The organism is Shewanella seohaensis, assembly GCF_023283775.1.
Taxonomy (GTDB): Bacteria; Pseudomonadota; Gammaproteobacteria; order Enterobacterales; family Shewanellaceae; genus Shewanella; species Shewanella seohaensis.
The window spans coordinates 1-57,671 of sequence record NZ_JAKILE010000021.1 but is presented as its reverse complement, the minus strand read 5'-3'; the positions used below and the strand labels follow the sequence as shown (position 1 = coordinate 57,671).

The following is a 57,671-nucleotide window of genomic DNA, read 5'->3' as shown; positions in this document are numbered from 1 at the left end:
CTTAATCACAAATATGGCGAAAATCAGTCCCCAAATGACCATTACCGCTACATCAGTATTCAATGGGATTTGCATTAGCGTGCTCCTTTGCTAGTTGCATTATGGCCACCCACGGTTTGGGTGACTTGTTCCATTCCTTCGAAGAATCCTTCGAGTTTTGCCATTTCCGCGGGGACAACCGACACTTGCGAATCGTTGAGGATCTTACCGACCTGAGCAATAAACTGCTCTTTTAACAGCATATTCATCGCATCGTTACCGCCATTAACCGCTAACGCTTGGGAAATCATCGCCATGCCTTCGGACTTTGCTTTAGCGATAATGGCAATTTCTTGCCCCGTACCTTTAGCTTCGTTGATACGCTTCTGTTTTTGGCCTTCAGAAATGTTAATCGCCTCTTGGCGCTCACCCTCTGACATATTGATCATCGCGGCCTTTTCGGCATTGGCCAAGGTGATTTCGGCGCGCTTACGACGCTCGGCTTCCATTTGTTTTTCGAGGGTATGGATCACATGACGCGATGGCGTGATATTACGGATCTCATAACGTAACACTTTGATCCCCCAAGGCTCAGACGCCTTATCAATCTCGCGCACTATGGATTCGTTTAAGCGATCACGCTCGGAAAAGGTCTCACTGAGGGTGAGCTTACCGATTTCAGAACGCATAGTGGTCTGTGCCAGATTCACGGCAGCTTTACGATAGTTCTCAATACCGTAGCTCGCTAACTTGCCGTCCATGACCTTGAGATACACTAAGCCATCCACTTCAAGCTGGGTGTTATCCTTTGAGATACAGCTTTGTGGCGGCACGTCGAGCACTTGCTCACGGGTATCGTGTTTATATGCGACGCGATCGAAGAAAGGGATTAGGAAGTGGAATCCCGGTTGTAACACAGTACGGAATTTTCCCAAACGCTCAATGACATGCACCTCACGCATTGGCACTATCAGCATCAGCTTATAGAGAATAAACAAGACAAATAAAATGACTAAGGTAAACACAAACATAGACTCATCCTTTAGTTTTGAGACGTTGCCTGATCAACAGGCTCAACCACTAGGGCAATGTTTTCACGGCAGATAATCCTGACCTCAGTGCCCGCAGCAATGATACTACCATCCCCCAATGCGGGCCATTCGCTCCCTTGGAACTCGACTCTTCCTGTCGTTTGTCCTGGACCTATGGTTTGTTTAACACGGGCGATTTGATTGTAGATATCAAGTTCTTCATCGGTGTTACCCACATGGGAATCTCCACCAACCAATTTTTGAGTGACTTGCCGAAAGGCGAGTAATAAGACGATGGCGGAAATAAACCACAGTGTCAGGCTTTGAACCACACCTTCCACCAGGCCAATCCATAAGGCGCCAGCCACCACTAAGCAGGCGGCGCCGAGTAGCACGACAATACCTCCAGGTATCACCAGCTCGGCTAACATCAAGATAATCCCGATAATAGACCAAACTAAAATCAGATTCGAAAACTCCATATTCCCCCCTGAAATGAGAGCATCCTGTGCTGCACTATAGCAGCAGAGTGACAGATATGCGACATAATATGTCATAAATTTATACGCCGATTTAAAAAGCACGGCAAGACAATTAACTTGGGAAAATGAGGGGATGAATTGACTCGCGGCAAAATATCGACTCAAGTTGTTCTAAAATTAAGCACAATCAATTCAAAAAGTTAGCTCACAATATCATCAAAAATGTATCGATAAATAAAATAACCGCTAAAAATCAATAAATTAAACACATCAAAAACCACAATTTGATTATGTGATTTTCACAACAACATTCGATAAAAAACTTTGAATAATTGTAAATTTTTGCATATATTGCCCGCACTTTTTACCTTGCCCTCAGCCAGTACCCATACAAGCCGCACCACCCTAGCCGTTTGTAGGTTCTGCCCTCGGAGCAGGAACTGAGTACAACTTTATTTAGCGTCTACCCCTACAACAGGAAATAACAATGAAAAAGACATGCCTATGTCTAGCATTAATGCTTTCACCTCAAGCATTTGCTGGTGACTTAGTACAGTGGTGGGATTTCAGTGCAACCGCCCTTTATGGCGAAGACTACGACTTGGCTCCTTCGGACAAGCAAGCGACAGTCACACTCGAAACCGCTGGTGCATGGAAATACGGTGATTGGTTTGCCTTCCAAGATTTTATCTACTTCAAAGGCGACCACACGGGCATGGATAGCACCACCTACGGAGAGATTTCACCTCGCTTTAGCGCGAGCAAAATCCTCGGCGAAAAAATTGCGTTCGGCCCTATTACCGATCTTTCATTAGCCCTCACCTACGAAGAAGGTGAAGGCCCTGTGCATAGCTTGCTCTATGGCTTAGGGGTCGATGTTGCCGTACCTTACTTTACCTACCTTAACTTCAACACTTATCGTCGCGATGCAATGAGTTCAGGCAATATCAGTGATGGCTGGCAGTTCACCCCAGTCTTCAGAATCGATATCCCTGTAGGTTCGGCCAATATCGTGCTCGATGGCTTTATCGATTGGGTATTTGCAACGGATAACAGTGGTTATGAAGAGAACTTCCACTTCAACCCTCAGCTGAAATACGATTTAGGTAAGAGCCTATTTGGTGATCACAAGGCAAATAAACTGCTTGTGGGTATCGAGTACGATCTGTGGACCAACAAATACGGCGTGAAGGGTGTCGACCAAGACACTTATTCTGTCATTGCTCAGTACCACTTCTAATCTAAGTGATACAGCCCGCCTTAGCGGATACAGCGAATAAAAAAGGTGCCTAGGGCACCTTTTTTATTATTACGCAAGCAACACTCGCTTTGCAGGGGAGCGTATCGGCGAATTAAGCCAGTAGCTTCTTAGCGGCAGCTACGACGATAGAAACAGCACTGACTTCAGTTTGCTTCATTGTCGCTTCGTTCGGGATTTCCTGTTGAGTGCGGTTTACGATAACGCCAGCCACACACGCCGCACGCCAACCTTGAGTCGCACACATAGTGAATAGGGTCGCTGATTCCATTTCATAGTTCAGCACGCCCATATCCTGCCACTCTTTCATTGAGCCAGCAAAACGACGGGTCACACGGCCAGTCACAGTGTCATAGCGCTCTTGGCCTGGATAGAAGGTATCAGAAGATGCGGTAACGCCGATATGAGGCTCTACGCCCGCATCGCGGCACGCAGCAACCATAGCGGTGGTACATTCGAAGTTAGCAACCGCAGGGAACTCCATAGGTGCGAAGTGTAAGCTCGCGCCATCTAAACGCACTGACGCTTGAGTCACAATCACATCACCCACATTTACATGGGGTTGAATCGCACCTGTGGTACCAACACGCAGGAAGGTATTCACGCCTAATTGCGCTAACTCTTCAACTGCAATCGACGTTGATGGACCACCGATACCGGTAGAACAAATCACCACAGGCTTACCGTCAGCATACGCTAAGTAGCTGGTGTACTCGCGGTGGCTTGCAAGGAATGTGGCATTATCCATTAACTCGGCAATACGTTTTACACGCTCTGGATCGCCCGGCACAATCGCCAAAGTGGCACCATCGAGCATCGCTTTGGTCAAACCTAAGTGAAATACATCAGCCATCGTGAAAACCCCTTTCATTTTTGATAATAAAATTCTTATAAAATCGACTTTAACCTAGTATCGAAGCGGTGAAGGTTAACTTGATCACAGAATTATCGGCAAGAAGAATTGTTCATTCGTAATGTAATTACCAAACCTATTACAGCTTGATCACAAAGATAGCAAATCTGTGATGTTTCTGTGGGCACTCGTCAATCAGGTGAAATTAAGTGTGAGCCAGAACTGACTCGCTCGCCACACTGGGCAATATAAAAGATATAGGCTGTTGATTTATAGCTAGTTTGCTGAAATCACCCTTTAGTATTAATCTGTAGGAGGACAAATATTGATCCATATCACGTTTCATCATCGTGGCTAGGGTTAGGGTTAAGACGAGACCAAAGCACGATAAAAGACGACAAGGAGAACGCCAATGTTTCCAGAATATCGAGATCTCATTACCACCTTAAAGACTCAAGATGCTCATTTTCAACGTAAATTCAACGAGCACAATCAATTAGATGAAGAAATCAAGCAACTGGAAAAACGCGTTGGCAGTGATTTCAATCCCACAGTGAAAGAACTCAAAAGCAAAAAACTGCATTTAAAAGAAGAGATCTATCAAATTCTCAAATCCCACAATTAAGTGGTGATACCAAAAACGAAGGGCGCCTAAGCGCCCTTTTTGTTGCCTTGCGGCTAAGATTACAGGTAGTAATCCTTCAGAGGTGGGAAACCGTTAAAGCACACCGCTGAATAAGTGGTGGTGTAAGCACCGGCGGTTAACCAGTACATACGGTCTCCAATTGCTAGGTCATTCGGCAGACCATAGCTGTAGTGTTCGTACATGATGTCGGCGCTATCGCAGGTCGGGCCGGCGATAACACATTTGTCCAACTCACCTTGTTTGTGGGTGAAGATTGGGAATTTAATCGCCTCGTCCATGGTTTCGATTAAACCAGAGAACTTACCCACATCGGTAAATACCCAACGCTCTAATGCGGTGTAGGATTTCTTACTGATCAGCACCACCTCAGACACCAATACCCCAGCGTTAGAGATCAACGAACGACCCGGCTCCAGAATGATCTGCGGCAAATCGTCACCAAAATCTTCCTTCAGGAAGTGGGTGATTTGCTCAGCATACACACCGAGTTGATTGGTTTTGTCGATATAGTTAGCTGGGAAGCCACCCCCCATGTTGATCATCTTCAGGACGATGTTGTGCTCATCACGCAGACGATCGAAGATGCTCTTCACTTTACCAATCGCCGAATCCCAAGCACCGATATCACGTTGCTGTGAACCCACGTGGAATGAAATACCAAAGGGCTCTAAGCCTAATTCCTTCGCCAGAACTAACAGCTCATAAGCCATCTCATTTTGGCAACCAAACTTACGAGACAGTGGCCAATCGGCGGTGTCTGTGCCTTCGGTCAGGATACGCACATAGATACGTGAACCCGGCGCTTCTTCGGCGATCATACGTAAGTCTGCCTCAGAATCCGATGCATACATACGCACACCACGCTCATAAAACGCACGCACATCTTGACGCTTTTTGATGGTATTGCCATAGCTCACGCGGTCAGGCGTTACGCCCACGTTAGTGACCATATCTAATTCATAAATCGACGCAATATCGAAGTTTGACCCTTTGTTTTTCAGTAACGTCAGGATCTCAGCCGCAGGGTTTGCCTTAACTGCATAATAAACATCGGCATAAGGAAAACTATTAACCATGTCATCGTATTGTTTCGCAATGATACTGGTATCAATCACTACGAACGGGGTCGCTTTATCTTTGGCAAACTCTTCAATACGCTTGAAGGTTTCAGCATCATAATAGTCAGCAACATCAATAGATTGAAATTGGCTCATTGGGCCAGAGTCTCCTTTGGGTCAAATGGTAAAAGATTCGTTGTCTGTCTTAAAAACGTGCGCAGTAAACGCTATTTTTTTACTTAACGCAACGAATTTTTATGCTTAATAACTAACTTTTTATTCCATGAAATTTTAAGCGGTGACAAACCTAAAAAAACTGCCATCAAAACAGATAATTATGCACAAGAGCACAACAGAGAATATTGACGTTTTTGAGGTAGGAAAAATGAATTTTTTACGACGGCAACTCAAGCTTATGCAGCTAAGGATGATCTGAGGAAAAATACTGAGTAACACTCGTTGGCCGATTAGCGATTCAAGCTCAATCCGCACGAGCCAAAAATCACCTCTCTAAAACGAGATAAAATGTGTTGAGGGGTGAGCCCTTCAACATAGCCCCCCTCAACATTGGCTTCAAAACAGACTATTGCGACTCGTTTAGTTTCGCTAAGGCTTGGCTTAAGGCTTCACTCGAATCGAAGTAGGCGATGTCCTGAATATTGCGGTGGTCCAGTAAAATCATCGTCGCCATATCTTTAGTATCGGGTAACAGGCGGCTAATCTCGCCTTCCCTGTCTAAACCAATGGCAAAGGGCAACTCCTGCATTTGCGGCACGGCGACAAATTTAGCGATCAACGATGGCATGCCACTGATATCCGCCACATAGACTAAATGCGGTGGAAACTTATCTCCCGCGAGTGGTGTAAGCGTTTCTTTAATAATATCGCCGCCTTTCATACTGCGGCTAAAGAGCACGACTTTGGTTTCGTCAGTCACACTGACCGCTTGCTCATTTTGATCCTGCAATGAAATAGGATTGATCGCATCCCCGGCAACGTAACTCGCCGCCAAGGCCATCATGGGAGTGAAAAGGAAGGACAGACACAACAACAGCTTTCTCATAAACACTTAACTCCATTTTTGATACGGGCAATAGCATACCCGAGTCTCACAACCGACTCATTTAATCCGAGCCATTACATGATACGCTTCACAATGCATGGCGAATACGCCTTTCAAAGCAATTGTACGTTATACTAAGGCGGTTAAATTTATTGTAAGGATATCATTATGATAACACCTGGGCTCGATCAGGAATTGCAGCAACTCCAAGGCGTTTACCAGCTGATCACCGAGTTTTTAGTCAATTATAGTTTCCAATTAATCGGTGCTGCGCTGGTCTTTTTATTGGGTCTGTGGGTCGCCAGCAAAGTCTCGCGCTTAGTCGCCAAGCAGTGCGAAAAGCATCACATCGACATCACCCTGAGTAACTTTGTCAGCAATCTGATCCGTATCCTGATCATTGTCATGGTGGGTATTATTGCCCTTGGCAAGATAGGCATTAGCGTCACGCCCATGGTGGCAGCGATTGGTGCCGCCTCCCTCGGCGCGGGTTTAGCCCTACAGGGCATGCTGTCGAACTATGCTGCTGGGGTCACCATTATTGTGACTCGCCCTTTTGTGGTCGGAAATACCATCGAAATCAAAGGAGAAAGCGGTGTCGTCACGCGAATTAATTTGGGGATGACGATTTTAACCAATGAGGAAGGCGAGCAAATTAGCATTCCCAACAAACACATCGTTGGTGAGATCTTACATAACTCCTTCGGTAATAAGCTGGTCGAAACCCAATTTAACCTGAGTTATCACAACGACCCTGAGGCGGCGATAAGCCTAATTACTGAGCTGCTGAGCCAAAACCCCAATGTCAGTCAGGACACTACACCAAATATTGGTATCAATGGTTTTAATGCCATCGGCATTGAGATTGGTGTGCGTTACTGGGTACCGACACAAAGTTACTTTCAGCATAAATACAAGATAAATATGGCCATTTATAACGCCCTCAAACAGGCTGGTATCGAAATGGCTTGCCCAGTGCGAGAAATTCATTTGCAAGAAAAGTAAGCACCTCCATCGAGGCGAATGAATTCAAACATTCGCCTCATCTAGCACAGTTAACTTGCATTTTTTGCGGGATGCGCGTTTACTGTGCAGCCCAAATATCGATAGTGACGGATTACTATGTTGTTGATACTTATCATTATAGCCTTTGTCGTTCTGTTTATTTTTTTTGCCAAATACCAAAAAAAGAAAATACAAGCCGAAGCGCTTGCCGCGGGTGAGCCCTCGGCGCTACTCAATCACGGACTCACATTAATCAATCAGGGCGAAGTCAACTCAGGCCTAGACTATATTCAGCAGGCCGTCGATAAAGACTTTGCAGTGGCCGCCATTGCTATGGCCGAGTTGTATTCGGGTCGATTCCAGCAAGTCCCCGCCGATCCCAAGGCATCTGAATATTGGTATCGAAAAGCCGCCGAGATCGATCCGCAATTTTTACCCATGATCACCCTGCCGAGCTTGGTCGCCTCTGAGGCGCAAACACCCGAGCAATTACGCGAACAGGTCGAACAACTCAAAGCCAGTGCTGAAGCGGGGCAAGTCGAGTTTCAATATGAGCTCGCCTATTTGTATCTCAGACAACCCTTTCTCGATCCCGATGCAAGCCAAGCCATTTACTGGTTCGAAAAGGCGGCCGCCCAAGGCAAGCAAGATGCCTATTACCACTTAGGCACCCTGTATTGGCACGATGAACGTGTCACGCCAGACTATAGCAAAGCGCGGGAATACTTTGAGAAAGCCGTCGCCGCCGGTGATGAACTCGCAAAAGATAACTTAGGCCATATGCTGGCCGCTGGCCAAGGCGGCCCTAAAGATCTCGTCCGTGCCGAAGCCCTACTCAGCGAATATGCCGCAGAAAATGATTTTCGCCAGTATTACCTAGGCAAACGTTTCCTCTATGGTGAAGATTTTGCCGTCGACTACGGCAAGGCCCGTCACTGGTTAGAAAAATCCTGCGCCACTGACAATGTCTTTGCCAAATTAGCGCTGGCACACCTTAAACTACTCGACCCACAAACGGATAATGACTACCAGCAGGCAAGAACAGAATTCGAGACTCTGGCATCCCAGTGGCAAGAAGAAGCCCTATTCGGTCTAGGTAAAATCTACGAGGAAGGCTTAGGCGTCTCGCGCCAACCGATTAAAGCCTTAATGTATTACCAACTGGCGGCCATGAGCCATATCAGTGACTATCAAGACGCATATGAGAAGCTCAGTAAGCGCTTGGGCACCCTAGAGATCCGCGAAGCCCAAAGCCTGTGTAATAACTTTCTGCATCAACACCCTATTCCCGATGAGCAGCAGGCTTATTACCATCTTAACCAAGCAGAAATCTACCGCAAGGGTGAGCATCCGAGCCGCGAAGCGCTGCAAACCGCAGAGACTTGGTACCGCAAAGCCGCCGACTTGGGCAGCCAAGATGGCATGCAAGCCCTCGTTGACATCTACCGCCACGAGTCGATTGATAAACCGGTTCAGACATATATTTGGTCGAGCATATTACTGCGCAACTTTGGTCAATACGGGATGAATAGCGATCAACTCTTGTATCAACAACAAGTCCTGCCGCGCTTAACGGAGTCCGAGTTGTTGTATGCCCAAGATGAAATCGAGAGGATTGAAACCCAGCTAGCACCTTACTTACAGAGCAACGAGTGAGGATAAACAGCTGATTGCAGGGTTTGGCCGCTTAGCCAAACCCTAGTGTTGAGAACCACGGCTTAAACCGAGGCTTGGGTTAAATGCCGCAGCAATGTCGCCAGCGTAGGAGCAACGGTTTGATGGGATGGATAACACAAACCAATGCGGCGAAACATCCGAGGCCCATCGAATTTAATCTGTTTAAGCCGAGGCTCGTCTTCGATTAGTCCATCGGGGAGAAAACTCACCCCAAATCCCGCCAGCACCAGCGACATCACTAAAGACTTAGATTCCGCCTTCGCCACCAAATTGAGCGACAAATTGCTGCAGGCGAGTAAGCCTATGGTTTGCTGATGCGCCTCGCAGGGTGGGCACTCAATAAAGTCGTACTGACTTAAGTCTTCGGGGCGAATACTGCTAACCAGGGCCAGTGAATGCTCCCTTGGCACACATAGCACATAGTCCTCCTCCCATAACGGAAAAAACACTTCATCCTCATGGCGTAAGCTGTCTAGGGTTAACCGACAATCCGCAGGACTTTGATAGTCCACCAGCTCTAAATCTAAATGACTAATTGCCTGATTAATTTGAGTTAATAACCCAGCAAGGCGACGCTGACTCAGATCGGGCATCACGGCTAAGCGCAGCTTTTGCCGACTCGCCTTAGCCATAAATAGCGCGGGTAACTTGCTGGCTTCCTCCACCAATTTAACCGCCAGTGGATACAGATAGTGGGCGCTATCCAAGGCTTTTACGCCTTTTTTATTGCGCTCGAATAAGGCGCCACCTAGCTCCTCCTCTAGCTGTTTAAGCCCAGCCGAAAGTGAGGGCTGACTGACATAACAGCGTGTTGCCGCCGCCGTAATATTGTTTTCTTCGTAAATCGCGATAAAAAAGCGCAATAAGCGTAAATCCACCATCTAACGTCACCCTATCAACCCAATATTCTGTCATAGGCAAAGCCTATCATCCAGTGGCAATAAGTATTTTTCAACCGATAAACCGCCACTTATACTCAACTAAACCGGATAAAACGATCTTTCAGCCAGCTTTTCAAACCTTTTAGATAGGAAATACTAATGACAAATACCACTCAACCCCTCGTTGTGATCACCGGCGCCTCATCGGGTATAGGTGCCGCCATCGCCAAACAGTTTAGTGCTGCAGGACACCCGCTATTACTACTGGCGCGCCGTGTAGAGCCAATGCAAGCCCTTGAGTTACCCAATAGCCTAGCCATAGGTGTCGATGTAACAGACACCGCCGCCATCAAGGCTGCCATCAACCAAGCGGAAGCACAATTTGGCCCAGTCGGTTGTCTTATCAACAACGCCGGCGTCATGCTGCTCGGGCAAATCGACACTCAAGATCCCAACGAATGGAGTCGCATGCTCAATATCAATGTGATGGGCGTACTCAATGGTATCCATGCGGTTTTAGCCAGCATGAAGGCGCGCAAAACGGGCACCATTATCAATATCAGTTCTGTTGCGGGACGGAAGACCTTCCCCAACCATGCGGCTTACTGCGCGACTAAATTTGCCGTGCATGCCTTAACCGAAAATATCCGTGAAGAAGTGGCGATGGACGATGTACGCTTAATCACCATAGCGCCGGGAGCGGTCGAGACAGAACTCTTAAGCCACACCACGGATGATGCTATCAAAGCTGGCTATCAAGATTGGAAGGTACAAATGGGCGGCGTGATTGCCCCCGAAAACGTGGCCTCTGCGGCATTATTTGCTTGGCAACAACCACAAAATGTCTGTGTGCGTGAGATAGTGTTAGCACCAACACGCCAGCAACCTTAAGCGACTTGCTTAGCACGACCTTGCGTAATACGGGTCAAACGCAGTGTGCGAGTGCCGCTGCGTTTAAAAATATAGCAACCGACCGAGTGCCCTCCCCCCTATCCACTGTACCAAGTTGCGCCAAATTCACACTTAAACACAGCGAAAATGGAGCGAAATCATTCCGACTGACTACTTTAGAGATCGTAAATTTTACAAAGTGTTAACTCGATCACTATCATTTTTTCGTCCTCTCCGACCGAAATCCCGAGCTGCGACACAACAAGCTAATTTAGCAATAAAAACAAGTCTTTGTTTTTGAAAATGTAAATTCACACCCAATTCAATCCATCGCCAGTCAATTAGATTTTTATCAATGAAATTTTTATCAATTAGATTTTTTTAATGAAAGTGATACACCTCAAATAAACATCCCGTCACCTTTGATAAATTTATTCACAAGGTGGAAGCAATAGCCACATTCCACCAACAAAGTCATGTGAATGACAATTAAGAAAGGATGAGATGATGAAAACTTCAACTAAGATCGCAATCGCCGTCGCGCTAATCAGCAGTTTGGGACTTCAAGCCTACGCCGCCGATGGGGGCAATCCCAAAAAGGGAAAACACCTCTATAAAAAAGAATGTAAAGCCTGCCATAGCCAAGGTGGTGAAGGTGGCGAGCTAACCCCAATGAGCAAAACCATGAGCCAGTGGGATCGCTTTTTCGACAAAGATAAACACAAACTCAAGCCTGAGGTATTCAACGGCCTCACCGAGCAAGATCTCAAAGATATACAGCAATTCCTGTATGACCATGCCGCCGACTCGGAGCAACCGCAAACCTGCGGTTAATCGCTGCCGAGCCTAAATCAAAGGGATAACCGCAGGCCTGCAACTGTAAGTTAACCCATTGAAATAAAACCAAGCCCAATAAGAGAAAAATGGGGAGCACACCTCAGGGCCTCCTGTTGGGTAAATTTGGCACTGTGCCTTGAGCCTGTGCCAGCGGAACACTCAGGGAGAAACCCTATGCGTACACCTACACTCATTTCGATATTGGTTGCAAATGCGCTGTTTATGTCTGGCCAAGCCTTTGCCGCCAACGAAACGCCAGCCGACACCCAAAAAATGGCCGAGCTGAAACAACAGCTTGCCGATATCACCGAACAACTCGATGAACTCAATAGCCGTGTCGATAAAACCGAGCGCCACACCTCGTTAGACCGCCTTGAAATCACCGGTGACTTTAGAACCAAGGCCCACTCACTGCATTACCGCGATGTCGTTTGGAACCCCGCCATTAAGGTGAACTTTAATGACTTTGGCGCCAAGGCCATGTCCGGCGCCTTTGGGATGCCAAACGATCCTAACTCGCCTCTCGGACAGATGATGCAAGCCAATCCCGATCTGGCCGCCGCCTTTCAAAATGGCATGTTACAGGGCGTCATGCCCTATGTACTCGCGCAGCAACATATCCAAGATATTGATAACGATATCTTTTACACCACTCGCCTGCGGTTAAATCTTAAGGCCAAGGTATGGGATAACGTCAGCTTTGCCGGTCGTCTGAGCATGTATAAAAACTGGGGCGACTCCACCGGCGTACAAGTGTTCGACTCCTGGCGCTCATTCACTATGGATGGCACCAGCAGCGGCAACACCAGTGGTGACTGGCTAAGGGTAGAACGCGCCTATTTCGACTGGAAAAAAATCAATGGCTCCGAGTTTTACCTCTCGATTGGTCGCCGTCCATCCACCTATGGCCCACCAAGCCACTACCGTGAAAACGAACTGCGTGGCGGCACGCCCTCTGGCCATTTAGTCAACTTTAACTTCGACGGCGCCACCTTAGGCTACAACCTAGGGGAAATCACCGGGGTTGAGGGGCAAGTGGTTCGCTTCTGTTATGGCCAAGGCTTTGAATCCCAATGGGGCAATGGCGAAATGTTTGGCGATATCGTCACCAAGGATACCCACCTCGGCGGCTTTAATATCGATGCCATCAACGACGGCACTAACTTCCTGCAATTCACCCTGTTTGGTGCCAAAGACATCAACGACGGCTTTAAAGGCACTATGGCCTTCCCGACCCAACTGGCGGGGATTTTTGCTCCAACCATGTACCAAGATATGCAAAAGTTCGACAACTTTAACTTTGTCACCCGAGTGCAACCTAGCGGCGTCATTGGTGATATGTACCTTGGCGGCATTGGCTTTGCGCGGGAAGAAGCTAACGATATCAAATGGTTTGCCTCACTAGGCTGGACACGCGCCGAGCCAAATGGCAATGCGGGTATGTTCGGCGGCATGTTATCCGATGCGGTGTTTGAAGCAGAGCTCAACAGCACTGGGACCGAAATCATCATGGTACCGAAAACCAGCGATGATACCGATACCAAAGATGGTTATGGCATCTATCTGGGTATCCAAATCCCCGCGCCCTACGGCAAGTTTGGCTTGGAATATAACTACGGTTCTAAATATTGGACGCCGTTCACCCAAGCCCAAGATGACCCAATCGGTAGCAAGTTAGCCACCCGTGGCCATGTCGGCGAAGCCTATTACATCTTTGATATCAATCCCAAAATGTTTATCAAACTGGCAGGGCTCTACTACGACTACGAATACACAGGTAGCGGTACGCCTGTGGGCGCCCCACAAAAAATCGATGAGGTGTTAGCGGGCTCTGCCTACTCGATGCTGCCGGTGGTCGATAAGGCCTTCGATGTGAATGCCTCGCTGACCATTAACTTCTAACCATATGCCATTCAGCCCTCGGTATTACCGAGGGCAGGAGTACAGAATGAAAAAACTCATTGTTATTGCCTTAGCGGGTATGGCGTTGCAAGCGCAGGCCGCCAATCCCCATAAAGACGTTCTCAAAGGCCCCTTCGCCACAGGTTCTGAGGTGACGACTCAGTGCTTAACCTGCCACGAAGAACAAGCCACAGACATGATGAAAACCTCCCACTGGACATGGGAGTTAGAACAAAAGCTACCCGATAGAACCGTATTACGAGGCAAGAAAAACAGTATTAATAACTTCTGTGTGTCGATTTCCAGCAACGAGCCTCGCTGCACTAGCTGCCACGCAGGTTACGGCTGGAAGGACAGTAACTTTGATTTTAAAGACAAAACCAAAGTGGACTGCCTTGTATGCCACGACACCACAGGCACCTATGTGAAAGACCCCGCCGGTGCAGGCGAGCCCATGGCTAAGCTCGATCTGGCGAAGATCGCGCAAAACGTCGGTGAACCCGTGCGGGATAACTGCGGTAGCTGCCACTTCTACGGCGGTGGTGGTGATGCGGTCAAACATGGGGATCTCGACTCCTCCATGGCCTACCCTGATAAAGCCACCGATGTGCACATGGACAGCGATGGCAATAACTTTCAATGCCAAAATTGCCATACCACTGAAAAACATCAAATTTCGGGTAATGCTATGGGGGTCTCCCCAGGCGGTATCGACCACATTGGCTGTGAGAACTGCCACGAGAGCGCGCCGCACAGCAACAAAAAGCTCAATACCCATACCGCAACCGTGGCCTGCCAAACCTGCCATATTCCATTCTTCGCTAAGAATGAGCCCACCAAGATGCACTGGGATTGGTCAACAGCGGGTGATGATAAACCTGAGACCGTTGATCAATATGGCAAACACACCTATCAGAAGAAAAAGGGTGACTTTGTGTGGGAGAAAATGGTCAAGCCCCAGTACGCTTGGTACAACGGCACGGCTAACGCTTATATGGCGGGGGACAAGATGGACCCGAATGTCGTCACTAAGCTGACCTACCCTATGGGCGATATTAACGATGCTAAAGCCAAAATTTATCCCTTTAAGGTGCATACCGGTAAGCAGATTTACGACAAGAAACTCAATATCTTTATCACCCCAAAAACCTATGGCAAGGGCGGATACTGGAGCGAGTTTGATTGGAATTTAGCGGCGAAACTGGGTATGGAAGCCAACACCACCATGACTGAAAAAGGCATCAAATACAGTGGTGAATATGGCTTTGCCGCCACTGAAATGTGGTGGCGTATCAACCACATGGTGTCACCGAAGGAACAAGCGCTTAACTGTAATGATTGCCACAACAAAGGCACTCGCCTCGATTGGCAAGCCTTGGGCTATCAAGGCGATCCCATGAAAAACAAGCAAGGCCCTAAACATAAACAATAATAAGCCGTTTCACTCGCTATCGCCTGACCGAATCTAATGGCATAGCGAGTATCGCTCCCCTGCAAACCTTTGAGAGCTTAGTACCCGCTGGCTAAGCTCTCTTTTTTATCGTGCTATACCTGCCAACAAAGACAAATCGCCGCAGTTAAAAAATAACACTGTCCCAGTTTGTCTCAATCTATAGGCGTGAAAAGGAGTTTGGCTCTGTTTATAAGTCAAATTAACTGATTTTTATGGCATTTATTTTGCCTAAACAGGCAATGTTCAATTGTGGCAACCTCTATGACCGCGGGCAAAACCCCAACACAGCACCCGACTCAACCGCTCAACCGTTTACTCGGTGAAACCAGCGGTGCCTTCGCCGACCTAGGCACATTTTTACCTTTAGTCTTGGGCTTAATTGCCCTAAACCAATTTTCGCCCCAAGGGATATTTTTAGGCTTTGGCCTATTCGCCATCTTAAGCGCCTTATTTTATCGCCGTCCGATCCCCGTCCAACCCATGAAGGTCATCGCCGCCCTTGTGATCGCCCAAGGCTTAACGCCTGGGATGCTCCAAGCCAGTGCCATGCTGATGGGTATCATTCTGTTAATTTTGGCGTTTAGCGGCGCCATTACTTGGCTTGCCAAGCAATTATCCCAAGCAGTGAGTGTGGGGATTCAATTAGCGATTGGTCTGCAGTTGATGTGGATGGGCACTAAGATGATGAGCGACTTTTGGCTGCTCGGACTCGGCGCGTTTGCCTTACTATTTGTGAGTAAATTCTTACCCTTACGCTACCTTGCCATGCCACTCGTTATCGCTGCAGGCATGTTATGGCAAGCCAATAGTCAAACCGACATCGCCACCAGCCTGAACATTCCCGCCTTGAGTACATCCTTACACTTAGCTTGGCCTAGCCTTAACGAGTGGAGTTCAGCTGCGATTTTACTGGTGCTGCCACAGCTCGCCCTCACCTTAACCAATGCGGTCATTGCAACTTCAGCCATGGCGCAGGAAAAGTTTCCCGAAGACGCCGCCAAACTCACACCTAAAAATTTGGCCATTAGCTCTGGGCTGGCCAATTTGTTACTCGCGCCTTTTGGTGCGGCGGCCATGTGCCATGGTGCAGGAGGCCTTGCGGTGCAATACCACTTTGGCGCACGCACTCACCTCGCGCCATTAATCTTCGGCAGTACTTGTGTGGTTATCGCCCTATTCTGGGATGGGCAAATTGCGTGGTTGCTCGGGCTTATCCCTGTGGCGATTCTCGGCAGTTTGCTGTCCATCGGCGGTTTGCAACTAGCGTGGTCAAAACGCCTTATTGATGGTAAGCCCTTCTGTATCTTTGTGATCCTCGCAACCGCAGTCACTTGCTTGGCTGTCAACGCCGCCGCTGGGCTGGCTGTCGGGATTCTTCTTGAGCAAGGTCGCCGCACTTGGGCCATGCTCGCGATGCGTTAAGTACCAATATCACTCTGGCATAAAAACCACAGCGCATAATGCGCTGTGGTTTTATCCCTTAAAATGCTCTTGCAGGATTGGTGGGCGTATCCTTTTGTGCCAGCTTATGCCTTATACGACACAAAACGATGGCCAAACTAACGGCAAATCCTGCCATGGCGTATTTGGGCTAAGCCTATCCTTTAGGCAATACCACGGTTACCACACAGCCTTGCTGCCAGGGTAATTGGGTATGTGCCGATTGCTTGCAGTTTTCAATCTCAATACTGCCATGGTGGCGGCTGACGACATCCTTACAAATGGCTAAGCCTAAACCGAGTCCCGCATCCTTGGTGGAGGCAAATGAGACCATTAGCTCGCTGGCTTGGCGCTGCAATCCTTCACCATTATCAATCACTAATACTTTAATTTCAGTAGGTTGATAGTGGATCTCAATCCTTAACTGGCGCGCTCGGTGCTCTTCACAGGCTTCTAGCGCATCTAAACTATTTTTGACTAGGTTGACCCACATTTGACTGAGGCCCACGCTATCCCCCAAGACTTCAAAGGGATGACCTTCAACCAGCACAGTGACTTGCACGCCTGCGCGGTCTAACTCGCGCCGCAGCAGGGCCAAGGCTTCTTTGACAACTAGGGTCACATTGAGCGGTTCGGCCTTAGACTGGCGGCGTTTGAGTAAACCGCGAATACGGTGCACAACCGCCCCGGCTCGTATCGATTGCGCGTTGATTTTACCCAAAATATCATAGAGCTCTGGGTTGTCCTGTCCCAGCCTTTCTAGCTGTATCATGGCGCCTTCACTGTATTGGGTTATGGCGGCTATCGGTTGATTCAGTTCATGGGCCAGCCCCGCGCCAATCTCCCCGAGAATCGCCGCACTTTGTAAGCGTTCTAACTGCAATGCCTTGTCTTTTAATTGCCGCTCAGTACTGACTAAAAACTCGCTCTTTTGGCGGAATTTATATTCGAGCCACAGGTGATAAATGGTCGACACAATAAAGATCAGCAGTAATACCCCACCCCACTCTTTATTTTTCTCCATCCATTTATAGACGGTTTGATATAAGGGAGGTGATGCACCTTGCAGCTGTAATTCTTTAAATAATTCAATCACCTTTAGCTGACTCACCGGCGCCGTCCAACCTAAAGTATCGGCGGTAATGGCTGCCACATGGTCTGGGGGCAGGTCAAACAAGGCGCGAGTAATTTGCATGGTAATGCGCGGCGATACCGTATCCGCCGCCGCAAACGACCAATTAGGATAAAGCTGGGTACTCACCTCGCAGTCATAACCGGGGGGATTGGTTGGATGAATAACCCGATAATCGGCCTGATTGATAAGCCCGGTTTCAATCATTTCCTCTAAGGTGCAAAAAGGCGCAATCGCGGCATCGGCATTACCATCGCGCACTTGATAGATCAGCGGCTCGAGGGGAAAGCCTAAGAATCGCACATCACCGAAAAACTGCTCCGGCAAATAGCCCATTTTATGCAGCAGTCCCATCGCCGCTTGATAGCCACCGAGCGCCTGCGGATCGCTGGCAACCACATTCTTGCCCCGTAAATCCTGCAAACTGCGGATTGGGCTATCGGCACGCACAATAATAGTCGCGCCTATGGTAAAAGTGCTGCCCTGATGTTTACGGCTCTTCATGGTCGCCAGCCACGAGAGCGGGAAGTTATTACTCAAGTGCAGATACTGGCCGGGGTTGGTCACAATAAATTGCAAGTCGTGGCTAAGTAACTGGCTACGCATGCCATTAAAATCCACCGGCACCACCTCAAAACGGCTATTGGGGACTTTTTCGCTCAGGTAATCCATCATGGGCTGCCAGCGTTGTTTCGCCTGCAACACACCGTGATTGGCCAGCACACCCACCTTAAATTCATTGACGGGCACATCGTCATCGGCATAGCACAGGGTAAGCCCTGTCAGACTCAAGATAACACTCACGAGTATTACCCGACACCACAACCCCATTGCGCTCGCCTTTTCCACTATGCCCTTGTTATCGGTTCACTTTATCTTCATCGCTTCAATTAAGCTGTGAATCGCCCCAAACTCTGGCGCATGGCCGATAGGATTAGGCTAATTTAGTGATACACCTCCCAAGACCTCGGCTTAAAATTGAGCCAGTTACACCGCAGGCTTAAGCTGATAACACCAAAACCATTGCAAGGAAAACCATGTCCACCAAGCTACCGCTGTACTTAGTCGATGATGATGAGGCGATTCTCGATTCTCTGGGGTTTATGCTCGGGCAATTTGGCTATCAAGTACAAACCTTTAGCAGCGGACGGGATTTTTTAGGCCAATGCCCATTAACGCAGGCGGGCTGCGTGATTTTAGATAGCAGAATGCCGGAGATCACCGGCCAAGAAGTCCAGCAAAAATTGCTTGAAACCCAAAGCCCGCTAGGGGTGATCTTTCTCACGGGCCACGGCGATCTACCTATGGCATTAAGCGCCTTCCGCAAAGGTGCCTGTGACTTTTTTCAAAAGCCTGTATCCGGTAAAGCTTTGGTTCAAGCGATTGAAAAAGCGCATAAAGAAAGCCAAGCCAATTTTGAGCAACAGCATCTGCAGCAAAAATTTGCCCAACTGACCGAGCGCGAACAACAAGTATTAGCCCATGTGGTTCAAGGGATGACCAATAAACAGATCTCCGAAGCCATGTATTTATCCTTAAGAACCATCGAAGTCCATCGCGCTAAGATTATGAAAAAGCTCGAGGTCAGCAATATGGCCGAATTAGTCCAGCATTTAGCTCACCTCAATGCCCTACTGCCTTAATACCTTAGTGCCTTAGTGCCTTAGTGCCTTAGTGCCTTAGTGCCTTAGTGCCCTATAGTCTTAGCCACAAGGTCTTTTCTAACCCTACTCAGATATTCTGACTTGATCACTTTCCCTTGCTTGCCCTAGCAAAAGTTGCCCTGCGACAAGCTGTCGCAGTTTGTCAGTTAAGCTTTGTCGCTTAAGCAATAAACTGCCACACTCGGCTCAGGTTCTCTCCTTTATGTCCCGTAGGCATTAAAGATCCACTGCTTTAGAACCTTCCCCCGAGAACGGCCAGTGTTCTCGGGGCTTTTTTATTTCGCCCCTCCTGCACATATCCCCGTTAAGTCATCGCTCAATTAGCGAGTACAACAAATGACTTAGCCGGAGACGAATGTGAATCTTATGTTGCTAATTTAAATACTATCAATAGCTTAATGATCATCTATCAAAGATACGTTAGAATATCGCCATCTTAGCAACAGGTGAACAGTATGAGCCGTCTACACACATCTAAAGGATTTACCCTAATTGAACTGGTGGTGGTGATTATCATCTTAGGCATTCTTGCCGTGGTCGCTGCGCCTCGTTTTATGAATCTCAGCCAAGATGCCCACGATGCGCGGGCAAAGGCCGCCTTCGCCGCCTTTACCTCTGGCGTAAAGCTGTATCACAGTTGTTGGCTGACGGGCGGACACTCGGGCTACACCCAAAATCTTGCCTGCTATGGTGATGGCACAATCGACTCCACCACTACCGGCTTTCCCCTCGGTGAAGACACAGCCCAAAGCAGCAACCAAGGCACTCAATTACAAGGCGCTTACTGCGGCGAACTGTGGCAATCCTTACTCGATAATCAGGACGCCGTCCTCGCCACTCACTTCGATTGGCAAGCGACCCCCAATGTCGATATCGTCTATTGGTATAGCGGCGGCGCAATAACCGACCCTAACACTTATTGTTACTTTAACTATGTGTCGGATGATCGCCGCCTTGGCAGCGAGAATTGGGAGCTAAAATACTATCCCCTCGATGGCCGCACGGTTGTCGGCCGCTCGACCTTATCGCAGTAATCTCCTACATCAGCCACAGGGCATAAAATCCCTAACGCCCTGTGGCTTTTTCCGCTTTCACTTGAAATCTGACCATCCATCCCCATATCTATTCCATCATCCACCGCAGGATTTTCATTGCGGGCAAGAGAAGAGGATTCAAAAGTGACCACTATCGTATCAGTACGCCGTAATAACCAAGTTGTCATCGCCGGCGATGGCCAAGTCTCCCTAGGCAATACCGTAATGAAAGGTAACGCCAAGAAAGTGCGTCGCTTATATCACAACAAAGTGTTGGCAGGTTTTGCTGGCGGCACCGCCGACGCTTTTACCCTATTTGAGCGTTTCGAGTCCAAGCTCGAGATGCACCAAGGCCATCTATTACGATCGGCCGTTGAACTGGCCAAAGATTGGCGAACCGACCGCATGCTGCGCAAACTCGAGGCCATGCTGGTGGTTGCCGATGCCGAAGCGTCACTGATCATCACAGGAAATGGTGACGTAGTGCAGCCAGAACATGATTTAGTCGCCATTGGCTCGGGCGGTAACTATGCCCAAGCGGCGGCGCTAGCCCTGCTACAAAATACCGAATTATCGGCGCTGGAAATTGCAGAAAAGTCGCTGACTATTGCAGGCGATATCTGCGTATTCACCAATCAATTCAAGACAATTGAAGAACTTAACTACTAACAGCCCGTGAGGAATATTATGTCTGAAATGACCCCCCGTGAGATTGTCCACGAGCTGGATGCCCATATTATCGGCCAGAAAAAGGCCAAGCGTTCCGTCGCCGTCGCCCTGCGTAACCGCTGGCGCCGCATGCAATTGGATGCCGATTTCCGTCAAGAAGTCACCCCAAAAAACATTCTGATGATTGGCCCAACCGGCGTAGGTAAAACCGAAATCGCCCGTCGTTTGGCAAAGCTCGCCAATGCGCCGTTCATCAAGGTTGAAGCCACTAAGTTCACCGAAGTGGGTTACGTGGGTAAAGAAGTCGAGCAAATCATCCGTGATTTAACCGACATCGCCATCAAGCTGACCCGCGAGCAACAAATGGGCAAATGCCGTCAACGCGCCGAAGAACACGCCGAAGAGCGTATTCTCGATGCCCTGCTGCCCAAGCCGAAAAACGAGTGGGACAACACGGACAGCGATACCAGCTCTAATACTCGTCAAATCTTCCGCAAAAAGCTGCGCGAAGGCCAGTTAGATGACAAAGAAATCGATATCGATGTGGCCCAGCCACAGGTGGGTATCGAAATCATGTCGCCACCGGGCATGGAAGAAATGACTAACCAACTGCAAAGCCTGTTTAAAAACATGGGCCAAGCACCGGCCAAACGTCGCAAGATGAAGATCAAAGAAGCGTTTAAGCTGTTGATCGAAGAAGAAGCGGCCAAACTGGTTAATCAAGAAGATTTAAAAGAGCAAGCCATTGAATTGGTTGAGCAGCACGGTATAGTGTTCCTCGACGAAATCGACAAGATCTGTAAACGTGGCGAAACCTCAGGCCCAGACGTATCCCGCGAAGGGGTACAGCGCGACCTGTTACCTTTAGTCGAAGGCTGCACTGTCACTACTAAACACGGCATGGTGAAAACCGACCATATTCTGTTTATCGCTTCGGGCGCGTTCCAAATGGCAAAACCCTCGGATTTAATCCCCGAGCTACAAGGCCGTTTACCGATCCGCGTTGAGCTAGATGCGTTATCAGCCGATGATTTTAAACGTATTTTAACTGAGCCACACGCCTCACTGACCGAGCAATATATCGCGCTGATGGCCACCGAAGGCGTGACCATTGAGTTTGCCGAGTCAGGTATCGAGAGCATTGCCAAGGCGGCATGGCAAGTGAACGAGCGCACCGAAAACATTGGTGCCCGTCGTCTGCATACCGTGATGGAAAAGCTGATGGAAGATATCTCCTATGAGGCATCCGACAAGTCTGGCAGCTCATTTGTGATTGATGCCGATTATGTGAGTGCTCACTTAGATAATCTGGTTCAAGACGAAGACCTAAGCCGCTTTATCCTGTAACTGGGGCTGTTATCCAAGCCTACAATGTTCGTTCCGAACATTGAGTGCAAAATTGTGACTGTGGCTAAGGCTTACACTTTGTAACCTTAGCCACAAATTGTTATGTTACAGCTTGTCCATTCCCCGTATTTTCTTGGCACTACCTATGACCACTAGCACACCCAATGTCACCGATCTTAAGCTCAAGCGTAAATCACGCATTTTAGAAATCAGCTTCGATAACGGCGAGCAGTATCAACTCAGCTGTGAGATGTTACGCGTCTATTCTCCCTCCGCCGAAGTGCATGGTCACGGTAACCCTAAGCTGGTCACCCACAAGAAAAATGTGAATATCACCAGCATCGAACCCGTAGGTAACTACGCGGTAAAAATCGTCTTCGACGATGGCCACGATACCGGGCTGTTTTCCTGGCAAGTACTTTACGATCTCGCCACTCACCAAGTGGAATTATGGGAAAAGTACTTAGCACGCCTGCGAGCCGAAAAGGCTTCACGCGAACCCCTGATCGCGATGAATATAAAGTACAACTAATCGAATTAAAGTCGTGGGGCTTCACCCCCTGATTTTTAATAAAGAGTCGACCAAGGAGGACTGCTCGTCCTATCCTCCTTGCCTATTGGTTTAACATCAGCCAAGACGCCCCTAACTGAGTTGAAAGCCCCTTGGGCTCATTGCCAAATTTGCTATCGCTTCCGAAGGATGCGTCCCTGCACCTGCGAAAGCTAGCTTGCCATCCATGGCAAGACTCACGCAATTTGTCTATTCGCCCTGCGGCAACTCCGAGGGGAAATATATGCTGTTACCTCGACGTTGCCAATTAATCCCTTATGTCTTCATATATTCTTTAGCTAGTGGAATTTTAAGAACCATTTTAAATCTAGAATACTTTACATTATTAAAAGAAAACGTTGGAGCATCGGATTCTAATGTTAGACGACCATCATGTAATTTAACAATTCTATCAGCAAAATAAAAACCGATTCCTTTCCCGCTAACACCTAGTAACTTTGCATTTTTCCCTCTATACCCCTTAAGAAATAGTTTTTTTATTTCATCAGAAGGAACATAAGGGCCAAATGAGGTAATTTCGACCTCTAAACTATCATTATAGACAATAAACTTAACCACCACATCCATTTCATTTGGAGAATATTTAACGGCATTATCTAAAAGTAAAAAAGGCAAAATATCAATTAGACTTACAGCCATAATACAAGGATGCTCCCGAATATCGCTATCTAACTTAACTTTAACCTTATGTTTTTTGCACGTGCCATTTAAAACACTTTTAGCACCAAAAAATTTACTATATAAGTCAACTTCATATGGTACAGATTGCGAAAAAAACTCAGGATTTAGCTCATATTCAATAAAGTCTAATCTAGTTGTTGAAAGTTTTGTTAAAAAAGCCAAATTCTCAACATGCTTTCTAATTTCCTCTGCATGTTCTGAGCTACAATTAAGAGGTTCTTTTTCCCCAATAACTGAAGTCCGAACCGACTGGGCAAGTCTTGATGACGCAGTGATCATTGACTGATTAAAATATCTTAATTCATGCAATGAATCATGTATAAGTTCTATATGTTCTTTTTCCATTAAAAAATCATCCCTGATACAAAATTTATCAATAATCCTTTTATCACATCTGACGAGTGCTTTTCTATAAATAATTTAAAGCCTGAAGCATTACCAATTGAAAGTGCTTTAATAAACTCTTGCTCTATCTTCCACACTTCAAATAAATCGATCCCCTTTTCTTCAATTAGAAACAATCTTATTCTGCGCCATCTTTCAACATCACTACCTACAGTTTTTATTGCATGACTTATTGCTGATTTTAAAGCATCACCATCTCCTCTGCTAATTTTCCTATCAGCTCGAGATATCATATCTGCCACCTTTAAGCTTGATGCGTGTGACGATGCAACTATTACATATTTGTCAGGATATAAGTCTTTTATTTCTTTTACAATGTAAGCACCTTCAGAAGTATCTCCAAATTTTTTACCCACGCCTTGTATATCGCAAATTATTACAGCAAATGGTATAAGCTGATCAAATGAATCTAGATCCGTAAACTGGGTCACATTATACCCAGCATTACGGTAAGTTTCTAACTCAGGAAAAGGCTCATCATCAACTATTGCAATAGAAATATTCCGCTTTAAAAAAGCCAACTCTTTATTAACTTCAACACTAGACAAAGACTTTTTATTAAAAAAATATTTTATATCCACAATCTTTCCCATTAAAATACTTATTACTTATGAAATAATACATATTTTCATCTAAAATCTCACTTAAAATTTTAGCCATTTCCTTTTTACTTGGAAAAGTTGACACATATAGACAAATAAAATTTAGAACTAAAGCAATACAAGCTGATTTTTTGAGATTAAAAGCTAAGCCTCAGAAGTTCACCTTCCCTGCGAAGTTACTGAAGGGCGTTGAAGGCTCTTTATTAAAAGGATAGCGCGTGATGCAGACAGGACGTCTGCGTAGCTTTCGGGGAAGGGGCGAATGAAAATCAGTGATTTTCGCGCTTATGAGCGAGAGGCAGGGACTGCCGAACTGGGGTGCTTTACATGGATGTAAAGCGGAGCCATCGGAAGCGTTAGCGATTTTCGAATAAGCACGAAGCCACTAACCAATGCATGTAACTTCGCTAGGGGCGGCAAGGGAGATCCAAGAGGGAATTGCTGTTGATCCCCTCTTGGTCGGGTGTGGGGTGAAGCCCCACGACTTTTCTTTGATAAATCTCCCGATTAAAGATAAGGGTCGGAGTTTTATCCCTCCAAATTATGAGTGGCACTAAATTGCCAAACTGTAGATAACCTAAGCATGGTTTGCACTCAACGCATTGCAGCAATAACAGCTAAAATACCTTTTTAGCTGATCCCAACCACTCATATCATCGTAATCCTCAATTGCAAATACCATCCACCAGAGTCCACCTAATGCAATTACGGCAGCAATTACAGCAGCAATCACAGCACTTCCATACGGTTAGGCTGATTTTGGGCGATCAGCTTAACGCCCAACATACTTGGTATCAGCAAGTTGATCCTAAAGTGCTGTATTTAATTGCAGAATTGCATCAAGAAAATACCTATGTGACGCATCATGTGCAAAAGGTCTGCGCGTTCTTTAGTGCCATGGCGCAGTTTGCAAGCGAGCTTGGCGCGGCGGGGCATCAAGTGCGTTACCTCACCCTCGACGATACCCAAGATTTTGCCGATCTCAACGCATTACTAGAGTATTTTGTCGCCGAAACGGGGGCGATTAAGTTTGAATATCAACGACCTGACGAATATCGACTCCTCGCGCAATTAAGCCAGTTGAAGTTGGCCAATGCCGTGGTGAATTGCGTCGATACCGAGCACTTTTTATTGCCCTTTGACGAAATTGATAGGGAGTTTCCCCAAGGGCAACATAGGCTGATGGAGCATTTTTATCGGCGAATGCGCAAAAGATTCAATATCTTAATGACAGATGGCAAGCCCGTTGGCGGACAGTGGAATTTTGATGCCAACAACAGGCAAAAGCTTAAATCCCAAGATATCAAATCACTCCCAACCCCCTTGATGTTTAGCCACAATGTGGAAGACATTCTCGCTCGCCTTCAACGCCATGGGATTAATACTATGGGCAAGGCGGATACGCGTTTACTCTGGCCGATAAACCGAGCGCAAAGCCTCGAATTACTTCAGTATTTTTGTGAATACTGCCTGCCCGCCTTTGGCCGCTTTCAAGATGCAATGACCCAGCAACATCCAGCGCAGTGGAGCCTGTATCACAGTAGGTTATCCTTTAGCCTAAACGCCAAATTAATCAGCCCATTAGAAGTAATCAATGCGGTGATTGAGCACTATCATGCCAATCCTTTTATTGAGATAGCCCAGGTCGAAGGCTTTGTTCGGCAAATTCTTGGCTGGCGTGAATATGTGCGCGGTATCTATTGGGCAAATATGCCGCAGTACGCCAGCATTAATGCCCTCGAGGCCACGCGCAAGCTACCCGACTATTTTTGGCATGGCAAGACTCGAATGAATTGCCTGCGCCATGCCTTATCTCAGTCACTCGATTTTGCCTATGCCCATCATATTCAACGCTTAATGGTGATTGGTAACTTTTGTTTATTGACCGAAATCGCCCCCGCTGAGGTGGATAAGTGGTACTTAGGCGTGTATGTGGATGCGATTGAATGGGTCGAAATGCCCAATACTCGCGGCATGGCGCTATTCGCCGATGGCGGTATCGTCGGCACTAAACCCTATGCCGCGAGCGGCAGTTATATCAATAAAATGAGTGATTACTGCGGCAGTTGTCATTACAAGATAAAAGAACGTAGCGGCGCATTCGCCTGCCCGTTAAATAGCCTGTATTGGCGCTTTATGGATAAACACCGCGCACAACTCTCCCACAATCCACGCATCGCCATGCTGTACCGCACTTGGGATAAAACCGAGGAAGCAGCAAGGCAGGCCATTCTGGCTACTGCCGAACAACATCTCGCGCAACTTGAACTGCTATAGAGGCTCTTCGCATGGGAGAAACGCTATGAATATTTTAGTGTTAGGCGGTAGCGGTGGCATAGGTCACGCCATGGTGAATAAGCTTCGCGAAATCTATCCCGAGGCCACTATCCATACGACCTATAAACATCATAGGCCCGATACAGGGCGAGACGATGGAGTGATTTGGCATCAGCTGGATATCACCCTTGAGGAGGAGATTAAGCAACTGAGTCAGAATATTCCCCAATTAGATTGGCTAATCAACTGTATTGGCATGCTGCACACAGAGGATAAGGGGCCAGAAAAAAGCCTGCAGGCACTCGATGGGGATTTTTTCCAGCACAATATCCAGCTCAATACGCTGCCGAGTATGATGTTGGCAAAACACTTTGAACCCACGTTAAAACGCAGTGCGTCGGCAAGGTTTGCCGTGGTATCGGCCAAAGTCGGCAGCATTAGCGATAACAGATTAGGAGGTTGGTACAGCTATCGCGCCTCGAAAGCGGCGCTGAATATGTTCCTTAAAACCTTATCGATTGAATGGCAAAGAAGCATGAAACACTGCGTGGTGCTAGCACTGCATCCCGGCACTACGGATACGCGCTTATCCAAACCTTTTCAGCAAAACGTACCCAAACAAAAACTGTTCACACCAGAGTATGTCGCCCAATGTTTAGTGAGTATTATCGCCAATGCCACACCAGTACAAACAGGGCAATTTTTGGCCTACGATGGTGCAGAGCTGCCTTGGTAGCGATACTTACGTTTAGCACTGATACGGATTAGCCTTGGCAGCTTTCAGTAATGACAGCGCTTAGCCCTGACAATTTTTATCCCAGACAAGTCTTAACCTTGGCAGATCTTAACCCTGACAACTCTTAGCCTTGGCACCTCTTAACCTTGACAAAAGTAGGCATAGTTTATCCGGTTGCCTTGTCCCCATACTGCCGTCCAAGTATTCACATCGCTCATATAGCCAAAGTGGATCGACTGCGATGTATCGCATGCTTCTTGAAACGGCGCCTTATTGTCATTAATAAATTGCGCCGAAGCCGCCAAAATATCACGGCATTCCTCATCGTCGGCGACTAACCAGATAAAGTCTTCGCGACAATCTTCCCTAGCAACCATCTCTTCGGGGGAATATAAGTCCAGCTTTTGCTTGAGTGTTCGCCACTGCTCGGGCGTGACATCGCAGGAGATAGCCAGCTTATCAAGCACCCCAGCACCACCTGCCCAAAAAGATAAATCAAAGTCTAACTGCAGAGGTACTGGGGCAAAGCCCAACAGGTTTTCAATCACTTGCAAACTGTTGGCTAAATCGGCATCGGGCCTGCGATAACGCACCTCAATCCCATCATACTCACGCATACTACAACTCCTTCCTTGAGCAAATTCTCGTTTACTTGAGCGGCCCGGTTTCACTCACGGGCTTTTTTAATAACTTACGCTGCAAAGTACGGCGGTGCATACCCAGTTGGCGGGCGGTAGCCGACACATTGCCTTGATTAGCATTGAGTACTTGCTGAATATGCTCCCATTCCAGCCGTTTAGGGCTGAGCGGCGAGTCGTCGATTTCATCTTCTGGCAGTGCGCTCGCCTGACTATTGACCTCAAAGGCCGCCAACAAGGTTTGGGTATCGACGGGTTTGGCAAGATAGTTGTCAGCGCCGAGGCGAATCGCCTCTACTGCGGTAGCAATACTGGCGTACCCCGTTAGCAGCACCATGGTGACCTTAGGCAATAGGTTACGCAGGGGCACAATCAAGCCCAGACCATTGGCCTCGGCCAGTTTCATATCCAACAGGATATGGCTAGGGCAAAATTCCCGCGCCACCAGCAGCGCATTACTGGCATCGTGACTTAAGCGACATTCGAAACCATGGCGAGTCAACCGCCGCGCAAGCACGCCCGCAAGTGCCTGATCGTCTTCAATAATCAATAGCCGTTTCATAGCGCCTCCGCAGTCGTGGCCGATGCATTAGGCTGCAAGAGGGTAAAACGAATTTGCGCCACTGTGCCCCCTTGAGGATGATTGGCGAGGATTAACTCCGCCCCTAAACGTTCTAGGCTGGCATGGCTGAGCAACAAGGCCACGCCTAAGCCTTTGGGGCTCTCGATTAATAAGGTACCCAATTGTGGCAATAATGAGGGAGCGATACCCGCGCCATAATCACGGATCTGCAAATAGATCTGCCCTTCGCTCGGCGCGCTATCTAGGCTGATATCCACTTGGGCGACACCTAAGGTTTCGGCGCTGGCGCGGGCGGCATTTTCAATCAAGGCCATAATCGCGGGGGTTAAGCTCATATCGGTTAAGATCTGTTGTTCTTCCAACTGCTTAGGCGCGCAGGTGATCAACCAATTGAGTTCAGTTTGCGGCATCAATAACTGGGTTTTCTGCTTTAATCCCGCCACCAGCTCGGTGACCTTTTGTGGCCGCTGACGACGGTCGCGAATCGACTCAGTCGCCAACCGCAGCTCGGTTAAGGTATGTTCGCAGCGACCTAATGCAGTCTCCATTTCAACTACAGTAATCGAAGGTTCGGGTTGTTCTTCCCTTAATTCGTCGAGCAATAACCGCAGTGTCGATAGCGGCGTCGCCAGTTGATGGGCCATTTGCGCAGAAACGGTACCTAGCGCCAATAACTGCTCCTGCCGCAGTTGCCCTTCACGCATATAGGCAAGCTGCGCATCCTGACGGCGCATGCGCTTGGCAATTAACGCCACACTGGTGGTCAATACAAGCGCCGAAATCACAAAGTTAAACCACATGCCGAGGTAGTGGGAGCTCATATCCATACCGTGGTGATGCATTTGCGACTCTGGCACGGTAAAAATCATCAGGCTGTAGGCAAGCGTAGAGATAGCCGTCAGGCTCCAAGGCGCCCAAATCGGCAGAGTCACGGCGGCGAGTGCTATGGGTAATAACAGTAAGGAGATAAACGCATTGGTCGCCCCTCCCGAAAAATACAGCCAAGAAATCCAAAACAAGGTATCGAGACTCAGGGCGATAAACAGGCCGCGCTCTTTCGCAAACAAGGGCTTACGCAATGCCAAGGTGAGCGACAAATACAGCACCTCCAGCACAAACACATGCACGAGCGGCTCCATTTGTAAACTCAGGCCAAAAGTATCGGCGGCAAACAACGTCAAACCGATTTGCAGCAATAAGCCTAAGGTTCTAAGCAGCGCCACTTGGTCGGCGGCTTGTAAATTTGTGCCTAAAATCTTAACCATGGTGATTCCTTAAACTCAGGCCTACCGCCGTAAGCGCCGCACTAGATTGGCTAAGCGCCTGAGTTAGCCCGGCCTTAAAATCAAGTTCAGAGCAAATCCCCAAAGCGGCTAAACGCCCACAACTTAAGGTGCAATCTTGCGGCCTTTTGGCGCTATCCATAGGGGTTTGCTCAGGAAGTAAATGCGCGCTATCTATCCCCAGCAGTTCACCTAAGCCGAGCAGCATCTGATACTTAGTCATGGTTTGCGTGGCACTAAAATGGTAAATCCCCGATACATTCGTACCGTCAGCCTGCCGCTGGATGAGCTTAGCGATAGCATTGGCAATATCCGCCGTCGATGTTGGCGAGCGAATGGCCCAATGGTCGACCCGCTGTGGTCTGCTATCCAACAATTGATTGATTAACACCAATACCGCAGACTCGCTCAGTTGAGTCACTTCGCCGTAGAGGATAGGTAAGCGTAACACCGCAAAACCGCTGTCGGTGCTCAGCACACAGGTTTCGCCCTGCAATTTAGACTCACCATAAAAGTTGACTGGATTGGGTACGGCATCTTCGGCATAGGGCGGCGCTGTGCCATCGAACACATAGTCGGTGGAAATATACAGCAGCCAAGCGTGATGGGTTTTGGCGGCCTCGGCTAAGGTTTGGCTGGCGCTCAAATTCAGCGCTAAGGCATGTTCTGGCGAGCGCTCAGACACATCGGGGCGACGCTCGGCGGCGCAGTGCACTATCACCTCAGGCTGTTCACGGGCAATAAAAGCTTCGACCTCGGCGGCTTGAGTTAAATCGAGCCGATGAATCCCCGCCTCGGCGCGGCTAAAACCTGTGGCAATCACCCTATGGCCCGCGGCGGTTAACTGTTTGACGACCGCCCTGCCGAGTAATCCGGTTGCGCCCGTTACCATGATGTTTGCCATATTGCCCCGCGATCCTTAGCCATTCATTTGGCTCATAATTCTAAAAGCTTTTCATATTCAACGCACTTGTTTACTCTTATTTGCCTGTGCTCAACCGCATCGAGTTTGTACCACTTAACCCGATTAACGACCAAAAGGCTGAATTTGACTCAAGCACTTCCCCTCATTCTTGCAGGCCCCATGCTGCGCCACTGCGACGCCTCACACTTTACCCTCTGGTTTGTGAGCCGCGAGCCGTTAAGCGAATTACAGCTAACCTTAGGGGAGCAAAGTTACCCGTTAACAGAGGAAGAAGTGCACAACGTGCCGCTCGGTCAGCATGCCTTTCAGTATTTACTTCGCCTGTCGCGCCCCGAACTGCTTACGCCCCAAACGGTTACCCAATATCGCGTATCGGCCAAGGGGATTGATGACCTATTTAATCATGTCGAAGCGTTGAGTTATGGCGATGCTAACTCGCCCCATCTTTACTTTAGCCAAACATTGACACAGGTATGGCATGGCTCATGCCGCAATCCCCATCACCACAGTGAAGATGCCTTAGTCGCCGCCGATACTAAGCTCGCCCAGCTTATCGATAAAGGCGCTAACGAACGCCCAGCGCTATTGATGCTCAGCGGCGATCAGGTCTATGTGGATGATGTGGCGGGCCCTATGCTATGCGCCATAGGTCAAGTGATTGAAAAACTAGGTTTGCACCATGAAGCCTTCCACGGCGCCAATATTGCGGGAAGCGAAGCATTAAGTTACCGACCCGAGTATTTATATTTACGCCATAAAAATCTGCTGCCACGCACCGAATATCCTGCCAAAACTGCACTCTGGCGCTGGTACATCAATCATCCGATTTTTACCTCATCGATTGCCGAAAACCATTTAGTCAGTCTCAACGAGATGATTGCCCTGTATCTGCTGACTTGGTCGCCCGAGTTATGGGAGCTTATCGACTTACCCAAGGAGGTTGAGGGACTCTCGGCGGCGAATCAACTACGTTGGCAGCGCGAATGGCAAAATCTATTGGCCTTTAAGGCAGGGCTAAAACAGGTTAGGCGCCTAATGGCGCATATTCCCGTGTATATGATGTTCGATGACCATGATATCACCGACGATTGGAACCTCACCGCCAAGTGGGAGCAGGCGGCCTACGGCCATGCCTTTTCGAAGCGCATTATTGGTAATGCCTTGATTGCTTATACCTTATTCCAAGGTTTTGGTAACGCACCGAACCAGTTTGATACCGAGGTGCGGCCGTTGTTAGATGGTTTTTTCGCCCACCCAGCGCCAGAAACTCAAGATGACTTAATCGATCAGTTACTCAAATTCGAGCAATGGCATTACACCTTAGACACTTCGCCTAAGCTGGTCGTGTTAGATACCCGCACTCGCCGCTGGCGAAGTGAATCCAATCTCGCCAAACCCTCGGGGTTAATGGATTGGGAAGCCTTGATGGATTTACAACAGGCGCTACTCGGCCAATCTAAGGTGATTATCGTCTCCCCTGCGCCCATGTTTGGGGTCAAGGTGATTGAAGCCGTGCAACGCATGGCGACACTCATGGGCGCCTCGCTGCTGGTCGATGCAGAAAACTGGATGGCACATCCGGGCGCCGCCAATACCCTGCTGAGTATCTTTATGCATCGCAAAACCCCAGAGCAATTTGTGATCCTCTCGGGGGATGTGCACTACTCCTTCGCCTATGACATCAGCATTCGCTTTCGCCGAAGCAGCCCGAATATTTATCAAATTACCTGTAGCGGGATTAAAAACCAGTTCCCAGAGAAACTACTGCCGCTTTTCGACAAGCTCAATGGTTGGCTTTACGGCCACTTCTCGCCGTTAAACCTATTCACTAAACGTAAGCGAATGTCATTGCGCGGTAGACGCCCTAATGGCGAGCGAAGCAAACGTTTAGTCAACCGCAGTGGGATAGGAATATTGGCGTTAGCGGAGGATGGTGAACCGACAAAAATCGCTGTTTTACATGGGGATATGACTGAGACTCGGTTCGAACCACCGAGACAGGAATAGCTTAAACTGGGTTGTGTTTTGCCGCTTCTGAACTGGTTGCCCCTGCGCCAGCATCCGCAGGCTTTGCGGCCGCTTCTTGGTTAGGCAAACTCTGTTTAAATAACTGGGACTCGGGGCGTTTTTGCGGCGCAGTATCGTCGTGCATCTGATCCCAAACGCCCTGTTTTAACGACACATCGGTTTTATTATCAGCGTCCTGCGTGACCTCGGCACTCGGTTTCTTCGGCTCGATCACCGCGCTGGCCTTACGGATTTCCGTCGTCAGCTCATGCACATAGGGATACTTAGTCCAGCCGCCAAAATACATGGCGCCCAGCAACACCGCGGCACAGAGTAAAATTGAAACGATTGCAGATTTGGTCATTCTATTGAGTTCCTCAAACAATCAGCGTCAGACTTCTTACAACTCATGAGCATAACAGAGTCTGTATTCTTACCATTGCCGAGAAACTCACACAATCATCTTGCAGTCCCCCACTTCCTACACTGTGGCAATAATGCTTTCCGCTAACTAAAGCGTTAATCCGTCACATTCAATATCGTGCGGGCGACCACTGATAGGATCGACAAAACGTAATCGCTGCGCTAAAAGTTGCAACGGCTTGGTAAAATCATCCGGCCCTTTAGGGTATAACGTTGGATAAAAGCGGTCATTTAATAATGGCATACCAAGGCTTAACATATGGACGCGCAGCTGGTGCGTCTTGCCCGTAATAGGGCTTAACTCGAATAAACCAAACTCCCCATGAATCGCCACTAAACGAATCTCAGAGTGCGTATTTGCCTCACCTTCGACTATCTTCATAGTGAAACTCGGCTCGCTGCGTTGCATGCGATTTTTCACCGTCCAATACAATGGCAAGGTTAATTCGCCACGGGCATATTGCGCCATAATCTCTGGGGTGAGTTTGGCTATCGCTTGATAATCTTTACGGATCGCATCATCAATAAATAACTGGTGATAAATATGCCGCGTCTCGGGGCGAGTCGTCATCAGAATAACGCCTGCGGTTTCCCGGTCTAACCTATGGGCTGGGGCAATAGTGTCTATCCCAGTGCTTAAACGTAAACGGTGTACTAGGCACTCATTCACGTAATCGCCGCTGGGGGTGACGGGTAAAAAATGCGGTTTGTAGGCCAAGATGAGGTTGTCATCTTGAAACAAAATCGGCGACGCGAACGGGATTTGTGTTTCGACGGGGACTTCACGGTAGTAGTAAGCTCTCGCCGTTGGGCGATAGGCTGTATCTAATCCAATCAAGCTACCGTCTTGCCAATGTACTTTGCCATCAAGGATCCGCTGGCGCCAAACCGCTTCGCCAATATGGGCATAATGCTCGATCAAAAAAGAAAATACGGTTGGTTTATCAACCACTTCTAAGGGAAGAACCACAAAGGATGGTTGGGCGGCACGGGCGGTTTGAGTCATAGAAACAACTAGCGGCGATAATGAGCCGCTATTTTAGCCTCTGTGTGGTTTTTCAGTCCACATGGGACTTAATGAGTTGCAGGACAAAATCCATGGTTTTATGGCAGTCAGGTTGATTCACCAGTACTAGCTTATCGCGGTTATACATGGGCAACACTTCTAACCAACGTTGGCTCACCCAAGCCGCATCCTCTAAATGCACTTGAGAATACAGCTCCAGCAGGTCTGGGTTCACCTCATAGAATTGCTCTAGGGCGGCACTGATCAGTTCGAACTCCCCTTCTATCGGCTCTTCCTGCCAATTTTGGCAGGGCAAAGTGCGGGACATCCACAACTTATCTTTCGTCTGTGCCGCCGAGAGAATACTGACTCTCTGACGTCCTTCTAACACTATGCTGAGGGAGTCATCTTCCAGCTGATTAAAATCGATGATGTCGCACTGAGTAGCAGTGGGATAACAGGGTGGAGTACCACTGGGTTTCATCGCCGCAAAGGCTAAATCGTACTTACCTTTTAAGACTTCAGCGACCATGCGTAACTGACCCGGCTCGACCACGCGGACCTCAATCCTTCCCTGTGGCAGCAACAAGGCATCGCGCATAATTAACGCCATTTCTCGTGTTTGCATAGCAACCTCCTGCCCACTCATAGAAGGAAACGCTCAAAAACTAGCCGCCCCCCTTATTAGTTTAGAGTGTAGCAGGAGAAATAATTTCCTTCCTAAAGTCGCTGACAGCAAAAAAGAATTTAGGCTGACTTGCCGCTCTCGCCTTACAACGGCGCTAGGTGTGCAGTGATATTTCCCTTTGCACACACCTCGGCAAATTCATCGGCAAGGCGCTCGCTCAAGGCAACAGAACGGCGCCAATACTGTATCCGCTGCGCCGTATCCAATTGCTTAAAGTCTTCACGGTCGGGCACCTTACCAAAGGGTAGCGAAGCCACAAATTCCGCCGAAGGCGCGAGAACCAAGGCGTTATGGTAATTGGTGCGCGCTCGGCGCCAGGTTAAGGATTTATCGAACCATCCAGGGCTCATATGGGGATAAAAATGCGGGTACAAGGTTAAGCCCGAGGCATGGGATAGAGGCAAATCGAAGTGGTAGTCAGTGATGCCGCCATCATAGTATTGCCCTGTGGCAACGCCCTCAATCTGAGATACGGGTGCGAGCACGAGTGGAATCGACCCCGTCGCTAACATCACTGAGTTCATATTGGTTTCGGTGAGCTGCGCCTGCTGGCTGGGTAAATCCTCAAGTTGTTTAAAGGGAGATGATGCCAGTTGCTGGCTAAAGACCACCCGCTCAAAATGCCAACCCAAGGTTTTGCGGCTAATGAGGTTAGTCGCGGCCGTCATCGCTAACCCTGCTGCCAAGGGCAATTTATGGCTAAGGCGATTGATATGTTTAGCACGGCATGCAATTAAGTGACTGTGAATAAAAGGATGATTCACTATCTCGCGCCCGCCCGACTCGCCGAGAATGCCTTGGACTATACCTTTTACCTGCTCGCTCACTTCCTGCGGTGTCGGTATGGTTTCATACCGCTGGCCAATATAGTAATCCTCTAAACGTCCGTAGGCTTGTAGTGGATCCTGCTGCGCCAAACAGGCTAAACGCCACGCTCCCGACGAGGCCCCTAAGGTATAAAGCGGTGTGTTACGCTGCTTAAAAAATTCCGTGAAGAGATACTTATCAAGACCCGCAATCCCTAACCATTTGGGCCCACCGGATGCAGCCAATAGTTGTGTAAAAGCATCGGGATGCAGACCTTGTTCCCTAATAATGTTAAAGGCCGTAGGACCTGCAAGAAAGCGTAATGCGGGCAAAACTTAACTCCTTAAAGTGCCTCAAACCCGAGGTTTAGCGCCATTAAAACACAGCCGCTAAGCGCGATAAACCTTCAACATACCTGATGGATCTAGATGATTTTATTCACTTAGCCCATCACATTCGAAGTGGCGACATATTCGACTGGCTTTAAGGGATTATCTAGAACAGTAAGCTCTGAGTTAGTACTTTTCTGTCTAGATGTAACAATTGTTACAGTGATAACCTTCACCCTATCGAATTGTTACTTTCGTTGGTTCAATGTTTTCGTTCCAGCCTAAAGGTTACTCCACATTGAGAGGTTTTATGCGTCCAGCCGTTATCGCATTAGCAGTATCTTCAACTTTGGTTTTTCCTGTCGTACACGCAGAAGAACAGGCCAGCAGCTTTGAGAAAATTGAAGTGGTCGGCTCGCGGATCGCCCTGCGCACCGCAACTGACAGCGTTGCCCCCGTCGATATCATTACCGCGGAGCAACTCGAATCCACCGGTATGACCGAAACGGCTAAGGCGCTGCAATTTGCCGCGCCAAGTTACAGTTTCCCCTTTTCATCGGTCACCGATGGCTCAGACGCGGTGCGTCCTGCCAGCTTACGCGGCCTGTCGCCGGATCACACGCTCGTACTGGTAAACGGTAAACGCCGCCATGGTTCGGCGCTGGTGCATTTAAGCGGCACTGTCGGCAAGGGCTCATCTAACGTCGATTTGAACGCAATCCCGATGACATCAATTAAGCGCATCGAAATCCTGCGTGATGGCGCCTCGGCACAATACGGCTCAGATGCAATTGCAGGTGTTATCAACGTAGTCTTAAAAGACAACGATCAAGGCGGTAGCGTCTCGGCTCAAGCCGGACAAACCTATCTGGGTGACGGTGAACAATGGCGCGTTGGTGTGAACCACGGGATCAGCCTAAACAACGACGGTTTTGTGAATATTGGCGTTGAAGCTCACCATAAAGACAGCACCAACCGCGCAGGCTTAGATCCACGCCAACAATATCCTAAGCTGCCAGACGGTACAGATGAACCGCGTGAAGCGACTTTCAACCGCAAGAGCCACCAAGTGGGCGACGCCGAATACGATAACTTAGGCTTATTTATCAACGCAGCGCAGCCTTTCTCAAACGACAGTAAACTCTATGCCTTCGGTGGCATTAGCCAGCGTGAAACCAAATCCGGCGCATTTTATCGCCGCGCACTCGATGCCCGTAACTTGACCGAGCTGTATCCCGACGGCTTTTTACCGCAGATCAATCCTAAGATCATCGATTCATCATTAGTCCTAGGTTATGAGTTCACCCTCGGTGAATGGAATATCGATACCTCAGCGGGCTATGGCGGTAACTCGTTCGAATACAATATTGTGAATACCCTAAACGCATCACTCGGCCCAGATAGCCCAACAGAATTCGATGCGGGCACCCTGTCCACCAGCGAAGCAAACCTGAACATCGATGCCTCACGTTACTATAACTTTGCCAATGATTCAGAGATCTTAGTGGCAACGGGTGTCTCTTGGCGCCAAAACGGTTATCAGATTGAGGCGGGCGAACCCAACTCTTATATCAATGGCGGTTATGATAACCGTGCAGCGGGGAGCCAAGGCTTTACTGGCTTTACGCCCGAATCAGAAGTCGATGAAACTCGCGATAATACCGGTGTTTATGTCGAGCTTGAAAACCAATTAACAACTGAGTTTTATTGGGCGGCGGCGCTGCGTTACGAAAACTATTCTGACTTTGGCGGCAACACCAGTTGGAAGCTCGCGGGCCGTTACGACTTCACCGACCATTTAGCGCTGCGCGGCACAGTGAACACAGGCTTTAGAGCGCCGAGCGTGCAACAGCTGTACTTCAGCAATATCTCGACCCTGTTCAATCCTGATCCGACTACGGGCCAATTAGTGCCAACAGAATCAGGTACCTTCAACACTTTATCGCCAGTGACTAAGGCCCTAGGCATTAACGAGCTCGACCCAGAGCTATCGCAATCCTTCAGCTTAGGCTTGGTCTACACCAATGATACGGGTCTCGCCCTGACCTTGGATGCCTATCAGATTTCAATCGATGACAGGATTATCCTCTCAAGCTCAGTGACGCCAAACGACTCACCGGCTGTTGCGGCGGCGCTAGCCAATACCAATGCAGAATCGGCGCGCTTCTTTATTAATGCCGTCGATACCCGTACTCGCGGCGTCGATTTAGTGGTGAGCCAAGATTTTGATCTCGGCAACTGGGGCGATTTACGGGCTAACTTGGCGTACGCCTATAACAAAACAGAAATCCAAGATATTCATTTCCCAGAAATTTTGGACGGACTCGGCCCTAAACTCTTCGATAATATCGAACAAACCCGCATGACCTCGGCCACGCCGCACAATACGGGTAACCTAGGACTGACCCATGAATTAGGTGACTTTAAGACTAATATTCGCCTCAGCTATTTTGGCGATTATACTGTGGGTTACTCAACGGGTGACGTGAATTACAGCGACCAATGGGTGATGGATTTATCCGTGCGCTACGCCGCAACCGATGCCTTAAGCTTCACCGCTGGCGTACAAAACTTATTTGATGTGTATCCTGAAAAACGCCCAGATGACAATAACTTCAATGGTATTTTCGTCTATCCATTAACCAACACACCGTTTGGATTTAATGGGGGATACTACTTCCTCGAGGCTAAGTACACTTACTAAGCCGCAAACCATCAAAACAGGCCATTTATGGCCTGTTTTTTTATGTCTATCGCTTATGTTCTAACGACGGTGAACTGATTATAATCTTTACAATTCACTCATTTACTTACGCCATATCGAGTACCCCATGATTGTCGATACCTTAGCTAATCGCCATATTTATCAATCACTCAGTCCACGCATTGCCACGGCATTAGCACATCTTGCCAGCACTGACTTTAGCCAACTGCCCGTTGGCAATTATCCCCTCGATGGCGAGGATATTTTCGTGATAGTCAACGACTACCACACTAAGCCACAATCGACCGAACCCTTTGAAGTACATCAAAAATACATCGATGTGCAGTATGTGGTCAGCGGCGAAGAAGAGTTTGGCTATCTACCATTGGCCGACCAAACACCCTCAAAACCTTATTTCGAAAAGCACGATTACGCCGAGTTCGATTACGAGTCAAATAAAGCCAACGCCTCCTACATTCAACTAAAGGCAGGGATGTTTGCGCTCTTTTTCCCTGGCGACATGCATATGCCCGGCACGAGTGATACACCGACAGCGGTGCGTAAAGTCGTGATAAAAGTGAAGATCTAACACCTGTGTGAATAATGGCCACTGCCAGCGGTCGGTTTTTAGTGGAATAGCGACTTAAGGGCGCAGCGATATGCGCTTTGGCTATTTCCGAATCGGGCGAAATATTGTTAAAATTGCCACAAATTTAAAGGAGAGTCCCTGAAATGCCTATGTACGTTGTCGGTCACAAAATCCCCGATTCTGATTCAATCTGCGGTGCTATCGCGTTAGCTTATTTAAAAAACCAAATCGGTGAAGAAGCCGTTGCCGCACGTTTAGGTGAGTTATCACCCGAAACCGCTTTTATTCTGGAGCGTTTTGGCTTTGAAGCGCCAGAATACAAAACCAGCTATGCTGGCGAGCAGGTCTACATTGTTGACCACTCAGAACTGACTCAAGCACCGGACGATATCGCTCAAGCGACTATCGTAGGTATTGTGGATCACCACAAATTAGGCGATCTGACCACTGATACGCCTTTAGAGTGCTGGATCCGCCCTGTTGGTTGCAGCAACACAGTCATCAAGATGATGTACGACTTCCATCAAGTTGCCATCCCTAAAAATATCGCTGGCATCATGATGTGTGCCATTCTGAGCGATACAGTGATCTTCAAATCACCTACCTGCACCACCGCGGACATTCGCTGCGTTGAAGCCTTAGCCGAAATCGCTGGCGTTGAAGACTTTAAAGCGCTGGGCATGGAAATGTTCAAGGTAAAATCGGCAGTTGAAGGCACGCCAGCACGCGATCTCGTGATGCGCGACTTTAAAGACTTCAACATGAACGGTAACTTAGTGGGTATCGGCCAGTTAGAAGTAATTGATCTGTCTGTATTTGATTCAATCAAAGCCGAGCTGGAAGCCGATATCAAAGCCCTGAAGGTTGAAGGCAACCGTCACAGCGTACTGTTACTGCTGACTGACATTATGAAGGAAGGCTCAGAGCTGTTAGTGGTTTCTGACGATGCCGATCTGGTTAACCGTGCCTACGGTAAAACCCCAGTCGATGGCAAAGTGTGGTTAGACGGCGTATTAAGCCGTAAGAAGCAAGTTGTGCCACAACTGCAGGCCGCTTTCGCTTAATAAGCGACCATTAAGTTGTTATGCATAAAAAGCCGAACTCAGTTCGGCTTTTTTGTGCCTTGAATATGCGCCATTCCATAAAATCGGCATGAAACTTTGCTCATAAAGCTATCCTAAATTTGGCTGTGCCGAGTAAGATGGGATGATTCATTCTCGCACTCTGTTTTAATCATGCCAGAAGCCTTGCAACACCTTATCACCGAAATGACACCTTGGTTGCAGCAATACGGTTATCTGCTGCTCTTTGTAGCCATCGCCGTCGAGGGATTTGGTATTCCTGCACCGGGACAATCCTTACTGATTGTCGCCAGTTTACTGGCTGCTACGGGGCAAATGTCGCTGTCATTAGTCTTAATCGTTGCCTGCGTCGCCGCCCTGAGTGGCAACAGTTTAGGCTACTTTATCGGTCGCCGCTTCGGTGAGGTATTGCTGCGAAAAGGCTGGATTAAGCCGCAGCTTGAGGACAAGATCCACAGTGTGATTGGCCAGTATGGCATTGCCGCCCTAGTGCTCAGCCGCTTTGTCGAAGGGCTTAAGCAGTTTATGTTTATTGGCTGTGGGCTAGCCAAAATGCCCTTTAAGCAATTCGTAATGGGAAACCTACTTGCCACCAGCATTTGGGTAACGCTTTTTGGTCTAGGCCCGGTGTTAATCCGCGATGAAATCGCCCCTATTCTCACGTTTTATCATCAACATAAATACCCGACATGGGCAATCGTTAGCCTGCTTTTAGTCCTTTTACTTCATTTTAGTTGGCGTAAATTCCAGGTTAAAAATCAGTAAAAAGTATATTACAAACGCTGTTTTGATCAGATAAAGTGGGCAGCTAGGTTCCCCTTCTAACTAAACGGATATTGAATAAACAAGGAGTGTAGATGAAGTATTCTGCTTGGGGTGCTCTCGCCCTTTTAGTGCTTACCACCCCATGCTTAGCATTAACTAAGCATATTTATGGCGATGTACAAGTTACCAATATTAGCCCGAGTAGCGATTTTGTTTGGGAACGCGACAATACACAGCAACCTCAATACCCAATAGAACTCGCGCGTTCACGCATAGCGGGTTGTACTGTGCTGTCCTTCGACATTTCCGAGACAGGTGACACTGAAAATATCGAAGTCATCAATTCTGTCCCCAATAATGCGATTGGCAAATATTCAAAACAAATACTTAAAACATGGAAGTGGACACCCACCTCTACAGTTAAAACCGCCGAGAAACGCACTGTCAGACTCGACTATTGCCTTGGGGAAACTTCTTCCGCTGAATCAGAGAAACAATGTAAGCAACAGGCACAACTCGCCTGTAGCTAACCATTGAACACATTTAATTTTCTCAAAGGTTAAACAAGCCCCCAGAGAGAATCCTCCCGTCGATTTACTCAGTCTCAACCTTAGGTTGAGGCTGAGTTGGTTCATTAGGTTGAGTATCCTTAGTGGTATTTATCTCGGTTTGGGGCTCAGTATTAATTTGAGGTTGCGCATTAGTTTGAGACTCAGCATTAATGGCTGGCGGCTTTACCGTGGTCTCGACTTCCTCTTGTTTAGTGTCCCCACTCACTTCATTCGACTTGCCATCCATCGCTTGCGGCGGGGTACGATCATCTGATGGCGGCACTATCGGCAAACCTTCCTCAATCGGTGCTTGCTTCTCTAGCGTCTCTTGTGAATCTTGTAGCTTAGGTTGTTCGCCTTCAGGTAATGGCTCGACTAACACCACGGGCTCTGCTGGGGTATTTGTTTGCGTATCCGACGAGCTTGCCGCTTCCGAGTCGGGCGCCAACGTGGCTAAATCTTCATTCGCTGGGCTTTCGACCGCATGTTTAGGCAATTGATTTCGATACAAATCAATCATCCCCATCACCTCGGACAGCGCCTTGGCGTGGTCCGGCGTTAAGATCCCATTATGCCCAGAGACAATTTCATCGGACACGGCCAGCACCCATACAGCCTGCATATTGGCGTCTGGACAGGTTTGCACGCTGCGCCGCGCCTGCAGGCGAGCACGGATTTTCCAACCCGAATGCGGCAAGGTCATCATACAACCCGGGATTTGATCGTGAGCCATTAATGCCGAAGGCATCTTCATCGGCGTCGAACAATTACCGCCAGAACATTTATCAATATCATGGGTAATAGCCCAAGAGTTACCCAGCGCCCGCTCGCCGTCCTTGATGTAATTAAAGGCCTCTTTTACCGCAAAATCGCCCTTAGATTGCAGCACCACCATACTCGGTTTTTGCCTATCTAAGCTCATCAGCGTATCGAGTGGTTTAAAATCCTGCGCCGGCGCGGCGGGGTTTAACAGTAAGAAAAGATTCGGATTATCCTGCTCATTATCGATGGCCGCCTTGATTCTATCTTTACTGGCGTGCAGCACCACTAAGCCGCCAAGACTGTGGCCAATCACGGTATAACGCAGTAATTGATGTTCAGCCACTAACCCATCCAGCTTATCCAGCAGCTGCGATAGCCCGGTTTGCCCAATGCGTTTGGCCACGGCTTTACGCTGTAAAATGGTCGGGAAATCCAGCGGCTCAATCCAACTGGTAGCATCTTCTGAGCCATCGAGCCAGAAGGGATCCAGCTTGTCACCACGCCAACCTATGTATAAACCTAATAGGTTACGCTGGGAGTCGGATGCCGCCATCTGCTGATAAAACTGTTCGAACGCGACAAAGTTTTCGTCCGCCGGATTAGCGCTATGGTGCCAACCGTGGACAAAAATCAGCAACTCGGGAGCAGTGCCATTATTGGGTTGTAAAATCCGCGCCTTGAGCCCTTGCCATTGTCCATCGTTATGTGGCTGACCTTGATCATTAAATTCAATCACATGCAGATTTTGCGTAGCAACATCAGGGCCGGGGATGTGATAGGCTTGGTCAGGAATAAAAGGAAGTAAAATACCGAGGAACAACAACATTAAAAACAGTAACTTGTACTGAGTAAACTTCTTAAGGCTCATTTATGACAACTAAATTGTGGCCAGACTAGGCCAATATAGACACGCTGCTGGGGCTAACAGCAAAATTGGCCAAATTATACGCTAACCCCAAATTTCCAGCTAGAGCCGACGATGCCTTTTATCATCAAGCTTAGCTCGAGTTAGCGCCAGGTGTCTGGCAGCTTCACTTGGCTCCAAAGGTCATCGCACAATGGCGCTGTATGTTGCCACTGACCGCTGCAAATCCATTTCACTAAGGCATCACCCACCTGTGGATAGACGATGGGACTTGGCGATGCCGCCTTGAGCCAACGTTTGACCACGCCCATGTCTAGACTCATCATACTGTCACCCGCGCCCAATAATTGCAGCGCTGCCACATTCGATAGCTGCTCGAATTGACCAATCAGCGGTTTGACCAACAACTTCTTACCTAAGGTCAGCGCCTCGCTCGCCAACTCAAATCCGGCATTACCAATCACTCCACCGCAGCTCGCTAAGTGCTGTTTAAATCCGTCACGATTAAAACCATGCCATTGAATATGGTCGGCAAGCGGTGCAGTCGGCTGCTTAGCGTGATACACCAAAAACTGATAATCCGTAAAAGGCTTAAAAAATTCGGCGATCGCATCCGCCTCTTCGAAGGGTAAATACACCAAAATTTGATGGGTATGTTCAATAGGACTGGCATCGACCTCGACAAAGGGAGGTAGGATCGGAAAACCAAAATGATGCCAATGGCACCCCAGTGCCACGTCCACTGGCGCAAAATAGTTGAGTAGCAACTCATTAAACCAAGTGCTTCCCAACTTAGGCACAGGGTGAGTCAGGGCCGCTTGATGACTTATGCCGATGGAGGGGACGCCTTGGCGCCTCGCTGCCCATGCGGATACGGGTTCAAAATCATTCAGTACTAGGTCATAGCAACTCAAATCTAATGCTTGGATATCCTTAAGCAATGACAAGGAGCAATTCTGTCTCACCGTTTGCGATACATTCACTCGCCCTGAGTGAGTCGCAAAGGTCATTCCCGCTTGTACGCGATACTCCCCAAAACACTCCATATCGAAAAAATGTTCAGGCTTGCGCCCCGAAAACAAAAAGTCGACTTGAATATTGTGCTCAATTAAGGCTTTTGCCATCACTCGAGCACGACTGAGGTGGCCATTCCCTGTGCCTTGAACTCCGTAGAGTATTCGCATTGCTTATCCTTTAACTGTGAATGAAAGAGTGGTGAATCAAGGAGGTACCTAACGAATAAGCGCCTGATTTGGGTTAAATCACGGGATGTACCAGCAGCACAGCCCCAGTACCTAACAGGGCGCCAGCAGCAATATCTGAAGGGTAATGCACCCCTAGCACAATGCGTGAGGCACCAATACAGAGCGCCCAGGCATAGGCAAGGGGTGCCGCCATGGGATACACCTGCGCCACACTCGTGGCCATCACAAAAGCGGCCGCCGTGTGTCCCGAAGGTTGACTGAATCTGTCTGAAGGTTCGAATCCCTTCTCAAACCCAACCAAGGCGTGGCAGGGCCGAGTGCGGCGAATGCTATTTTTGAGTAATAAGTACAGCGGTAATTCAACCAAAAAGCTCGCTAACAGCAGATTGAATAGGCTCTGTCCTTGGGCGTGTGTCAGCATCAACCCGACGGCAAGATACAGATATACATGCCCATCTCCAGTTGCCGATATCCGCTTCGCCCAATCATAAACACCGTGACGTTGGCTCAAACCCACAATGCGATAAAACATGCGCTTATCTAAGTCTGTAATGTAACTCAACATAAAACAGGCTCCTTGCTGGCATGCCAGCGAGTATCATGGCGATGTTAATGAGTGCATTCTCTCGACAACCGTTAGCGTCTGCATATTTTAACGCCCTGTCAGACGACTATTTCACGATAGAACCCCACGCTAAACCCTATGGCGACTTAAACAGATATTGCTTAAGTACTTAGTGTTAAGGTGAGACTAAGAACTCCCGATGACGGCAAAGTGACATCAGGCCTAAAGTTTTATGACATTCGCAAAGATGAAATAAATCGCGATGAATGAAGTAATGACTGCAAAGAGAGGAAAACGTGCGGGGAGATACAGTGCTGCCCTGATGCTAAGAGCGGGCAACACTGTCAGAAAACCTTCAAGCGACGGCTTGTTCCAACGCTTTGGCGCGGTAAATTTTCGTCAGATGATAGATATTGATACAGGCTACGAAAGCGTTCATACCTGCAACTGGCCAGGCTGAAATAAATACGCCGTAGATAACAAACAGGGTACAGCCGACAAAGTTTAACCATCTTAACCAGATGATGTTCTTCATCATAAGTGAAATTGCCACCATTACTGAGGCAAAATAACCAATAATTTCAATTGTGTTTACAGCTTCCATAGGCACCTCTCGAAGGCCCTCTACCGTCCATAAGCGTAACGGGGGGTCCTTGCCCCTAAAGCAAATTTAGTTAAGTAAGTTAATTTAAACTTGGGATATAATACCAAAACACGCAACAGAGTTGTAATAAAAAACCGTTATTTAATGACCGATATCAAGTTTTGAGGACAAACCCCTGTTAAGTGACGAAAGTTTACAACAGAAGTGTTAACCCCAAAGTGCAACAATACCGTGATTGATAACACTTTTCTTTTCAGTAATCCCTTTTATACTGGCGTAAACTCGCTAAACTGTACGCAACGCGGATCAATAGGAGTGTAAATATGGAATACAACACCTCAGAACTATGTGACATGTACTTAGATGTCGTAGATGTAGTCGAGCCCATGTTCAGTAACTACGGTGGTTGTAGCTCTTTTGGCGGTTCTATCAGCACGATTAAGTGCTTTGAAGACAACGGCCTAATCACCGAGGTCTTACAAGAAGATGGCCAAGGTAAAGTCTTGCTGGTTGACGGTGGTGGCTCATTACGCCGCGCCCTGATCGATGCTTCTATCGCTGAAATCGCAGTCAACAACAACTGGGAAGGCATTATCGTTTACGGTTCAGTACGCGATGTGGATGCGCTGGAAGAATTAGACATCGGCATTCAAGCCCTTGCCTCGATTCCAGTAGGTGCCGATGGCAATTCAGTGGGCGAAGTGGAAATTCCGGTCAACTTTGGCGGCGTAACCTTCCTCCCAGGCGATCATATCTATGCCGATAACACCGGCATTATCCTATCGCCAGAACCACTCGACATTGAGTAATGACAAATTACCTATCGAGAAAGCCAGCTAAGCTGGCTTTTTTATTGGCTGTTTTTCGCTAAGTCCCATTGAATATTCGTCCTTGGGTACGCCACAATATCCCTGTCCCTACCGATAAGAATACGAATCCATGTCTGAATTTATTCCATTTACCCAAGCCGATATGGCCAGTCTAGTGAGCCCGAGGGCGGGTGAAACCAAAATTGGTCAATGTGTACATTTGGCCAATCACGAATATCCGCTCGAGGCGATACTCGCCACAGCCAAAGCCCATGGCGCTCAATTTGCCATTTTAGGCGTAGGGGAAGATATCGGCCCTCGGGCAAACTTAGGCAGAGGCGGCGCCACCGATGCCTTTACCACCAGCATGCGCCAATGGCTGAATTTACAGTCGAATCGTTTTCTTTCGGGCGCCGAATGCCTGATTTTAGGACAAGTTCATACGGCGGATCTGCAATTACAGGCACAGGACGGCGAAGGCGCGAGCCTACCCCATTTACGCCAAGCGGTTGAGCAACTCGATAAACGGGTGATTAGTATCGTTAGCGCTATACAAGCCGCAGGGCTTGAACCCATAGTGATTGGCGGCGGCCACAACAATGCCTACGGTCTGTTAATGGCGACTTCGGCCCATTATCAACGCCAAGTTGCTGCGGTGAATTTAGATCCGCACAGTGATTTTCGTCTACTCGAAGGGCGCCACAGCGGTAATGGTTTTAGTTATGCCGCCGATCGCGGCGCACTGGGTTATTACCATGTGCTCGGCTTACACGAGCTAAAAAACAGCGAGGCAAATTTACAACAACTGTCTGATTTTGGTGGCACTTGGCATAGCCTGCAACAGATCTGGATTCGCCGCGAAGTGAGCCTCACTGAGGCGCTGCAGGAGATTGCTGGCAAACTCAATCATACCGCACTACCCGTTGGCTTAGAGCTTGATGTCGATGCTATTGCAAAAATGCCCAGCAGCGCCTCAACGGCGGCTGGCATTCCCCTGCTCGATGCTGCGCACTATATCAGTTACATCGCCAGCCACTGCCCCTGTGCTTATTTGCACTTGGCCGAAGCCGCGCCGAGCTGCCATGAGGCGGGTATTGAAGCCGGATTTAGGGATGTTGGCCAGAGTATCAGCGAGTTAATCTATGCCTATGTGCAGGCAAGGCGTCATTTTTTAGCCCAATAGCATGTTAAGCTTGCGCCCTTGTGGGCGCTAAGCTATTCACCAAATCCTGATATTGTGGTCTAATGCCAATCCATTTTATCGGGTCGGCGCACTCAACATTGGCCAATGCCAAACGCCTCAAGCCAACGCCTTGAGGAGAGTTTACTAACTCGATCACAGAGTGATAGATCAAAGATTCAGCAAATGCAGGCGATGGCTTACACTCGCCACTAATACTTTGCAAAACAATAGGAATACATTGATGTCTGAGGGCGAATCTAAAAATACCCACTTTGGTTATAAAACCGTAGAGGCGGATAAAAAGGCCGATCTCGTTGCCGGCGTGTTTCATTCGGTTGCCGCCAAGTACGATATCATGAATGACGTTATGTCCTTCGGTATTCACCGTTTTTGGAAGCGTTACACCATTGAAGTTTCTGGTGCGCGCCCTGGCATGAAAGTACTCGACCTTGCGGGTGGTACTGGCGATTTAACCGCTAAGTTCTCCCATTTGGTGGGCGATAAAGGCGAAGTGGTATTAGCGGATATCAACGATTCTATGCTGAAAGTGGGCCGCACTAAACTGCGTGACCGCGGCATCGTTGGCAATGTGAACTATGTGCAAGCCAACGCAGAAGCACTGCCTTTCCCCGATAATCACTTCGATATCATCACTATCGCCTTTGGTCTGCGTAACGTGACCGATAAAGACGCGGCGCTGCGTTCAATGAACCGCGTGCTTAAGCCGGGCGGTAAATTGTTGGTGTTAGAGTTTTCTAAGCCGCAACATGAGCTGATGCGTAAAGTCTACGACTTATACAGCTTTAAAGTGCTGCCGAAAATGGGTGAAATCATTACGAAAGACGCCGACAGCTATGAGTATCTAGCCGAGTCGATTCGCATGCATCCAGACCAAGAGACCCTCAAGCAAATGATGGTCGATGCGGGCTTTGAACAGGTCGATTACACCAACATGACCGACGGCATTGTTGCCCTGCACCGCGGTTATAAATTCTAATGATGCCGCAAGAAGTGGTGTTACTTGCCTGCGCCGCCATTGAGACGGGTCTGAAGCAACTTCAGACCCAAGCCGGCGACGCCTATGCTCGCCAGCGTCAGTTACATGGCAAAGTCTTTCGCATTCAATTATCACAACTCAGCTGGCCAATTTACTTGGTCTTCGCCAAAGAAATCCAAGTACTGAGTCGCTATGAAGGCGATGTGGATGTCAGCCTGCATGCCGATGCCACGACGCTCTACCGCGTGACAGAAGGTGCTAACCTCACCGAACTCATCAAACAGGATAAGCTCAGCCTCGAAGGTGACCTCAATCTGTTACAGAGCTTCAGCCATTATCTGCGTAGCATAGAGTTTGATTTTGCCGAGCCTCTGTCACGTTACTTAGGCGATGGGCCAACCCATAAACTGCTGAGTACGGGACTACAGGCTAAAACCTTAGCACTTGAAGTGCTGCGTAAGACCCGCTCGCATTTGGGGCAACTCGCTATCGAAGAATATCGCCTTGCGCCACACCGGATCGAACTCATTCATTTTCGCGATCAAATGGATGACTTAGTTGACGATACTCGTGCGCTCGAACAACGGATTGCCAAATTAAGAGACCAAATTAAGCCATGACCCTTGCCAGTATCCGCCGCGGTTATCATGTCATTAAAACCCTACTGCAATATGGGTTAGATGACGTATTACCGCCAAAGATGACCCCTTGGTATTTTAAACTCGCCCGTAACAGCCTGTTTTGGATCCGCAATAAGCACAAAGGTAAATCCGGTGGCGAGCGTTTAAAGCTGGCGATGCAAGAACTTGGCCCCGTGTATATTAAGCTCGGGCAAATGCTGTCAACCCGCCGTGACTTACTGAGCGATGAGTGGGCGACTGAGCTGGCCATGTTGCAGGATAAAGTCCCGCCCTTCGATGGTGCCTTGGCGCGTCAAGCGATTGAAGCCGAACTTAAAGCCCCCATCGAGAGCTACTTCGACAACTTTAACGAGACGCCATTAGCCTCGGCTTCGATTTCTCAGGTGCATACCGCCACGCTCAAATCCAACGGCAAAGCCGTGGTATTAAAAGTGCTGCGACCGAATGTGGAAGCTAAAATCCAAGCTGATCTGTTGTTGATGTCACAAACGGCTAAGGTCATCGATTATCTCCTCGGTGAGGGGAATCGCCTGCGCCCCTCTGAGGTGATTGAAGATTACCGCGTGACTATTTTAGGCGAACTCAATCTTAAGCTTGAGGCCCTCAATGCCATTAAGCTGCGCAATAACTTCCTCGACTCAGACGCGCTCTATATTCCTTATGTCTATGAAGAGTTTTGTTATCCACGTTTAATGGTGATGGAGCGCATTTACGGTATTCCGGTATCGGATATTGCCGCGCTGAAGGCACAGGGAACTAACTTTAAACTCTTGGCCGAGCGTGGCGTAGAACTGTTTTTCACCCAAGTATTCCGCGATAACTTTTTCCATGCCGATATGCATCCTGGGAATATTTTTATCTCCCGCGATCATCCTGAGAATCCTTATTATATCGGCCTAGATTGCGGCATTATGGGCACTCTCAGCGAAGTCGATAAGCGCTATTTAGCGGAAAACTTCCTCGCGTTTTTCAACCGTGATTACCACCGTATCGCGCAGCTGTATATCGAGTCGGGTTGGGTATCGGAAAAAACCGATCTACAGGCCTTCGAGCAAGCCATCAAGGTCGTTTGCGAGCCTATGTTTAACAAGCCCTTAGATGAAATCTCCTTCGGCCACGTGTTATTAGAACTGTTCCGCACCGCACGCCACTTCGATATCGTCGTTCAGCCTCAGCTCGTGCTGCTTGAGAAGACATTACTCTACATCGAAGGCTTAGGACGTCAGCTCTATCCGCAGCTGGATCTCTGGCAAACGGCGAAACCCTTTTTAGAACAGTGGATGGCCGAGCAAGTGGGCCCTAAGGCAATGTTTAAAAAGGTATCCACAAAACTGCCATATTGGTCTGATAAGCTTCCGGAATTCCCTGAGCTAATTTACGATAACCTTAAATTAGGCAGGAAATTGCTGAGTTCTCAGCAACAAATGCTAGATAAGTATCTGAAATATCAGCAGCAAGCACACAAGAGTAATTACTTGCTCATCACTTCTGCAATTTTATTGATCTGCGGCACGTTATTGTTTAACCAAGACGCTACACTGTTGAGCCCTTACGTGTGTCTAATTTCAGGCGCAGCGTTATGGATTATCGGATGGCGATCTAGGCCAAAGAATCGTAAATTTTAGCTAGCACTAATTAATCAGAGGTTCATAATAGAACCGATATCAATTAAGAGGATACCTTCATGGGTGGCATTAGTATTTGGCAACTTCTTATCATCGCGTTAATCGTTGTCTTATTGTTTGGAACAAAGAAATTACGCTCTTTGGGTGGTGATTTAGGTGGTGCTGTTAAGGGCTTTAAAAACGCCATGTCTTCAGAAGAAGATAAGAAAGCGTTAGAAGATGCTGAAGCGGCAAAACCAGTGCAAACAGCACAAACTGCACAACCAACCCAACAGGCGACTGAAAAGAAACCTGAGTCTAACAAAGAACAGGCGTAACTCTTTATGTTTGACGGTATCGGCTTTATGGAGCTGCTGCTGATCGGTGTTCTGGGGCTTGTGGTACTTGGCCCCGAACGTCTACCGGTTGCAGTACGTTCAGTAACAGGTTGGATCCGCGCGATGAAACGCATGGCCAACTCAGTCAAAGAAGAACTTGAGCAAGAGCTAAAGATCGAGCAGTTGCACGCCGACCTCAAAAAAGCAGAGAGTAAAGGTCTATCTAACCTCTCACCCGAACTGCAAGAATCGATCGACCAGTTAAAGCAAGCAGCGCAGTCTGTGAATCGTCCTTACCAAGTGCAAGATGTTCCCGCACCGGAACACCAGATCCACAACCCTGCGAGCCAGAGTGTTTCTACAGAGGCGAGTCCTTCGGCTTCCTCCGCCCCCACAAGCGAATCCAATCAGGGCGAGGATACCCGTTCCAACCCGAAAGCTAACGGATAATTCATGTCGCAACAGCAGCCACTTATCAGCCATTTGCTTGAACTCAGGTCCAAGCTGCTTAAATCCATTGCCAGTGTGTTAATCGTGTTCATTTGTAGCGTGTATTGGGCAAATGATATTTACCACTACATGGCAATCCCTTTAATGCAGTCTTTGCCCTTAGGTGGCAGCATGATTGCGACCGATGTCGCCGCACCTTTCTTCGCCCCTTTCAAGCTGACGTTAGTCCTGTCATTTTTTGTGGCAGTTCCCTACGTGCTCTATCAAATTTGGTCCTTCGTGGCGCCCGGTTTGTATAAGCATGAAAAACGCTTAGTCATGCCGCTACTCTTCAGTAGCACTGTACTGTTTTACTTAGGGATCGCCTTTGCATATTTCGTTGTATTCCCAGTGGTATTTGGCTTCTTCGCCAACACAGCCCCCGAGGGAGTACAAGTTGCGACCGATATCAGCAGCTATCTCGATTTTGTGCTGAAATTGTTTTTTGCCTTTGGCTTATCCTTTGAAATCCCGGTTGCCGTAGTCCTGCTTTGCTGGGCGGGCGTAACCACTCCTGAAGATCTCAAACAAAAACGCCCTTATATCATTGTCGGCGCATTCGTTGTGGGCATGCTGTTAACGCCACCGGATGTTATCTCCCAGACTATGCTTGCCGTACCAATGCTGTTATTGTTCGAAGGCGGATTATTTGCGGCTCGTTTTTACAGTAAACCTGATGACGAGACCGACGAAGAAGAATCAACGAACGACTAATGCCTCAATCGGCATTAGAGGAAAATAATAATAAGGGAAGGACAAGTTTATGCGTTTAAGTTTTCTCGCTATGGCTCTGATACTGGTATCAGCTCAAACATATGCAACTACTGAACAACAATTAACAGAGTGTTCAGTGATACCAGATAAATTAGACCGCTTGATCTGTTACGATAATTTAGCCGCCAGCATTCAAGGAGCCAGCGCACAGATCTCTGTTAAAGCAATAGCACCAGTGGCTGTCGCAGTGCCAACTGCTGCAGTATCCACCACAGCAGCCTCAACGGCTAAAGTCGAAAATGAATTTGGAATTGCACCAAAACCTGTACAAGAAGATATTGTTGACAAAATTTATCTCGATGTGGAGTCAATAGCGGAAGATGCCTACGGCGCCTTAAAGATTACCTTTACCAATGGCCAAGTTTGGAAACAAACCGAAAACCGTAAATTCAATCTAAAAGTCGGTGAAAAAGTATTTATCGAAAAAGCCGCGCTTGGCTCTTTCTTAATGGGCACAGAAAGTCGTAATGCTAAGGTGAGGGTAAAACGCCTAAAATAATGCCATCTTATATAGATATCGCTGTCAACTTGCTTGGCAGCGCACTCGAACCAGACATAGCACAAATCGTACAAGCAGCGGCGGACCAAGGGGTTTCGCCGTTAATTGTTATTGGCAGCGATTTAACTGAAAGCGCCGCCGCCATTCAATTATGCCAACAGTATCCCAAACAGCTTTACTGCACCGCAGGCGTACATCCCCATCATGCTAGCGAATGGCAAGCAGACTCCAAGCAGTTACAAACCACACTCTGCCAAGAGCCACAAGTTGTTGCTGTCGGTGAATGTGGACTCGACTACAACCGAGACTTCTCCCCTCGCCCAGCCCAGCGCCAAGCGTTTATCGACCAACTCGAACTCGCGGTTGAACTCAAAAAACCGGTACTCATGCATGAACGAGATGCCCACGATGATTTTTTGAGTATTGTTAAAGAATACCGCCCCCATCTCAGCGGAGCATTACTACACTGCTTTACTGGCACCCGGGCTCAAATGGAAGCCTATATCGACCTCGATCTACATTTAGGCATTACGGGATGGGTATGTGACGAGAGACGCGGCCTAGAACTTGCCGAGCTCGTTCCGTTTATTCCCAAAGAGCGTTTATTGATTGAAACAGACAGTCCTTACCTGCTGCCACGCAGTATGCGGCCCAAGCCTAAGTCCAGTAAAAATAAACCCGAGTACTTGCCCTATATCGCGCAATATATTGCCAATCTACGGGGTGAAAATGCGGCTGAATTTGCCAAACAGTGCTATCAAAATAGCCTAGCCTTTTTTAATTTGAGTCAAGCGAATGGCTAAGTTCGGCAGCTTATGGGTTTTGTTACTCGGTATGCTCATATCATTAGGCAGCTATGCCAATACGATGAGCATAGATGAACACACGCCTACACCACTAAACCTAACTCCTTGGTTGATGGTGACGCACGTCAATGCTAACAGTCAGCTAAATGATATTCAGGCGTTGCCCAAATCGCAATGGCACAAGTTTACCAGTGATGATATTCAACGCCTTAGCCAACATGATTTTTGGCTAAGAGTAAACCTTACAAGTGGTGATGAGAGTCTTGCACGCATTCTCGCCCTCGATAATCCGTTATTGGATAGAGTGACCGTTTTTCATCTAGTGAATAATCAGCTCATCAACACCACTGAGATGGGGGATACACTGCTCTATAAGAACCGCCCACTGCCGAGCAATATCTTTCTGTATCCCTTTAAACTGAGCACCAATGAGCAACACACCTTCTATCTGCATATCGTCACTGAAGGCAGCGCTGCAGTCCCTCTAAGCCTTTGGTCAGCCAATGATTTAGCTCAAATTGCCGAATCGACAGCCGTTGATCATGGCTTTCAGCTCGGCGTACTCGCCGCGATAGGGATCTTCAGCCTGTTTATCGCGTTAGCCTCAGGTTCATTTAGCTACAGTTATTACTCAGGTTATGTCCTGTGTATGACGTTATTGGTGGCCACGATCAATGGTTATGCATTCCGTTTTCTCTGGCCTAATTGGCCCGCGTTACAGCAACTTATGGTTCCCGTGCTGTTACCTCTGGTGATGGCCTTTGCCTTAATGTTCACCGAGAAAATCCTGCAACTGAAATACTATAACCGCCGGATGTTATTAATGTGCCGCTACAGCGCGGTCTACATTATTCTTGTTGGACTTTTAGTCCCCTTTTTGCGCTACGGAACCGTGCTGTATATCGAGATTATCTCGGTAGCGATACTCAGCATCATCATGATGATACTCGCCATCATACAAGCCATTAACGGCCAAAAGCTGGCAAAGCTCTATACCATTGGCTGGGTGAGTATGCTTACTGGCGCATGCATCAGCAGCCTACTCTATTTGAGTGTTATCGAGCTCAATATCAAGCCGCAGACGCCGGTGATGCTAGGACTCACCTTCGAAATCATCTTTATGTCGCTGGTCCTCGCCATCCGCTATAACGATGAACGTAAATCTAAGCTCCGTATTCAACAGGAGGCTCTCAAGCAAGCGCAAAAGATCCGTAGTGCGCGCGAGGAAGCCTTAAAAGTGGAAGCGGAAACTAATGAAAGACTCGAACAGATGGTGCAGGAGCGCACGCTAGAGCTTGAGATAACCCTGCGCGAATTAAATGAGGTAAATCAAAAACTTACCGAGCAGAGCACTATCGATAGCTTAACCGGTGTGAAAAACCGCAGCGCCTTCGATAAACGACTGCTCGCAGAGAGCCGGATTAGTCGTCGCCAAGAAACCCCTATCGCCTTACTAATGCTGGATATCGACCGATTTAAATCAATCAACGATCAATTCGGCCACCTAGCAGGGGATCAGGCATTAAAAGTGATAGCGACAACCTTGCAGCAACATTTAAAACGACCAACCGATCTAGTATCACGTTTTGGTGGTGAAGAGTTTGCTATTATTCTCCCCAATACGACTGCGGATGGCGCTCTTCAAGTCGCTGAAAATATAAGAGATGCAGTGACCAGTATCGGCCTAGCATGGGAAGGCAAGCCCATTCCCTTAACCGTGAGCATCGGTGTCAGTGCCGACGTCATCAGTAACGACCAACACAGTACCGAATTATTAGAGCAAGCCGACAAGGCGCTCTATCAGGCAAAAAATAGCGGACGCAATCAAGTTAAATTGTATGCGCCAGCACAAACAGAACCTACTTAGGAGTCTAATGTGAACATCATTACCAGTGCCTTCCCTCAGCGCAGAATGCGCCGCATGCGCAAACATGACTTTAGCCGTCGCCTGATGGCTGAGAATCACCTAACAGTCAATGATTTGATCTACCCCATGTTTGTGCTTGAAGGCACTAATCGCAGCGAAAAAGTCGCCTCTATGCCAGGGGTTGAACGCTACTCTATCGACTTACTGTTAAAAGAAGCCGAAGAGCTAGTTGAACTCGGTATTCCGTTAATTGCCCTGTTCCCTGTTACCCCAGCCGAGAAGAAATCGCTGATGGCAGAAGAAGCCTATAATGCCGATGGTTTAGTGCAACGTGCCGTGCGTGAATTGAAAAAGGCCTTCCCACAACTGGGTATCATGACTGACGTGGCCTTAGATCCTTTCACCACCCACGGTCAAGACGGCATTATCGATGAAACAGGCTATATCCTGAATGACATCACAACAGAGATCTTAGTGAAACAAGCACTCTCCCATGCTGAAGCGGGTGCAGACATTGTTGCCCCATCGGACATGATGGATGGTCGCATCGGTGCGATTCGCCAAGCGCTCGAAGCCGCGGGCCATGTCAACACCCAAATCATGGCCTATTCAGCCAAATACTCCTCAAGCTACTATGGTCCCTTCCGTGACGCCGTCGGCTCAGCAGGCAACTTAAAAGGTGGCAATAAACACAGCTATCAAATGGACCCAGCCAACAGCGATGAAGCCTTGCATGAAGTGGCACTAGACATCCAAGAAGGCGCAGATATGGTAATGGTGAAGCCTGGTATGCCTTACCTAGATATCGTTCATCGCGTAAAAACCGAATTAGCCGTACCTACCTTCGCTTACCAAGTTAGTGGCGAATATGCCATGCATATGGCGGCCATTCAAAATGGTTGGTTAGCGGAAAAGGCCATCGTCATGGAATCGCTGCTCTGCTTCAAACGCGCTGGTGCCGATGGCATCCTTACCTACTTCGCCAAACGTGCAGCACAGTGGCTAAAAGAAGCTAAATAATCGGGCTTAGAAACCAATTCTAAGCATAAAGGGCAGCCATACGCTGCCCTTTTTATTGGCCCGAACAAAGCTCTTGGATCTACGGCTTTATCGTTCAAATCGATAAGCAGGCAATGAATATCGTCTTCGCAGAAGCGAATAAAAGGAAGGAATAGAGATAATAAATGGCAAACACGAAAAACAAAAAAGCCAGCTTATTCAGCTGGCTTCATTGTTTAATTAGGCGCTTGGCGATGACCTACTCTCACATGGGGAGACCCCACACTACCATCGGCGCGATTGCGTTTCACTTCTGAGTTCGGGATGGGATCAGGTGGGACCACAATGCTATTGTCACCAAGCAAATTTGGTATTTACTTACCCGTCTTATCTCATGCAGGCAGTAAATGAATTCGGAAAGCTGGATTGAGTGCACTTCTTAAGTGTTTGTATTCGTCTAAGTATCACTTAGTAAAACCCATCTGGGTTGTATGGTTAAGCCTCTCGAGTCATTAGTATCAGTTAGCTCAACGCCTCACAACGCTTACACACCTGACCTATCAACGTCCTAGTCTCGAACGGCTCTTTAGTGGACTTAAAGTCCAAGGGATGACTCATCTTGGGGCTCGCTTCCCGCTTAGATGCTTTCAGCGGTTATCGATTCCGAACATAGCTACCGGGCAATGCCATTGGCATGACAACCCGAACAC

At 48.1% G+C, this 57,671-nt stretch carries 56 protein-coding genes and 2 rRNA genes (1 of these 58 running past the window's edge); 34 read left to right on the top strand and 24 right to left on the bottom strand.

All coding sequences use genetic code 11. From position 1 onward, the window contains the following. The 3 genes in view from L2713_RS19500 to L2713_RS19490 are tightly spaced (at most 11 nt apart) and all read right to left on the bottom strand, a layout consistent with a single transcriptional unit that may run on beyond the window. Positions 1-75: the 5' portion of an SPFH domain-containing protein gene (locus L2713_RS19500; RefSeq protein ID WP_088210025.1), read on the bottom strand. The gene continues 858 nt to the left of window position 1, outside the view; the window shows 75 of its 933 coding nt (coding positions 1-75); it begins with the start codon at positions 73-75; its stop codon lies beyond the left edge, outside the window. Then, positions 75-1,010 carry an SPFH domain-containing protein gene (locus tag L2713_RS19495; RefSeq protein ID WP_011624233.1) on the bottom strand — a complete coding sequence of 312 codons (936 nt, stop codon included), beginning with the start codon at positions 1,008-1,010 and terminating at the stop codon, positions 75-77. The genes L2713_RS19500 and L2713_RS19495 overlap by 1 nt, the downstream gene beginning before the upstream one ends. An 11-nt stretch (positions 1,011-1,021) precedes the next feature. Next, complete coding sequence (locus L2713_RS19490; RefSeq protein WP_248969010.1) at positions 1,022-1,492, bottom strand: NfeD family protein; 471 nt, start codon at positions 1,490-1,492, stop codon at positions 1,022-1,024. Positions 1,493-1,979: 487 nt separating this feature from the next. On the opposite strand from L2713_RS19490, the gene L2713_RS19485 reads away from it, so the two are divergent. After that, complete coding sequence (locus tag L2713_RS19485) at positions 1,980-2,732, top strand: outer membrane protein OmpK (RefSeq protein ID WP_011624976.1); 753 nt, start codon at positions 1,980-1,982, stop codon at positions 2,730-2,732. Positions 2,733-2,844: 112 nt separating this feature from the next. Here L2713_RS19485 and udp read toward each other — a convergent pair whose 3' ends face one another. Then, complete coding sequence (udp, locus tag L2713_RS19480; protein WP_011624236.1) at positions 2,845-3,603, bottom strand: uridine phosphorylase; 759 nt, start codon at positions 3,601-3,603, stop codon at positions 2,845-2,847. A gap of 412 nt (positions 3,604-4,015) precedes the next feature. On the opposite strand from udp, the gene L2713_RS19475 reads away from it, so the two are divergent. After that, a complete protein-coding gene (locus tag L2713_RS19475; RefSeq protein WP_011624237.1) occupies positions 4,016-4,228 on the top strand; it encodes an HP1242/YdcH family protein in 213 nt (70 codons plus the stop codon). A 59-nt stretch (positions 4,229-4,287) separates the two neighbouring features. On the opposite strand, the gene L2713_RS19470 is transcribed toward L2713_RS19475, so the two are convergent. Beyond that, the gene (locus L2713_RS19470; RefSeq protein WP_011624238.1) at positions 4,288-5,463 is read right to left on the bottom strand and encodes a type III PLP-dependent enzyme; all 1,176 of its coding nucleotides are present in this window, start codon (positions 5,461-5,463) and stop codon (positions 4,288-4,290) included. A gap of 427 nt (positions 5,464-5,890) precedes the next feature. Further along, on the bottom strand, positions 5,891-6,370 hold the full coding sequence (locus L2713_RS19465) for a hypothetical protein (RefSeq protein WP_011624239.1): 480 nt from the start codon (positions 6,368-6,370) through the stop codon (positions 5,891-5,893). Between the two features lie 168 nt (positions 6,371-6,538). Between L2713_RS19465 and L2713_RS19460 the strand changes: the two genes are divergently transcribed. After that, positions 6,539-7,375, top strand: coding sequence for a mechanosensitive ion channel family protein (locus tag L2713_RS19460; protein ID WP_248969009.1), 837 nt, complete (start codon positions 6,539-6,541; stop codon positions 7,373-7,375). A gap of 117 nt (positions 7,376-7,492) precedes the next feature. After that, positions 7,493-9,031 (top strand): tetratricopeptide repeat protein, encoded by a 1,539-nt coding sequence (locus tag L2713_RS19455; RefSeq protein ID WP_248969008.1) that lies wholly within the window; start codon positions 7,493-7,495, stop codon positions 9,029-9,031. 62 nt (positions 9,032-9,093) lie between these two features. On the opposite strand, the gene L2713_RS19450 is transcribed toward L2713_RS19455, so the two are convergent. After that, complete coding sequence (locus L2713_RS19450) at positions 9,094-9,933, bottom strand: LysR family transcriptional regulator (RefSeq protein WP_248969007.1); 840 nt, start codon at positions 9,931-9,933, stop codon at positions 9,094-9,096. A gap of 159 nt (positions 9,934-10,092) precedes the next feature. Here L2713_RS19450 and L2713_RS19445 point away from each other — a divergent pair, with 159 nt between their 5' ends. From L2713_RS19445 to L2713_RS19425, 5 genes are all read left to right on the top strand, one after another. Further along, positions 10,093-10,824, top strand: coding sequence for an SDR family oxidoreductase (locus tag L2713_RS19445; protein ID WP_248969006.1), 732 nt, complete (start codon positions 10,093-10,095; stop codon positions 10,822-10,824). Positions 10,825-11,328: 504 nt separating this feature from the next. Continuing rightward, a complete protein-coding gene (locus L2713_RS19440; protein ID WP_011624971.1) occupies positions 11,329-11,658 on the top strand; it encodes a c-type cytochrome in 330 nt (109 codons plus the stop codon). A 177-nt stretch (positions 11,659-11,835) separates the two neighbouring features. Continuing rightward, positions 11,836-13,563 carry a DUF3373 domain-containing protein gene (locus tag L2713_RS19435; RefSeq protein WP_248969005.1) on the top strand — a complete coding sequence of 576 codons (1,728 nt, stop codon included), beginning with the start codon at positions 11,836-11,838 and terminating at the stop codon, positions 13,561-13,563. 46 nt (positions 13,564-13,609) lie between these two features. Continuing rightward, positions 13,610-14,995 (top strand): tetrathionate reductase family octaheme c-type cytochrome, encoded by a 1,386-nt coding sequence (locus L2713_RS19430; protein WP_248969004.1) that lies wholly within the window; start codon positions 13,610-13,612, stop codon positions 14,993-14,995. 282 nt (positions 14,996-15,277) lie between these two features. Continuing rightward, positions 15,278-16,438 (top strand): putative sulfate/molybdate transporter, encoded by a 1,161-nt coding sequence (locus tag L2713_RS19425; protein ID WP_248969012.1) that lies wholly within the window; start codon positions 15,278-15,280, stop codon positions 16,436-16,438. A gap of 175 nt (positions 16,439-16,613) precedes the next feature. Here the strand turns inward: L2713_RS19425 and L2713_RS19420 are convergent, their stop codons facing one another. Next, positions 16,614-18,419 carry a sensor histidine kinase gene (locus tag L2713_RS19420; protein WP_248969003.1) on the bottom strand — a complete coding sequence of 602 codons (1,806 nt, stop codon included), beginning with the start codon at positions 18,417-18,419 and terminating at the stop codon, positions 16,614-16,616. A gap of 206 nt (positions 18,420-18,625) precedes the next feature. Here L2713_RS19420 and L2713_RS19415 point away from each other — a divergent pair, with 206 nt between their 5' ends. From L2713_RS19415 to L2713_RS19395, 5 genes are all read left to right on the top strand, one after another. Further along, positions 18,626-19,231 (top strand): response regulator transcription factor, encoded by a 606-nt coding sequence (locus L2713_RS19415; RefSeq protein WP_248969002.1) that lies wholly within the window; start codon positions 18,626-18,628, stop codon positions 19,229-19,231. Between the two features lie 476 nt (positions 19,232-19,707). Continuing rightward, positions 19,708-20,286, top strand: a complete 579-nt coding sequence (locus L2713_RS19410; RefSeq protein ID WP_248969001.1) for a type II secretion system protein — start codon at positions 19,708-19,710, stop codon at positions 20,284-20,286. Between the two features lie 144 nt (positions 20,287-20,430). Further along, a complete protein-coding gene (gene hslV, locus L2713_RS19405) occupies positions 20,431-20,955 on the top strand; it encodes an ATP-dependent protease subunit HslV (RefSeq protein WP_011073856.1) in 525 nt (174 codons plus the stop codon). Between the two features lie 18 nt (positions 20,956-20,973). Then, positions 20,974-22,302, top strand: a complete 1,329-nt coding sequence (hslU, locus tag L2713_RS19400; protein WP_088210006.1) for an ATP-dependent protease ATPase subunit HslU — start codon at positions 20,974-20,976, stop codon at positions 22,300-22,302. Between the two features lie 145 nt (positions 22,303-22,447). Beyond that, on the top strand, positions 22,448-22,834 hold the full coding sequence (locus L2713_RS19395; protein WP_011624252.1) for a gamma-butyrobetaine hydroxylase family protein: 387 nt from the start codon (positions 22,448-22,450) through the stop codon (positions 22,832-22,834). A gap of 294 nt (positions 22,835-23,128) precedes the next feature. Here the strand turns inward: L2713_RS19395 and L2713_RS19390 are convergent, their stop codons facing one another. Together L2713_RS19390 and L2713_RS19385 are read right to left on the bottom strand one after the other, a co-directional pair. Next, a complete protein-coding gene (locus tag L2713_RS19390; protein ID WP_248969000.1) occupies positions 23,129-23,899 on the bottom strand; it encodes a sensor histidine kinase in 771 nt (256 codons plus the stop codon). Further along, positions 23,899-24,540: a DNA-binding transcriptional response regulator gene (locus tag L2713_RS19385; RefSeq protein WP_248968999.1), complete on the bottom strand. Its 642-nt coding sequence runs from the start codon at positions 24,538-24,540 to the stop codon at positions 23,899-23,901. Before L2713_RS19385 ends, L2713_RS19390 begins: the two co-directional genes overlap by 1 nt. Positions 24,541-25,260: 720 nt before the next feature. Between L2713_RS19385 and L2713_RS19380 the strand changes: the two genes are divergently transcribed. Both L2713_RS19380 and L2713_RS19375 read left to right on the top strand, forming a co-directional pair. Beyond that, positions 25,261-26,838, top strand: a complete 1,578-nt coding sequence (locus L2713_RS19380) for a cryptochrome/photolyase family protein (RefSeq protein ID WP_248968998.1) — start codon at positions 25,261-25,263, stop codon at positions 26,836-26,838. Positions 26,839-26,863: 25 nt separating this feature from the next. After that, a complete protein-coding gene (locus L2713_RS19375) occupies positions 26,864-27,574 on the top strand; it encodes an SDR family oxidoreductase (protein WP_248968997.1) in 711 nt (236 codons plus the stop codon). A gap of 140 nt (positions 27,575-27,714) precedes the next feature. Here L2713_RS19375 and L2713_RS19370 read toward each other — a convergent pair whose 3' ends face one another. The 4 genes from L2713_RS19370 to L2713_RS19355 are packed head-to-tail and all read right to left on the bottom strand — an operon-like array spanning position 27,715 to position 30,982. Beyond that, positions 27,715-28,191 (bottom strand): hypothetical protein, encoded by a 477-nt coding sequence (locus L2713_RS19370; RefSeq protein WP_248968996.1) that lies wholly within the window; start codon positions 28,189-28,191, stop codon positions 27,715-27,717. Positions 28,192-28,222: 31 nt separating this feature from the next. Then, positions 28,223-28,774, bottom strand: a complete 552-nt coding sequence (locus L2713_RS19365; RefSeq protein ID WP_248968995.1) for a response regulator transcription factor — start codon at positions 28,772-28,774, stop codon at positions 28,223-28,225. Continuing rightward, positions 28,771-30,060 carry an ATP-binding protein gene (locus L2713_RS19360; RefSeq protein ID WP_248968994.1) on the bottom strand — a complete coding sequence of 430 codons (1,290 nt, stop codon included), beginning with the start codon at positions 30,058-30,060 and terminating at the stop codon, positions 28,771-28,773. The genes L2713_RS19365 and L2713_RS19360 overlap by 4 nt, the downstream gene beginning before the upstream one ends. Beyond that, on the bottom strand, positions 30,053-30,982 hold the full coding sequence (locus L2713_RS19355) for a dTDP-4-dehydrorhamnose reductase family protein (RefSeq protein WP_248968993.1): 930 nt from the start codon (positions 30,980-30,982) through the stop codon (positions 30,053-30,055). The genes L2713_RS19360 and L2713_RS19355 overlap by 8 nt, the downstream gene beginning before the upstream one ends. A 180-nt stretch (positions 30,983-31,162) precedes the next feature. Here L2713_RS19355 and L2713_RS19350 point away from each other — a divergent pair, with 180 nt between their 5' ends. After that, entirely contained in the window at positions 31,163-33,010 is a 1,848-nt protein-coding gene (locus tag L2713_RS19350) for an alkaline phosphatase D family protein (protein WP_248969011.1), read from the top strand. A 1-nt stretch (position 33,011) separates the two neighbouring features. Here L2713_RS19350 and L2713_RS19345 read toward each other — a convergent pair whose 3' ends face one another. The 4 genes from L2713_RS19345 to L2713_RS19330 all read right to left on the bottom strand — a co-directional run bounded on the left by L2713_RS19345 (position 33,012) and on the right by L2713_RS19330 (position 36,266). After that, a complete protein-coding gene (locus L2713_RS19345; protein ID WP_248968992.1) occupies positions 33,012-33,374 on the bottom strand; it encodes a hypothetical protein in 363 nt (120 codons plus the stop codon). A gap of 147 nt (positions 33,375-33,521) precedes the next feature. Beyond that, complete coding sequence (locus tag L2713_RS19340) at positions 33,522-34,439, bottom strand: pseudouridine synthase (protein WP_248968991.1); 918 nt, start codon at positions 34,437-34,439, stop codon at positions 33,522-33,524. Between the two features lie 52 nt (positions 34,440-34,491). Next, complete coding sequence (locus L2713_RS19335) at positions 34,492-35,067, bottom strand: LON peptidase substrate-binding domain-containing protein (RefSeq protein ID WP_089066812.1); 576 nt, start codon at positions 35,065-35,067, stop codon at positions 34,492-34,494. A gap of 143 nt (positions 35,068-35,210) precedes the next feature. After that, on the bottom strand, positions 35,211-36,266 hold the full coding sequence (locus tag L2713_RS19330) for an alpha/beta hydrolase (RefSeq protein WP_248968990.1): 1,056 nt from the start codon (positions 36,264-36,266) through the stop codon (positions 35,211-35,213). Positions 36,267-36,573: 307 nt separating this feature from the next. Between L2713_RS19330 and L2713_RS19325 the strand changes: the two genes are divergently transcribed. The 5 genes from L2713_RS19325 to L2713_RS19305 all read left to right on the top strand — a co-directional run bounded on the left by L2713_RS19325 (position 36,574) and on the right by L2713_RS19305 (position 41,933). Next, complete coding sequence (locus L2713_RS19325; RefSeq protein ID WP_248968989.1) at positions 36,574-38,967, top strand: TonB-dependent receptor plug domain-containing protein; 2,394 nt, start codon at positions 36,574-36,576, stop codon at positions 38,965-38,967. Positions 38,968-39,094: 127 nt separating this feature from the next. Next, complete coding sequence (locus L2713_RS19320; protein WP_011624946.1) at positions 39,095-39,556, top strand: NanQ anomerase/TabA/YiaL family protein; 462 nt, start codon at positions 39,095-39,097, stop codon at positions 39,554-39,556. A 143-nt stretch (positions 39,557-39,699) separates the two neighbouring features. Further along, complete coding sequence (locus L2713_RS19315) at positions 39,700-40,620, top strand: manganese-dependent inorganic pyrophosphatase (RefSeq protein WP_011624271.1); 921 nt, start codon at positions 39,700-39,702, stop codon at positions 40,618-40,620. Positions 40,621-40,791: 171 nt separating this feature from the next. Beyond that, positions 40,792-41,403 (top strand): DedA family protein, encoded by a 612-nt coding sequence (locus L2713_RS19310; protein WP_248968988.1) that lies wholly within the window; start codon positions 40,792-40,794, stop codon positions 41,401-41,403. A 92-nt stretch (positions 41,404-41,495) separates the two neighbouring features. After that, positions 41,496-41,933, top strand: a complete 438-nt coding sequence (locus L2713_RS19305) for an energy transducer TonB (protein WP_248968987.1) — start codon at positions 41,496-41,498, stop codon at positions 41,931-41,933. A gap of 64 nt (positions 41,934-41,997) precedes the next feature. On the opposite strand, the gene L2713_RS19300 is transcribed toward L2713_RS19305, so the two are convergent. The 4 genes from L2713_RS19300 to L2713_RS19285 form a co-directional block, all read right to left on the bottom strand. Further along, positions 41,998-43,584, bottom strand: coding sequence for a thioesterase (locus L2713_RS19300; protein WP_248968986.1), 1,587 nt, complete (start codon positions 43,582-43,584; stop codon positions 41,998-42,000). Between the two features lie 140 nt (positions 43,585-43,724). Then, on the bottom strand, positions 43,725-44,765 hold the full coding sequence (locus L2713_RS19295; protein ID WP_248968985.1) for an MJ1255/VC2487 family glycosyltransferase: 1,041 nt from the start codon (positions 44,763-44,765) through the stop codon (positions 43,725-43,727). 73 nt (positions 44,766-44,838) lie between these two features. Continuing rightward, positions 44,839-45,351, bottom strand: coding sequence for a phosphatase PAP2 family protein (locus L2713_RS19290; protein WP_248968984.1), 513 nt, complete (start codon positions 45,349-45,351; stop codon positions 44,839-44,841). Positions 45,352-45,706: 355 nt separating this feature from the next. Next, the gene (locus L2713_RS19285; protein WP_011073879.1) at positions 45,707-45,955 is read right to left on the bottom strand and encodes a YgjV family protein; all 249 of its coding nucleotides are present in this window, start codon (positions 45,953-45,955) and stop codon (positions 45,707-45,709) included. Positions 45,956-46,278: 323 nt separating this feature from the next. Between L2713_RS19285 and rraA the strand changes: the two genes are divergently transcribed. The 12 genes from rraA to hemB all read left to right on the top strand — a co-directional run bounded on the left by rraA (position 46,279) and on the right by hemB (position 56,982). Continuing rightward, on the top strand, positions 46,279-46,764 hold the full coding sequence (gene rraA / locus L2713_RS19280; protein WP_011624278.1) for a ribonuclease E activity regulator RraA: 486 nt from the start codon (positions 46,279-46,281) through the stop codon (positions 46,762-46,764). A 130-nt stretch (positions 46,765-46,894) separates the two neighbouring features. Next, positions 46,895-47,947, top strand: a complete 1,053-nt coding sequence (locus tag L2713_RS19275; RefSeq protein WP_248968983.1) for a formimidoylglutamase — start codon at positions 46,895-46,897, stop codon at positions 47,945-47,947. Between the two features lie 241 nt (positions 47,948-48,188). After that, entirely contained in the window at positions 48,189-48,944 is a 756-nt protein-coding gene (gene ubiE / locus L2713_RS19270; protein WP_248968982.1) for a bifunctional demethylmenaquinone methyltransferase/2-methoxy-6-polyprenyl-1,4-benzoquinol methylase UbiE, read from the top strand. Then, positions 48,944-49,564: a ubiquinone biosynthesis accessory factor UbiJ gene (locus L2713_RS19265; protein ID WP_109287961.1), complete on the top strand. Its 621-nt coding sequence runs from the start codon at positions 48,944-48,946 to the stop codon at positions 49,562-49,564. Before ubiE ends, L2713_RS19265 begins: the two co-directional genes overlap by 1 nt. After that, positions 49,561-51,210, top strand: a complete 1,650-nt coding sequence (gene ubiB / locus L2713_RS19260) for a ubiquinone biosynthesis regulatory protein kinase UbiB (protein ID WP_248968981.1) — start codon at positions 49,561-49,563, stop codon at positions 51,208-51,210. Before L2713_RS19265 ends, ubiB begins: the two co-directional genes overlap by 4 nt. 59 nt (positions 51,211-51,269) lie before the next feature. Then, entirely contained in the window at positions 51,270-51,527 is a 258-nt protein-coding gene (tatA, locus tag L2713_RS19255) for a Sec-independent protein translocase subunit TatA (RefSeq protein ID WP_011624283.1), read from the top strand. 6 nt (positions 51,528-51,533) lie between these two features. Next, positions 51,534-51,977 carry a Sec-independent protein translocase protein TatB gene (gene tatB / locus L2713_RS19250; RefSeq protein WP_248968980.1) on the top strand — a complete coding sequence of 148 codons (444 nt, stop codon included), beginning with the start codon at positions 51,534-51,536 and terminating at the stop codon, positions 51,975-51,977. 3 nt (positions 51,978-51,980) lie between these two features. After that, positions 51,981-52,730 (top strand): twin-arginine translocase subunit TatC, encoded by a 750-nt coding sequence (gene tatC, locus L2713_RS19245; protein WP_086902292.1) that lies wholly within the window; start codon positions 51,981-51,983, stop codon positions 52,728-52,730. Positions 52,731-52,779: 49 nt separating this feature from the next. Next, positions 52,780-53,289: a hypothetical protein gene (locus L2713_RS19240; protein ID WP_248968979.1), complete on the top strand. Its 510-nt coding sequence runs from the start codon at positions 52,780-52,782 to the stop codon at positions 53,287-53,289. After that, the gene (locus L2713_RS19235; RefSeq protein ID WP_248968978.1) at positions 53,289-54,092 is read left to right on the top strand and encodes a TatD family hydrolase; all 804 of its coding nucleotides are present in this window, start codon (positions 53,289-53,291) and stop codon (positions 54,090-54,092) included. The genes L2713_RS19240 and L2713_RS19235 overlap by 1 nt, the downstream gene beginning before the upstream one ends. Then, complete coding sequence (locus L2713_RS19230) at positions 54,085-55,962, top strand: sensor domain-containing diguanylate cyclase (RefSeq protein ID WP_248968977.1); 1,878 nt, start codon at positions 54,085-54,087, stop codon at positions 55,960-55,962. Before L2713_RS19235 ends, L2713_RS19230 begins: the two co-directional genes overlap by 8 nt. Positions 55,963-55,971: 9 nt before the next feature. Beyond that, the gene (gene hemB, locus L2713_RS19225; protein WP_248968976.1) at positions 55,972-56,982 is read left to right on the top strand and encodes a porphobilinogen synthase; all 1,011 of its coding nucleotides are present in this window, start codon (positions 55,972-55,974) and stop codon (positions 56,980-56,982) included. A 225-nt stretch (positions 56,983-57,207) separates the two neighbouring features. On the opposite strand, the gene rrf is transcribed toward hemB, so the two are convergent. Both rrf and L2713_RS19215 read right to left on the bottom strand, forming a co-directional pair. Next, positions 57,208-57,323 (bottom strand): 5S ribosomal RNA (gene rrf / locus L2713_RS19220). A gap of 129 nt (positions 57,324-57,452) precedes the next feature. Beyond that, positions 57,453-57,671, bottom strand: a 23S ribosomal RNA gene (locus tag L2713_RS19215); the annotation flags it as partial.

What these genes read in the sequence shown, in the direction of transcription:
- L2713_RS19495 (WP_011624233.1), bottom strand. Translation starts at nt 1,010, where the DNA reads ATGTTTGTGTTTACCTTAGTCATTTTATTTGTCTTGTTTATTCTCTAT.
- L2713_RS19490 (WP_248969010.1), bottom strand. Translation starts at nt 1,492, where the DNA reads ATGGAGTTTTCGAATCTGATTTTAGTTTGGTCTATTATCGGGATTATC.
- L2713_RS19485 (WP_011624976.1), top strand. Translation starts at nt 1,980, where the DNA reads ATGAAAAAGACATGCCTATGTCTAGCATTAATGCTTTCACCTCAAGCA.
- udp (WP_011624236.1), bottom strand. Translation starts at nt 3,603, where the DNA reads ATGGCTGATGTATTTCACTTAGGTTTGACCAAAGCGATGCTCGATGGT.
- L2713_RS19475 (WP_011624237.1), top strand. Translation starts at nt 4,016, where the DNA reads ATGTTTCCAGAATATCGAGATCTCATTACCACCTTAAAGACTCAAGAT.
- L2713_RS19470 (WP_011624238.1), bottom strand. Translation starts at nt 5,463, where the DNA reads ATGAGCCAATTTCAATCTATTGATGTTGCTGACTATTATGATGCTGAA.
- L2713_RS19465 (WP_011624239.1), bottom strand. Translation starts at nt 6,370, where the DNA reads ATGAGAAAGCTGTTGTTGTGTCTGTCCTTCCTTTTCACTCCCATGATG.
- L2713_RS19460 (WP_248969009.1), top strand. Translation starts at nt 6,539, where the DNA reads ATGATAACACCTGGGCTCGATCAGGAATTGCAGCAACTCCAAGGCGTT.
- L2713_RS19455 (WP_248969008.1), top strand. Translation starts at nt 7,493, where the DNA reads ATGTTGTTGATACTTATCATTATAGCCTTTGTCGTTCTGTTTATTTTT.
- L2713_RS19450 (WP_248969007.1), bottom strand. Translation starts at nt 9,933, where the DNA reads ATGGTGGATTTACGCTTATTGCGCTTTTTTATCGCGATTTACGAAGAA.
- L2713_RS19445 (WP_248969006.1), top strand. Translation starts at nt 10,093, where the DNA reads ATGACAAATACCACTCAACCCCTCGTTGTGATCACCGGCGCCTCATCG.
- L2713_RS19440 (WP_011624971.1), top strand. Translation starts at nt 11,329, where the DNA reads ATGATGAAAACTTCAACTAAGATCGCAATCGCCGTCGCGCTAATCAGC.
- L2713_RS19435 (WP_248969005.1), top strand. Translation starts at nt 11,836, where the DNA reads ATGCGTACACCTACACTCATTTCGATATTGGTTGCAAATGCGCTGTTT.
- L2713_RS19430 (WP_248969004.1), top strand. Translation starts at nt 13,610, where the DNA reads ATGAAAAAACTCATTGTTATTGCCTTAGCGGGTATGGCGTTGCAAGCG.
- L2713_RS19425 (WP_248969012.1), top strand. Translation starts at nt 15,278, where the DNA reads ATGACCGCGGGCAAAACCCCAACACAGCACCCGACTCAACCGCTCAAC.
- L2713_RS19420 (WP_248969003.1), bottom strand. Translation starts at nt 18,419, where the DNA reads ATGGGGTTGTGGTGTCGGGTAATACTCGTGAGTGTTATCTTGAGTCTG.
- L2713_RS19415 (WP_248969002.1), top strand. Translation starts at nt 18,626, where the DNA reads ATGTCCACCAAGCTACCGCTGTACTTAGTCGATGATGATGAGGCGATT.
- L2713_RS19410 (WP_248969001.1), top strand. Translation starts at nt 19,708, where the DNA reads ATGAGCCGTCTACACACATCTAAAGGATTTACCCTAATTGAACTGGTG.
- hslU (WP_088210006.1), top strand. Translation starts at nt 20,974, where the DNA reads ATGTCTGAAATGACCCCCCGTGAGATTGTCCACGAGCTGGATGCCCAT.
- L2713_RS19395 (WP_011624252.1), top strand. Translation starts at nt 22,448, where the DNA reads ATGACCACTAGCACACCCAATGTCACCGATCTTAAGCTCAAGCGTAAA.
- L2713_RS19390 (WP_248969000.1), bottom strand. Translation starts at nt 23,899, where the DNA reads ATGGAAAAAGAACATATAGAACTTATACATGATTCATTGCATGAATTA.
- L2713_RS19380 (WP_248968998.1), top strand. Translation starts at nt 25,261, where the DNA reads ATGCAATTACGGCAGCAATTACAGCAGCAATCACAGCACTTCCATACG.
- L2713_RS19375 (WP_248968997.1), top strand. Translation starts at nt 26,864, where the DNA reads ATGAATATTTTAGTGTTAGGCGGTAGCGGTGGCATAGGTCACGCCATG.
- L2713_RS19370 (WP_248968996.1), bottom strand. Translation starts at nt 28,191, where the DNA reads ATGCGTGAGTATGATGGGATTGAGGTGCGTTATCGCAGGCCCGATGCC.
- L2713_RS19365 (WP_248968995.1), bottom strand. Translation starts at nt 28,774, where the DNA reads ATGAAACGGCTATTGATTATTGAAGACGATCAGGCACTTGCGGGCGTG.
- L2713_RS19360 (WP_248968994.1), bottom strand. Translation starts at nt 30,060, where the DNA reads ATGGTTAAGATTTTAGGCACAAATTTACAAGCCGCCGACCAAGTGGCG.
- L2713_RS19355 (WP_248968993.1), bottom strand. Translation starts at nt 30,982, where the DNA reads ATGGCAAACATCATGGTAACGGGCGCAACCGGATTACTCGGCAGGGCG.
- L2713_RS19350 (WP_248969011.1), top strand. Translation starts at nt 31,163, where the DNA reads ATGCTGCGCCACTGCGACGCCTCACACTTTACCCTCTGGTTTGTGAGC.
- L2713_RS19345 (WP_248968992.1), bottom strand. Translation starts at nt 33,374, where the DNA reads ATGACCAAATCTGCAATCGTTTCAATTTTACTCTGTGCCGCGGTGTTG.
- L2713_RS19340 (WP_248968991.1), bottom strand. Translation starts at nt 34,439, where the DNA reads ATGACTCAAACCGCCCGTGCCGCCCAACCATCCTTTGTGGTTCTTCCC.
- L2713_RS19335 (WP_089066812.1), bottom strand. Translation starts at nt 35,067, where the DNA reads ATGCAAACACGAGAAATGGCGTTAATTATGCGCGATGCCTTGTTGCTG.
- L2713_RS19325 (WP_248968989.1), top strand. Translation starts at nt 36,574, where the DNA reads ATGCGTCCAGCCGTTATCGCATTAGCAGTATCTTCAACTTTGGTTTTT.
- L2713_RS19320 (WP_011624946.1), top strand. Translation starts at nt 39,095, where the DNA reads ATGATTGTCGATACCTTAGCTAATCGCCATATTTATCAATCACTCAGT.
- L2713_RS19315 (WP_011624271.1), top strand. Translation starts at nt 39,700, where the DNA reads ATGCCTATGTACGTTGTCGGTCACAAAATCCCCGATTCTGATTCAATC.
- L2713_RS19310 (WP_248968988.1), top strand. Translation starts at nt 40,792, where the DNA reads ATGCCAGAAGCCTTGCAACACCTTATCACCGAAATGACACCTTGGTTG.
- L2713_RS19305 (WP_248968987.1), top strand. Translation starts at nt 41,496, where the DNA reads ATGAAGTATTCTGCTTGGGGTGCTCTCGCCCTTTTAGTGCTTACCACC.
- L2713_RS19300 (WP_248968986.1), bottom strand. Translation starts at nt 43,584, where the DNA reads ATGAGCCTTAAGAAGTTTACTCAGTACAAGTTACTGTTTTTAATGTTG.
- L2713_RS19295 (WP_248968985.1), bottom strand. Translation starts at nt 44,765, where the DNA reads ATGCGAATACTCTACGGAGTTCAAGGCACAGGGAATGGCCACCTCAGT.
- L2713_RS19290 (WP_248968984.1), bottom strand. Translation starts at nt 45,351, where the DNA reads ATGTTGAGTTACATTACAGACTTAGATAAGCGCATGTTTTATCGCATT.
- L2713_RS19285 (WP_011073879.1), bottom strand. Translation starts at nt 45,955, where the DNA reads ATGGAAGCTGTAAACACAATTGAAATTATTGGTTATTTTGCCTCAGTA.
- rraA (WP_011624278.1), top strand. Translation starts at nt 46,279, where the DNA reads ATGGAATACAACACCTCAGAACTATGTGACATGTACTTAGATGTCGTA.
- L2713_RS19275 (WP_248968983.1), top strand. Translation starts at nt 46,895, where the DNA reads ATGTCTGAATTTATTCCATTTACCCAAGCCGATATGGCCAGTCTAGTG.
- ubiE (WP_248968982.1), top strand. Translation starts at nt 48,189, where the DNA reads ATGTCTGAGGGCGAATCTAAAAATACCCACTTTGGTTATAAAACCGTA.
- L2713_RS19265 (WP_109287961.1), top strand. Translation starts at nt 48,944, where the DNA reads ATGATGCCGCAAGAAGTGGTGTTACTTGCCTGCGCCGCCATTGAGACG.
- ubiB (WP_248968981.1), top strand. Translation starts at nt 49,561, where the DNA reads ATGACCCTTGCCAGTATCCGCCGCGGTTATCATGTCATTAAAACCCTA.
- tatA (WP_011624283.1), top strand. Translation starts at nt 51,270, where the DNA reads ATGGGTGGCATTAGTATTTGGCAACTTCTTATCATCGCGTTAATCGTT.
- tatB (WP_248968980.1), top strand. Translation starts at nt 51,534, where the DNA reads ATGTTTGACGGTATCGGCTTTATGGAGCTGCTGCTGATCGGTGTTCTG.
- tatC (WP_086902292.1), top strand. Translation starts at nt 51,981, where the DNA reads ATGTCGCAACAGCAGCCACTTATCAGCCATTTGCTTGAACTCAGGTCC.
- L2713_RS19240 (WP_248968979.1), top strand. Translation starts at nt 52,780, where the DNA reads ATGCGTTTAAGTTTTCTCGCTATGGCTCTGATACTGGTATCAGCTCAA.
- L2713_RS19235 (WP_248968978.1), top strand. Translation starts at nt 53,289, where the DNA reads ATGCCATCTTATATAGATATCGCTGTCAACTTGCTTGGCAGCGCACTC.
- L2713_RS19230 (WP_248968977.1), top strand. Translation starts at nt 54,085, where the DNA reads ATGGCTAAGTTCGGCAGCTTATGGGTTTTGTTACTCGGTATGCTCATA.